Here is a 57,671-nt window from a genome sequence, read left to right on the forward strand (position 1 = left end):
CTTCTTCTGACTCTTCTGCTTCCGCAATTACTTCCACTTCTTCTGACTCTTCCGTTTCTGCAATTACTTCCACTTCTTCTAGCTCTTTTGCTTCCGCAATTACTTCCACTTCTTCAGGTGCCTCTGTTTCCATAACTACTTCTTCAAGCTCTTCCGTTTCTGCAATTACTTCTACTTTTGACACTTCTTCTGGTATTTCCACAATGATTGTTTCTTCAAGTTTTTCTTCTGCTTTGACAATCACTGATTCTTCTGGAGCTTGCTTTTCTACTTCAATAGTAGGTTGTTTTATTTCTGTGTTACGTTTAATTTCTTCTGATAATATTGTATCCTCGTGCTCTACTTTAGAAGCTACTAATTCTTCTTGTAGATTGTTTTCGTTTAACACCACTACATCTTTTTCTAGCTTAGCACTTTCCATCTGCTCAGCTACTGTTTTATGAAGTAATTCATCCGCTGAAACTTCCTGCGGTGTACTCATTTCTTGAATCACTTCTTTTTCTTCTACTAAAGGCACTTGGCGTTCGATTTCATAACCGTTTTTCTCTAGCCATTGATCAACTACTGACTTTTCTTCCTTTTTATTCTCTTCATATTGTTGCTCTCCTTGCTGGTTAGCAGCTCTATGACTAGAAGAAGTTGGTGCTTGTCCTTCTGAGAAATCAGATAATTTATATCCTTTTTTCTCTAACCATGCATCAACGACTGATTTACCCTCTACAGATATTTCAAGGTCTTCTCTTTCCTTTACTTCCTCCTGCTTTTCTTCCTTTTTCTCTACTGAAGGACGATTATATCCATAAATTGGCGAAATCATTTCTGTTGGACGAAATGGTCTACGGTTACTCTCTTGCGAAGGTGCAGATGCTTTCTTTACGACAGGCTCTCGCTCCGGTTCATATTGCATTTCCGGTTCTTCATATGTAGAAACTACCTTCTCCACATACTGTCGTCTGCTTCTTTCCACTTTGATTCCTCTTTGAACAGGCTGATTTTCATATGTTACAGCTCGAACAGGTTGTTCTTCAAAATGCCCTGTTTCTATAACATCCTCTTCATCGAACCCATTATCCGGTACTAATGGAAAACGGCATTTACCTGCATTCCTACTGGCCATTTGTGCTTCTCTTGCTTCAGTGTAGTGGTTTACACGAGGAATTTTCGGCTGACTTTCAACTTGCTTTGGTACTTCTTTATTCATCGCTGTTTGTTCTTCCTCTTTGTTAAACAGCTTTTTCATCCAATCTAACATGCTTACCACTCTTTCTACTAAATAGTAACATCCTTTATTGTATCAGCATTCGGCAAAAAGTGCAGGTAAAATTAAGCATGTCATATTTATCCATAATATTCTAATTTACGAGTGTTTTCATATGGAAAAACGCAGTCTTACATGTAAGACTGCGTTTAAGCTTTACTCTTCCGATATTCATCTACACTATCCGTTACACTTTGCAATAAAGAATTTACATACTGCGGGTCAGATAATTTTTTATCTTCTTCATGGTTTGACATAAACCCAAGTTCTAATAGTACGCCAGGTACTTTGGACCAATTGAATCCCGAAAGGTCATCCCTGAATTTAATTCCATTTACTTTCACTTGCTGATTTTCTCTCATTTTTTTTACTATCGTTTGAGAGATTTGAAGACTTTCCGCATAAATCTCTTTCGTATACGGACTTCCTTCTGCCGGCGTCAATACAGCGAATCCACTTTGATTCGAATTTTCAGAACCATCTGCATGAAGACGTAAAAATAAATTCGCCTTATGATCATTCGCCAATGTCGCACGTTCTTTATTGCTTATATCAACATCTTGTGACGTTCTCGTCATCAATACTTGCATTCCCTTTGCTTCTAACTTTTCTTTTAATACGAAAGCCATTTCTAATACAAGAACAGCCTCTCTTTTTTTCGTCACAACACCAGTTGTACCATCTGTCACTTTATATTTTTGCGTCGTTGCTCCTGGCCCAATCGGCTCTAAATTTAAATTTGCTTTTTGTTGGTGTCCCGGATCAATAACAACGAGAAACTTTCCTTGTTTTTCATTACTCTCTACTTTTTGTTCATTATTTTGCACTGGTTGCTCAGTTGGCTGTACTGGCGTAGTTTCTTCTTTCTTTTCCTCAGATGATACTTCCTCTTGCTTATGTTCTACTTGCTCATTCGTTTGAATTGCTTGCAATTCTTCGTTTATTTCTTGTTCTTGCTGTTTTTCTACCGGTGCGTCTTCTTTGGTATCTTTGTTTTTCTCTTGTATAGAAGATTTAGTTTCTTTTTTCGGCTGCTCTTGTGAACAACCGGCCATATATATTCCAATGAATGCAATCATGCTCATTATTTTTATATACTTCATACTTCTCTCCCATCACTTTGCACCGGATTCAAAGTTTTTCTTATAATTGCCCTATAATCTCATCCATATTTCCAATATAAACTGGCTGCCATTTTTCTGTACCACGTTCTGCAGTATAAACCGGATAAGCGTCATCATCTATATTTACGAAAACTGGATTGCCCATATCCGTTTCATATCCAATTGTAATCCATCCTTCTTGCCACTTTCCGTTTTCTTCACTTATTAATGAATTTTTATGTTTATCGTATCGGTAACCGATTTGTCCTTTTTCTAATTCACTTTCACTAAACACATATATTTCATAAGTACCTAGCTCAATATCTTGCTGTTTTGAAGTTTCAATTCGTTTCAGAAGTTCTGCGATTTTTGGTTGTTGTTTCATAAGTCTATCCCCTTCTATTTTTCTAAATTTTAACTAGATTGTTTATAAAATACAATATAGATTTTGTGAAAAAGGTGACATCCTTATAATATGAATGATTTTTTGAATATATCTGTCAAAACTCTCAATATATCAACAATTTTTCAAATATATCTATCGTAACTCTACATATATCAACGATTTTTCAAATATATCTATCGTAACTCTACATATATCAACGATTTTTCAAATATATCTATCACAACTCTCAATATATCAACGATTCAACACGAAATTTCGATTTACCGACAAAGAATGTAAAAAAAGAGAGACTGTCCAAAAGGACAACCTCTCTCTTCTTATATCAATTAAAATTTAAACTCTTGTCCAACTTCAAAGCTATCTTCTAATACAAGAATACCTTTTTCTTGTGGAGCATCTGGAAGCTCTAATTCACGTGCAGAGCAGATCATTCCAGAAGAAGGAACACCGCGAAGTTCTGCTGGTTTAATTAACATACCACTTGGCATTACAGCACCAATTTTTGCAACGACAACTTTTTGTCCTGCATCAACGTTTGGTGCACCACATACGATTTGTAATGTTTCTGTACCGATTTCTACTTTACAGATGTTTAGCTTGTCAGCATTTGGATGCTTTTCTTTTTCAGCTACATAGCCTACAACAAATTTCGGAGAAAGATCTGCTTCTACTGTTTCTTCAAAGCCATTCTTCGCTAAAATTTCGTTGATTTTCTCTACAAGCTCTTTCGTTAATGTAAGGTTGCCTGTTTCTTTTACTTCTAAGTAAGAAGATGCATTAAAGATGTTGAATCCTGCTGTTACATTGCTTTCACGATCATATACGCGTGCAACATCTCCTTTGCGATCAAAAGTACGGTTCTCTAAAGTAATATCTTGTAAGGCAACAATTAAAGTGTCACCAATTCCTTCAAGGTTGTAAAAAACGTTCACTTCGTTCATCCTTTCTCTTTTCCATCTGTCTTCTTCCGATTTTTCGCTAAAATAAAGATTGGTTCAAATTCTCCATCTTCATATACGAATGAAAGTGATGTAATCGGAACATGCCCTTCGGCAAAAAATTTCATTGTCATTTGTGCAATAATATCATAACCGATTTCGTTGACGATATCAGCAATAATTAATACATCTTGGTGAGGAACAGCAACAACCATGTCACCAGAAATCTTTTCACGCATCGATTGTAGTAACGATTCGTTTAAAATACGAGTCGCGTCATACCCATCATTTGTGTTTAAAAAGTAGAATGTATTACCCGCTACTGTGTCTTGTTTAAATTCATAACCTAATGAGCGTGCGTTGAATAATGCCATTTCACGCACTTGCTGTTCTGTAAGTTCTAATTTTTGTAATAGACGCTCATCAATTAGTCGATACGTTTTATTCGAATCTAGCGCGTAGTAAATACGTGTTTCCGCCGTATGATCCGTCATAATAAACGGATTTCCTTCTTCTGCTTGTTTCGGGAAAGAAGTAGAGCGAATAACAGGTAAAATTTTCGCTCCGCTATTTTCTTCTTTATGCATCGCAATTAGCGCTTCTTGTACGTAATAAGCAACTTCTTCAATTGCCTTTTCCTTGTTCACTTCCCATTTTGCCACAACTCCTGGAAGCGATACGTTAATACCTTTTTTGGAGTCTTTTTGTTCAATACGTAAAACTTCTTTCTCACTATCATACTGAAAGTCCCATTCTGGGCGAGATAATTTCTTTATTAACTCATCTTTCATCTTTTTACTTGTCATCTTCATCTCTTTTTTCCTCCCTTCCAAAAAAATAACCTCCCCCGCGAAGGTAGAGGTTGTTTTACAATTCAATTGGCAAATTGCCTTATTTTAAACCTTCAATGAACTCTTCGATTTGTTCTTGTGTTTTACGATCTTTGTTTACATAGCGACCAGTTTCTTCACCTTTATTGTACGCTACAAAGCTCGGAATGCCAAATACGTCTAATTTTACACATAGATCAATAAACTCATCACGATCTACATAGTAAAATGAGAAATCACTATATTTCTCTTCTACTTCTGGCATAAATGGATCTACAAAGCGGCAGTCTGGGCACCATTCTGCTGAGAACATAAAGACTACATTCTCTTCATTTTTTAACTGTTGGAATTGCTCCATGCTTTCTAATGACTTCATCTATATTTCCTCCTCTAACGGGTGCATTTTTCATGTTATAATCTTTCTTTTATACTACCATACATCGCGCACGGTGCAAGGTTTATGCTTGCTTTTTGTCATACTTATATTGCCCAACTAACAACTTAACAACGTGTACAAATAATTCCGTGCGGTCGACATAATCATCTGTAAAAATACCGATAGCACCTTCGTGACTACGAATATCTTTTCGCTGCACAAACTCTTCCATCACTTCGCTTAATTCCTTACCATCTTCAAGAGGTGCTAAAAAATCGTCTGGTAACGTAATACGCGCTCCTCCGGCCACAAATACTTTCCCATCCATTGTTGCTAGCGCGCCCCAGTTACACATAAATAAACCGTGCTCCGTTTTCATTACGCCGCCTTCTAGCCCAATACCAATTGGAGCTTCTCCTTCCTCTAGCGCTCGCTTCGCTCTATTAATCGCTCCTTGCATCGTCTCTTCATCTGAGAAAGGCTGAGCTGATACTCCTGACGGAACAGAAAGAGATGTAATTTCAGCATCTTTCCAAACCTTCTCCACAGCGCCAACCTTCGTTTTATTCTTTGATCCTACTACTACTTTCATTTCGTTCACCTCTATAAAAATTCATCATTCTATTCTAATATCCCTATCAGATACGAATTAAGCATCAACCACTACCACATATCACCAAGTCATCTATTCAGCCTAAAAAAGAAGGGTTTTTCTAGCAACATTACCGTCTTCAAAAACAAAAACAGCCTTCCTCTCACTTCCTACTTGGGGTCTTCATACATCATTCGAACACCAATTAAGCACTGACCATTCCCACTCATGGATGGGGCATCTATTCAATCTAAAAAAGAAGGGTTTTTCTAGCAACATTACCGTCTTCAAAAACAAAAACAGCCTTCCTCTCACTTCCTACTTGGGGTCTTCATACATCATTCGAACACCAATTAAGCACTGACCATTCCCACTCATGGATGGGGCATCTATTCAATCTAAAAAAGAAGGGTTTTCTAACAATATTACCGTCTTCAAAAACAAAAACAGCCTTCCTCTCTTTTCCTATCTAGGGTCTTAATACACCATTCGAGCACCAATTAGGCACTGACCGCTCCCACTCATGGATGGGTCATCTATTCAAGCTAAAAAAAGAAAGGCTCTTCAGCCCTTCTTCCTCTCTACGCGTTATTCTTAATTGTCTCTAACGTCGTTTTATCTGTTGTTCTTACAAGCTTCGTAATTAATTCTTTCGCCGCTGCATAATCATCAACATGTAAAATTGAAGCATGTGTATGAACGTAGCGCGCACAAACACCAATTACTGCTGATGGGATACCAGAGTTACTTGTATGTACACGGCCCGCATCTGTACCACCTTGTGAAATAAAGTATTGGTACGGAATGTTGTTTGTTTCTGCTGTATCTAAAATGAATTCGCGTATTCCTCTATGTGTTACCATCGTGCGATCGTAAATACGAAGAAGAGCACCTTTTCCTAATTGACCGAACTGTGTTTTGTCACCAGATGCATCGTTTGCTGGACTTGCATCAAGCGCATAGAAAATGTCTGGTTGAATCATATTTGCAGCGGTTTGCGCTCCGCGAAGACCTACTTCTTCTTGTACAGTAGCACCAGAATATAATGTATTTGGTAATGTTTCGTCTTTTAATTCTTTTAACAATTCGATTGCAAGACCACATCCGTAACGGTTGTCCCAAGCTTTCGCCATAATTTTCTTCTCATTTGCCATCGGTGTAAACGGGCAGATCGGCACGATTTGTTGTCCTGGTTTTACACCAATTTCAATCGCATCTTCATAACTATCTGCACCTATATCAATTAACATATTTTTTATATCCATCGGTTTTGCACGTTGCGCGTCACTTAATAAATGAGGAGGAATAGAACCAACAACCCCAATAACAGGACCATTCTTCGTCATAACTTGTACACGCTGTGCTAATAAAACTTGGCTCCACCAGCCGCCTAACGTTTGAAAACGAAGCATTCCGTTTTTCGTAATTTGCGTAACCATGAAACCTACTTCATCCATATGACCTGCTACAAGAACACGTGGGCCAGTTTCGTCCCCTTTTTTCAGACCAAATACGCTACCTAAACCGTCTTGTACAATTTCATCTGCATATTTGCTTAATTCTTGTTTCATAAAACGGCGTACATCATGTTCAAAACCTGATGCACCTTGTAATTCTGTTAACGTACGAAATAATTGTAATGTCTCTTTATTCACGAAGTCCCCTTCTTTCAAACCTTAGTAGAATACCCCTTTTATTGTAACGAAATTTTCGAAATGTTTCTAGTTTCTTCTTTTTTAGCTGTATTTGCTTTATAATTATTATCGGTACACTATTTTTATTTTATAGAATTGAGGTGAATATATGAGCTGGAAAGGTTTAGTAGCAGGTCTTGGCGTTGGGTTCGCAGCTGGTTATCTCGTTGCAAACAAAGTACAAGAACAATCCCATATTTCTTCAGAAAAAGCATTGAAAATGGTGAAACAAGCATTAAGTCATAAAGGTGAAATTACTGGCTCTTGGGTACATATGGTTCCAGAGACATTTGAAAAATATGATGTCGCATATGAAGTTTATCGCGGCGGTCTTACAACGATGTTAAATGATATACAAGAACGATTTGAATTTTTAGTTGATGCTAAAACAGGTACTGTTTTAGAGGTTATAGCAGCGTAAAAAGGAGGGTTCCCATTAGGTGAACCTCTTATTTTTTTGAAATTGCGGGTATTGATTAAAATTATATCAGCGATTTTTTAAATATATCGACTTACCGACAAAACCCGACAATAAAAAAGAAGCTGCTCCAATAAATATGATGGAACAACCTCCTATTTTTATGCTTCTATACTCGTTTTCCGTTCTATTTTTTCTACGATACGACCTTCCTCATTCCACTTCACAGCGCGATAATATGCGTCATGGTAAAACGTAAACCATGCCTCTTTTTCAGCACCATACTTCATCCACTTTTGCTTATTTTCAATCGAGGTCATTGGATAATCATCGTATGCCATTACCCATAATACATTTTGATGCGCGTGCGTCGGCAAGAGATCTGCTAAATGTAGCATCGTTTCCCCTTGACTCTCCAAAATGATGACTGCATGTCCATCACTATGCCCACCCGTATGTGCCATCTTGATTTCATCTGTAATTTCTATTTCTTGCTGGAACGTAACAACTTGATCTACAATTGGCTCCCAATTTTCCTTCCAATATGTATTACGTGATCTAATGTTTGGATTCCTCATTTCATTCCATTCTGTTTCACTTACGTAAACTTTCGCATGTGGAAATGCCGGTACAAGGTGATCATCTTCCCATTTTGTTAGACCAGATGCATGATCAAAATGAAGATGTGTCATCAAGACGTAGTCGATATCTTCAGGCTTTAATCCTAATTTTTCTAATGATTCATAAACCGATGATTCTTCTGTTACACCTTGATTGCGTTTCATCTTTTCATTCAACTTACCGTTTCCTATCCCGGAATCAATGAGCATATTTCCATCTTTTGTTTGCAAAAGTAACGGATCTGTTCGTAAATAAATATGATTTGTATCATTATGTTTATATTTACGTGACCAAAGTACTTTCGGCACGACTCCAAACATTGCTCCTCCGTCTAAATGTGTATTCCCGCCTTTTAACCACGTTACTTTTATATCTCCAATTTGTAACTGTTCCATTACACATCCCCCTTTTTAATTAATCTTAACATAAAATTCTGATTATTTTAGGTGTAAAAAAACCTACGCATTACTGCATAGGCTCTGTACGATATTTTGCTTCAACTCGGTAAATACGATGACCTTTACTAGAGAATTTCTCTTCGTATTCAGTCATGATGTTACCTTCAAAGTCGCTGTTATGAAGATCTAAGCTTAAGTACGTTAGTAACATACCATACTCAGCCATACTCATAAGAGAATATTCAAATAAACCTTGGTTATCTGTTTTGAAATGAATTTCTCCGCCTTCTACTAACACTTCTTCGTAATTACGTAAAAATGTTTTATACGTTAAACGACGCTTCGTATGACGTTTCTTTGGCCATGGATCTGAGAAGTTTAAATAAACGCGATCAATTTCACCTTTCGCAAAGAAAACTGTTAAATCTTCAGCATCTTTATTAATTAACTTTAAGTTTGGTAATTCTTCTTCAATTAATTTATCAAGTGCATCTACAACAACACTTGTGAATTTTTCAATTCCAATATAATTAATATGTGGATTCGCTTTCGCCATATCATACATGAAGCGGCCACGACCTGTACCTACTTCAATGTGAATTGGTTGTTCGTTTCCAAATACTTCTTTCCAGCTACCAGCGCGCTCCTCTGGGTTTCCGATTACGATATGTGAATATTCATTAATTCGATCCATTGCATACGGTTTATGTCTTAAACGCATAGATGTTTCCCTCTCTTTACATAGCTATTTTAAAGGAATAATTCCTTCTTTCTTTTTTAATCAATCTACCAAACAAAAAACCAAGTACGTACGAGCACTCGGTCCGTTTCTTTCAAGTATAAGATGTACCATTTTGATAAAAACTACATACAGCATTAAACATTCCATGACGAAACAGCTTTTTCTCTTACATTTGAAGAGAAAAACAATCGAAAGGATGATCCGTTCATGCCAATTAATCAACAACATCAATTAGAAGTGCTGAAAGATATTTTAGTCAACCACCAAAGTGATTGCTGCGGGACAGTTTCAGAATGCGAGCAATTAGAGCGCCTCATTCAATCGTTACTCGCAAACGATAATATAAGTAGTGACGCTAAAACAATGCTAAACGATGTATATTCTTATAGTCAATCGGGTAAATCTTCCTCTAATTTGGACAACCATATTTCCAATAATCAAGAACAACTTACTCAGTGGATTGCTGGAATGGACAATTTTTCTTAAGTATCATTCTGAAGCAAGTAGTTGCTGTAAATATTGATGCCAATATTCAGCTTCTGCTTGCTGTTTTTTTGTTGTATGCCATTGAATAGACAAAATCGTTTGTGCTATCACATACCATCTCATACGCCTAAGCAGCGATTCATCCATTTCAATATCATAGTAACCGAGCCACTCACTCCATTCCTGGCGCGGAATGTACCAATATAATAACATACCGAGGTCTAGAGCTGGGTCAGCAATTACAGCTCCATCCCAATCAATTAAAAACAATTCATCTTCATCCGACAATAGCCAGTTGTTATGATTTACATCACAATGGCATACAACGAATTCATTGTATTCAATAGCTTTTAATGAATCCATTAAATATTGAAGGCCTTGCTGAATTGTTTCATCATCCCTTATATCTCCTCTTAAAACGAGTTGCAGTTGTTGTAATAACTCTTGTGCGTGAAGCGGCTGCTTCCCAAGTCTTTGAATCATCTGTACAAGCGCTTTAGAGGAGTGTATTTTCTTCAAAAGTTTCGCAACACGTTCTAGTTTCATATCCTCTGGCTCTAGCTTCTGTCCCGGAAGCCATTTTTGAGCAGAAATTACATCACCATTCGTTACCCTTCTTGTCCAAAGTAATTTTGGAACAATTCCTTCTGCTGACAATACCGCTAAAAAGGGCGATGTATTCCGCTTTAAAAATAACTTCTGTTGTCCGTTTTGCGCAATATATGCATCGCCCGTTACTCCACCAGCCGGTACAAGACTCCACTCTTTTCCTAATAATTGTTCCAACCATTCCATATTCATTACCCGTTAACAAATCCTTATCTTTTATAGTTATGAAAAGAAAAACCGCAACATTTCTACACATGTTGTGGATTCATATATTTTACTGTAAATGAAAAGAAAAATTAGCCTAAGCCAAAAATCCTCTATTTTATTTTACAAAACCTGTCATAGAATGACAACTTATCAAAATCGTCACCTTTGTCAATTCTACATTTATTACATTCTCATCGTCAAGTAGCGATTTGTCACATTATCGTCAATATATACGTGCTAATTGGAGCGAGCTTAAGTTCCTTTCCTCTAAATGAAGAAATTGGCTCTATTTTCGCTTCGTTTTCGTTTACTAACACATGCCACGTTGCTTCTTTCGGAAGTTGCACAGTTTTAGCTTCTAAACCGCTATTAAATAAGATGATAATCTCTTTCCATGGCCCAAACGTTTCTGCATGCTCTAGGTGATATGCAAGTACTTCTGTAGATGTTTGTAAAAAAGTCATATGTTTTTTTATAAGATCTGCGCTTTGTAATCGGAATGCCCCATGCTCTTTACGAATCGCAATTAAACCTTTTATATAGTTAACGGTCTCTATCTCTTTCTCTTTTTGATCCCAATCTAATTGATTGATCTCATCATTTGCATTATAACTATTTTCATTTCCTTTCTTCGTACGATAAAACTCTTGCCCTGCGTGTAAGAAAGGGATGCCTTGTGAAAGAATAACCATTGCGCTCGCTAACAGGTGACGTTTTTTCAAAATCGTTTCTGATTCTTCATTACTGCGCACTAGTTTATCCCACATCGTCATATTATCATGACATTCTACATAGTTAATGCTTTGCGCTGGCTCTAGAAACAGCCCTGTTTCTTTCATACTTAAAAGACTTCCTGCTGCAATATACTGCAAATGATTACAGTCTACATGCCCACCAAATGCAAAACCACGCTTATTTATATGAAATGTACTCCCTTTTATCCCATCACGAAATTGATCATTAAACTGCGCGATATGTGGCATTTTCTTCGCATTATTTAACGTTGCTTTTTCCTCACGAGGAAGCGGTGTTTGCAAATCCCATCCTTCTCCTAATAACAAAGCATCTCGTTTTATGTTTCGCACTTCTTTTTCTATCATATTCATCGTATCAACATCTAAAATTCCCATTAAGTCGAATCGGAATCCATCGACATTGTATTCAGTAAGCCAATATAAAATAGACTCTACAATGAATTTCCTCATCATTTTCCGTTCAGACGCTATATCATTTCCGACTCCCGTCCCATTAGAAGGCATACCATCTTCACCATGACGAAAATAGTATCCTGGAACAAGCTTTTCAAATGATGATAGCTCTCTTTCATAAACATGATTATAGACAACATCTATAATCACCCTAATACCTTGTTCATGAAATGTTTCAATTAGTTGTTTGCACTCAACTATCCTGTTATACGGATCAGAGGGGTTTGTAGCATAATATCCTGTTGGTGCATTGTAATATAATGGATTATATCCCCAATTATAGGCGGACGAAGGATTCGCCTCATCTACACCACCGAAACAATATAAAGGTAATAGTTCAACATGTGTAACACCTAAATCTTTTATATGGGACAACCCTGTTAATGTCCCATTCCGTCCTGTTGTTCCCTCTTCCATCAATCCTTTATATGTTCCCTTTTGAATTACTCCACTATTCGGATGTATAGTCGCATCACGAATATGCAGTTCATACAATATGGCATCTGTCATTGATTGTAATGTTGGTAATCCCTCTCGTCTTGTTACATTCGTTTTTTCTAAATTGATAACAACACCATGTTTTCCATTTACCGTCACCGACTTTGCATAAGGATCCACAGCTTCGTTCCATATTAAATTAATACAAACAAGAAATGTATAGCGTGCTCCGTCTAAATCACCTTGTAATGTTTGAATCCAAACTCCGTTTTCTCCCCTGTACATTTCATGATCGGTATATTCTTTATCGCTCTTATAAATTCTTACTTTCGCAAGCCTTGCAGTTGGGGCCCATACTTTAAATGTCGTTTCTTCTTTTTGATAAACAGCACCTAAATCTGTACCTTCGTAATAATACTTTTCATCGAAACTTTTTGTTCGAATAACAGCACCTATTTGTAAATCAGTTTCTTCATTCCGTTCATCTCGTACTGTATAATACTTCCCCACATCTAGCGGCTCTTCTATAAAGCACTCATACTTCGTTGCATCTGGAAGCGCAATCGTATGAGCAATCGGTAAATCTTTCACATTACTTCCTTCTTGCAAACGAAATGTCCGACTTGTTCCATACGCATGTGGGAGCAAAATTGTAATTTTATTCATTTCATCTAAATAGGCATCAAATGGACGTTTTACTTTCAACATAAAAAAATCACCATCATTCTCAAAGTTAAAATAAAGTGAAACTTTAATGAGCGAGAAAATTTCTCCATCCTCACTTATTATTAGCCTTCACCAATTAGGCGAGATAAAATGAGCTGCAAATGATAAGGCTTTTCTTATCAACAAGACTCTATACAGTAACTCCATTCTTCTCTATAGTATATTCACCTGCATAAAAAACGTTTTCAACATTCTATTTTTGTAATTTTATTTCAGCAATCGATTTATACTTCGGGGTTTCTTTCACGTGGGATTCGTATAAAGTAATTGTATCTGCTTGAAATGATATTTCAGGCACTTCTTTTATACTTTCTAAACGAAACTTTTCTTCTCCTATCCATTTACGAGCAACGGTAATATGCGGGTGATATGGGCGTGTTTCTAGAGAAAATCCATTTTCTTCACAAATGGCATGTATTTGCTTTTGCAACTGAAACAAATCGTGATTCTCACTTACCTTCGCCCAAAAAATACGAGGCTGATCTTCCCTACCAAACGTTGAAAAACCTTGTAATGTGAACGATAGTTCTTTTGTTTCTGCAATTGTTTTTAATCCATTCTTTATTCCCTCTAATTGTTCCCCCGTTGCACTCCCTAAAAATGAAAGGGTAATATGATAGTCTTCTTTATGTACCCATGAACGAAATTGTAATTCCTTTTGCATATCTTCTTTATAGTTAGACAGCATTTCTTTTATATGATTCGGTAACGTAATTGCGACAAAATAATGCAGTTCCATGTACATCTTCTCCTTCTTTTCTATTGTTGCTTTTCTTTCTTATCTCATTCAGGTAAAAAGAAGCCGCTCTCCAAAATAGAGAGCGGACATTATTTATATATCCATTACTTCGCTAATTCATGAATTGCTTGCGCGTAAATTGCTGTTGCTTTCAATAAGTCTTCAATTTCGATATACTCATCTTTTTGATGCGCAAGTTCTTCTTTTCCAGGGAATAGCGGGCCAAATGCCACACCAGCTTTTAATGAACGAGCATAAGTACCGCCGCCGATTGCTAATAGTTCTGCTTTTTCACCTGTTTGTTCTTCATACACACGTTGTAACGTACGGATTAATACGTGATCTTTATCGACGTGATGTGGGCGAGAATTAGAATAGTCAGCCACTTCAAAACCATGCGTACCAACATATTCTTTCAACTTCACAATTGTTTCTTCAAAGTTAGTTGTAACTGGGTAACGTACGTTTAGCCCTAAGTTACCACCGTTTTCTTTCGTATAAGAAATGCGACCGACATTCACTGTTAACGGACCGCTAATTTCATCTTTGTAAGCAATAGTAGCTTTTTCACCAAAAATATCACCAGTAAATGTTTCTGTTGCAAATGTCGCAAATGCAGTTGCTTTTCCATCAAGTGAAACTATAGTTAAGAAGTTTGCTAATAATAAACCTGCATTTTCTCCTTTTTCAGGAGTAGATCCGTGCGCTGAAATTCCTTCTATTTGCAACGTCACTGTATTTCCTTCTATAGTCGATTTCCCTATTTTTTTAGCAGTTTGTAAATACTCTTCATATGCTACTGTAAGTGCATTTACATCTTCTCCTGTGATAACTGCTTCTGCAAAATCAGGAACCATATTTAAACGGCGCCCTGAATCAAATGAAACAAGTTCATATGTACCTTTTTTCTCTTCACTACCATTTTGCACAACTTGTATATCAGAAATTCCTTTTTCTGCATTAATAATTGGAAAGTCTGCATCCGGTGCAAAACCAATTGTTGGCATTTCTTCATTTTTAAAGTAGTGATCTACACATTTCCAATTGCTTTCCTCATCTGTTCCTATAATCATACGAACACGTTTTGAAAGAGGTAAGCCTAATTCTTTCACAATTTTCATTGCATAATATGCTGCCATCGTTGGGCCTTTATCGTCAATTGCACCACGTGCAAAAATCTTTCCATCGCGAATATTCGCACTATATGCGGGAGTCGTCCAGCCATCTCCTTCTGGTACAACGTCAACGTGACAAAGAATACCTACTAATTCTTCTCCTTGTCCCATTTCAAGATGACCTGCATATCCTTCTAAATTTTTAGAAGCAAAACCTTCAGCTTCTCCTTTATGTAACATGAAAGATAGAGCTTTTTCTACACCTTCACCGAATGGTGCGCCCTCTTTCGCAGATTCTTCTTCCCATACACTTTTAATTTGTAAAAATTGTTGTGTATCACGAATTAAATCATCTTTTCGTTTTGCAACTTCTTCTGTCCAATTAATCGCTGACATCACGCATCCATCCTTCACTATATTGTTTCTTTCATCATAACAAACAGAAATCTCTTATGCCATACACGAAAATTAAATACCGAACAATTGCAATATTTCAGATATTTCTTATTAGTTTTTCTTTTGTTTTTCAAAAAAAATTTGCAGGAATTTGGCGTTTTACGTAGAATTTTATGTGTTAGTTGACTGACCATATATACAATGTCAACTACCAATATTTTTCTATATGAATATTTGTTAAATTTCTGTAAAATTTAAGTAGATTAAAGCATGAATTTTATCATGTAGAGTACAATGGTAGTAACGACCTTCTTTCCTGAATGGGGTCAAAAAAACTAGTAGAGGAGTGGTTTTCTCTTGAAACCTACAACTACTCGTATGCTAACACGCATTAAATCAATTTATATGTACATCAATGAAAACGGAACGGTAACGACGAAAGACCTTGTAGATGAGTTCGGGATCACACCGCGAACGATACAACGTGATCTAAATGTGTTGCAGTTTAATGAACTCGTGTATAGCCCTTGCCGCGGTAAGTGGACAACAACAGGAAAGAAAGTGAGAATGACCTCATAACGAAAAATAATTGTATGGTAAATAAATACATACCCCTTTCTAATAATTAGAAAGGGGTCTTTTCTGCGCCTATAAAGGTACTACTTTTCAGTATCTACTTGATATGTTTTTAACATTTCTACTTCTTCATCTGTTAGCTCTCGGTATTGTCCAAGTTCTAGTTCTTCATCTAATACTAACGGACCCATCTCTGTTCTCTTTAGGTAGACTACTTTTTTTCCTACCGCTTCAAACATACGCTTCACTTGATGGAATTTCCCTTCCGTAATCACAAGCTCAATTTCAGAAATATCATCGCTTTTCAATATTGTAAGTGCACCTGGCTTTGTTTCATAGCCATCGTCTAAAATAACACCTTTAGCAAATTCTTTTACATCCTCTTCTGTTACTACTCCTGCAACGTGTGCATAATATTTTTTCGGCACATGCTTTTTCGGAGATAATAATTGATGTGATAACTTCCCATCATTTGTTATCAATAAGAAGCCTTCCGTATCGATATCAAGTCGTCCAACTGGGAACGGATCAAAGATTGCATCTTCTAATTCTAATAAATCTATTACTGTTTCATGATTATCATCTTCCGTCGCTGAAATAACACCTTGTGGTTTATGCATCATTAAGTAAACAAATTCTTTGTATTCCACAACTTCACCGTGAATCATAACTTCTTGCTCTTCTACATTTACATGAACTTTCGCATCTTTTACTGGCGTTCCATCAATTTTCACAACGCCATCTTTCAATAATTTCTTTACTTCTTTTCTACTTCCATATCCCATATTTGCTAATAATTTATCTAATCTCACGTTTTTCACCTTCTTTATTTATCATAGAAAAGGGGACGTAATTACGCCCCTCTTGATTTCAACTTTATTTTAAATCTACTACCAAGTTTACGTTGAATTTTATCTAATGCTTCTCCACCAAATACTCTTTCAAGTACTCCTGTGCGAATTGCTAACAATCCGTAAACAAGACCGCCAATACCTGCACAAATCGCAACTGTTATAAGAGCACCAATACGGCCATCAGGCGAAATCATGAAGGATAGAATCCATTGTGATAGTTTTACAGCAACGACCATTATAAGTGTCAGTACTGCAATTTGGAATGTTCTTTTATATACAACACCGAATGAATAGTGTGCGTATTTTTTAATTTGTTGATTTGTGTACCAAACAGAAGCTAAGAAACCAACTGCTGTCGCTAGAATTGCTCCTACTGTACCGAAATAACGAATAAAGATTACGTTACATACAAATTTCAAAATAACGCCCATTATAAGCGCAATAATCGCATGCTTCTGCTGGTTAATACCTTGCAGGATTGCTGCTGTTACTGTAAATAAAGCGAATAACAACGCAACTGGTGCATACCACATTAATACTTGTCCACCTAGTGGATCTGAATCGTAAAACGCAGTATAAATTGGATATGCAAGTGAAGAAATACCGACAACTGCTGGCAATGTTAAAAACATATTTGCCTGGAATGTTTGTGTAATTTGTAATTTCAAATAGCGGTATTGTTTTTCAGTAAATGATTTTGTGATTGCTGGTACAAGCGTTAAACTAAACGCTGTTGCAAGTGATACAGGAATCATAATTAACTTATGCGTCCACATTGTGAAAATACCGAGAGCTCGCTCTGCGATATCACCTTGACCAATCGCCTGCATAATTGAGTTAAATGTCAATGTATCAATTTGTTGATATAAAGGAATTGTTAACCCAATTACAACGTAAGGAATCGCATATGCAAATAACTCTTTAAACAATTGAACGGTGCTTACTGTTGATTCTGGTACAGTTTGTTCAATTAAATATTGATCCAAATATTTTTTACGTTTTAGCCAGTACCAAATTAACACACCGAGTGCTCCAACCGCTGAAACGAACGCAGCAAATGTCGCTACTCCAACTGCTGTTGCAACTGTACCGCCAAGTACTTTAATAACGATAAAACTACCTGCTAATAAAAAGACGATACGAATAATTTGTTCAATAATTTGTGAAACGGTAGTTGGTCCCATAGACTGGTGACCTTGGAAATAACCACGAATTAAACTCGCTGCTGGTACAACAATAAGCGCGAAGCTTACAAGACGAATGATCGTCGTAACTTCTCCTACATTATTGTGTATACTTTGTTTACCAAGCATCGCTTCTGCAAACAATGGCGCCGTCATGTACAGTACTAGGAACGAAAGAACTCCTGTTACTATCATCATAACCATTCCCGAGCGGAACATTCTCCGGCTCGTTTTATAATCGCCAAGCGCATTATATTTGGAAACAAATTTTGAAACAGCAAGTGGCACACCTGCCGTTGCGATACTTAAAAAGATCGTATATGGAATGTATCCATATGTATAGAGCGTTCCGCCTTCTGTTCCTACTAATGCATGAAACGGAAAGACGTAAATCATGCCTAAGAACTTTACTAAAAATGTCCCTAGCGTAACAATAAGCGTTCCGCGCAGAAATTTCGAATCGGACATACAAAAATCCTCCTACATCTACATAAAGTGAAACTATAATTAGTTGGAGACTTCTCTCCTACTCCTTATTAGTTGAACCATTCGAGCATTTACAGGCTAACAGACTCCCTATTTACTTCTCCTAAATCTTGAGGTTTTAGTCTTATCGCCTACAAATGGCAGGATAGTGCTGAACTCTAACTTTTGTATTGTACCACAATTCTCTCATTAAGCAGTACTTCACTCTATTTTTCTTTTAAGGGAAAACATGCTATTCTTTTAGGCAGGAAATGTAGAAAATGAGGTCGATATATTATGCATTATGATGTTATTGTCATCGGCGGCGGTCCTTCTGGGCTAATGGCTGCAATTGGTGCTGCAGAAGAAGGCGCAAATGTCTTACTTCTTGATAAAGGAAATAAACTTGGGCGTAAACTTGCAATTTCTGGTGGCGGACGCTGTAACGTAACGAACCGTCTACCACTTGATGAAATTGTTAAACATATACCAGGAAACGGTCGCTTCTTATACAGCGCTTTTTCTATTTTTAATAATGAAGATATTATTACATTCTTCGAAAATCTCGGTGTTAAATTGAAAGAAGAAGACCACGGTCGCATGTTCCCTGTGTCAAACAAAGCACAATCTGTTGTAGACGCACTTTTAACACGATTAAAAGACTTAGGTGTAAAAATTCGTACAAATACGCCTGTTGAAACGATTGAATATGAAAATGGTCAAACAAAAGCAGTTATACTGCAAACAGGCGAAGTGTTAGAAACAAATCACGTCGTTATCGCTGTTGGCGGAAAATCAGTTCCTCAAACTGGATCTACTGGAGACGGATATGCTTGGGCTGAAAAAGCGGGTCATACAATCACAGAATTATTCCCAACAGAAGTACCTATCCTTTCAAACGAGCCGTTTATACGTGACCGCTCATTACAAGGTCTTGCTTTACGTGATATAAACTTAAGTGTATTAAACCCGAAAGGAAAAGCTATCATTTCTCACAAAATGGACATGCTCTTCACTCATTTCGGCCTATCTGGACCTGCTGCTCTTCGCTGTAGCCAATTCGTCGTGAAAGCACTGAAAAAGTTTAAAACGAATACAATACAAATGAGTATTGATGCATTGCCAGAGGAAAATAGTGAGCAACTATTTCAGCGCATGCTGAAACAAATGAAAGAAGATCCGAAAAAAGGAATTAAAAACGTTTTAAAAGGTTATGTCCCTGAACGTTACTTCCTATTCTTATTAGAAAAAAATGAAATTGACGGTAGTGAACAAGCTGGACAAGTTTCTCACGAAAAGATTCGTGCACTTGTGAAAGACTTTAAAGAGTTTACTGTGAATGTAAATGGTACGCAGTCAATTGAAAAAGCATTCGTTACTGGCGGAGGTGTATCCGTGAAAGAAATTAATCCGAAAGAAATGTCTTCTAAATTTACGAACGGCTTATATTTCTGCGGAGAAGTTCTTGATATCCACGGTTATACTGGTGGCTATAATATTACATCAGCCCTTGTTACTGGTAGAATTGCTGGAACGACTGCTGGAGAAAACGCGAAAATGCAATATTAAAAAAAGAAACAGGGATTCCTGTTTCTTTTTTTATATTGCCATGAAATCATTATCGGCGATTTCTCAAATATATCAGCGATTCTGTAATTATATCGGCGATTTCTCAAATATATCGACTTACCGACAAGAAGCGACAAACATCTGCTCCATGTAACTTTCCATTGCTTTTTTGTTGCTTTATATACCTTAGTACCTTTATATTTTATATTGTTGAATATTTAAAAAGGGTAAGGGGAAAACAAATGAGAAAAAAAGTCATGATGTCTTTAATGTTAATGACGTTTCTTTCTGCGGTAGAAGGAACGATTGTTAGTACAGCAATCCCTCGTATAACGAGTGATTTGTCAGGCGTCGAACTTGTTAGTTGGGTATATGCAATTTATATGCTTGCAACAGCTGTTTCGACTCCAATATACGGAAAGCTCGCTGATTTATTTGGCCGTAAAAAAGTTTTACTGATCGGAGCTACAATCTTTTTAGTCGGTTCTGCACTTTGCGGAGTCGTTACATCGATGGAACAATTAATCTTCTTCCGCGCGCTTCAAGGTATCGGTGCTGGTGCTGTTATGCCAATCACAATGACGATTATTGGAGACTTATATAGCGAAGCGAAAGACCGCGCGAAAGCACAAGGTTGGATGAGTGCCGTTTGGGGTGTATCCGGTGTTATCGGACCGTTAGTAGGTGGATTTTTAGTTGATTCCCTTTCTTGGCGTTATATTTTCTTCCTAAACGTTCCATTCGGAATTATCGCTTGCTTAATGATTGCAATTTACTACAAAGAATCTATTAAACCTGCTAAGCATCATATCGATTATCTTGGTGCAACAGTCTTCTCATTAAGTACAATCGCTCTACTATATGCATTATTAACAGGTAGCAGTAAGCAAAACTGGGGAGACATGACGATTATCGGCCTATTAATCTTTGCCGCTATTTCATTTATTATTTTCTTATTCATCGAGAAGAAATCTCCGGAACCATTAATTCCGCTAGCACTTTTCTCTAACCGTACATTATCTACGATAAATATATTAACTCTTATTGCTGGCGCAATGATTATTAGTATTACAATGTACCTTCCAATTTGGAGCCAAGGTGTATTAGGGAAAAACGCTACAGAAGCTGGACTTATTTTAATGCCAATTCCTGTTATGTGGACATTTGGCGCTATTTTCTCTGGTAACTTAGTAGGCAAATTAAAAACGAAACAAATCATTTTACTTGGAGCTAGCATTTTATCAGTCGCTACGTTCTTATTATTTACACTATCAACAAATTCACCATCGTTCCTTATTTATGTAGCAGTCGGATTATTCGGCTTAGGAATGGGGCTTGTGACACCGATTTACATGGTAACAATTCAAGCAGCCGTACCAGCTCATACACGCGGAACAGCTGTTGGTTTAAACACATTTATTAATACATTTAGTCAAACGTTAGGTGCTGCAATATTCGGTACAATCTTCAATACGATGATTCACGCACGTGGTATTAAAAATCTTGATCTTGTATCTGGTGGACATGGCGGTACTACAGCAAACGTAGTAACCGAATCGCAATCTGCATTAGCATCAAGCGTACACGTCATTTATATGAGCACTTTCGTATTAGCAGTATTTACATTAATTATCGCTTGGCTCTTATTAAAGCCAGCTACACAAACAAGTGAGCAACAATAAAAGGATGACCATTTTGGTCATCCTTTTTATTCTTCATTCTCCACAATATGTTTCAGCATGGATAATTTATTATCCCAAAAACGTTCATAATACGAGAGCCATTGTTGTAATTCTTCTAATGGTTCTGGATGCAAACGATATATCTTCTCTCTTCCGCTTTTTCTTCCACTTACTAAATTCGCTTCTGAAAGAATATGAAGGTGCTTTACAACCGCAGTACGACTCATCGGAAAATGATCCGTTATTTTGGAAATCGGTAACTCTTTGTCACTTAATAACCGTATTACTTCTCGGCGGGTTGGATCAGCAATTGCTTGAAATACATCATATTTCGCTGCTGACGAGGACACTTAGCCTTCGACAACCTTTTTCAGTTTTTCATTTACAATCGCTACCCAACCACCGCTCATTCTATCGCGAATAATAGAGCTCTTCGCATTTGCTTTCGGAAGAATTTCATCAGGATGTTTCCAGCCGCCGTGAATTAACGTAAATTCTGTTTTGTTATCTCCTAAGTCTTTCAAATCAAATGAAACAACCCAGCCATCTGTATCCCATGAGAAAGATAAATGGTTTGGTTCATCAATTTCTAATACTTTACATGGTGATGGCCCAAATGGTGATTGCACATGAAATTCATGTCCTACCTCTAATACAAAATCATTTGGCATAAACCATGACGCAATCCCTTCTGCAGTTGATACTACACTCCATACCTTTTGAATAGACGCGTTAAAAACGATTGTTTGTTTAATATCATTTAATGTATTTTGTTGTTCCATTTTCATTCTCCTTTACTCGGCGTTACAACATAACACCTTTTGGTTATACTTTAATAATATAACACCTTTTAGTTTCATGTCAACGCTAATTCTTTTACTGTTGAGAAATTCTCAACATTTTTTCAACAGGACAAACACCCTCTTAGCATTTCCTCATAATATACTCACAAAGGCAATACAAAATAAAAACTTCTCTCAACATGAAACTCCATCATTCATATTGAAAGAAGCGCCTTACTTATATCATGCGTACTTCGTCTCTCCTCCTTCCCTCAGGGACAATACGCGAGATATGACAAATCAGAAGGAATATGCCCACCATTTGAGTAGGTAGTTATTTCTCTTCTCCTCAACATTTCCTTAGGAGCGAAATGACTACCGACTCACTTTTTTCAAACAAAATAAAAAGGGGTTGAACGCTATGTTCTATTGCATTAACTGCTCTGATATTCACCATGAAAAACATCCAAATGATAAAGTATTCAAAAACGGTTTTTATATTGATCCATTTTTAGGTGATCGTTATCACCTTGGTATGTGTAAAGATGCCCAAAACCATGAAACAGGGGAGCCTCTTTTAACGACAAAGAAATTAGGCACAACCCAATCTATTATGAACGTATTACCGACACATGTTGTCCCAACATAAAACATAAAAAAGAGCTGGGTGAGCCAGCTCTTTTTTATGCTTTATAAACGATCATTGCTGAAAAACAATAAATTTGGTTTTCATCGTCGTTAATAGAAACACCAACTTGATACTTAATATCTACAAAGTTGCTATCATCAATCTTTTTCAAAAACACATTCACAGCGTCTTCTAAGTCTTTTTCGTGACTTTCATCAAATACTTTCACACGAATCATGTTAACACCGTCCTAGATCGCAGCCCTCGGCCGCTTGATTATTGCCACGGTGCGTATCTATGATGCGATAAAACTTTCCATTCTCATATATATATCCGTCTTCTAACACATATTCTTTATCTTCAGTATAGACATAAAACTTACCTATCATAAATTTACTCGTATATAATTCCAAATAATTTTGTCTAAATTTAGCTACAACTTTATTTGTAATATCAATTTTTATTGTGCGCCCCACCTTCTCTCCCTCCTTTGCAAAGAACGGATTTAGGTATATTGTATTAGCGCTTTTACATTTTATGCTTAAAAATAAGTGGATATGCCTTCTTTCTTCACCTGTACTATTTTTCTAAAAAAATCACGATAAATAAGGTCCCCAAAAAAAACATAAAAAAGCACTTTATCTTATTGACTCGAATATAAATATTATGTTATTATATAAAATTTGACATTTTTACATACGTATGCTATCATTAAAAGTGGTTACCACATATGGAGGTGGATGATTTGTTTCAAATTGGTGATAAAATCGTTTATCCAATGCACGGTGCAGGAATCATTGAAGCAATTGAAGAGAAAGAAATATTAGGTACTTCACGTCAATATTGTGTGATACGCATCATTAGTAAAGATATGCAAGTAATGCTTCCGATGGATCAATTAAAAAAATCGGGTATTCGTTATATCGTTGATCGAGGTACGTTAGATGATATACTTCTTGAATTTCAAAACGGGGAGTCAGACCCATCACTCTCATGGAAACAAAGATATACAATGAATATGGAAAAAATGAAAAATGGCAATTTACAAGATAGCGCAGAAGTTGTTCGGGATTTACTTCGCCGCAATAAAGAGAGAACTTTAAATGCGAGTGAAAAACAAATGCTAGATAATGCACGAAAAATGATGATTAGCGAAGTCGCGCTCGTACAAAATGTTACTGAACATCAAGCAACAGAATTTCTTCAAGATACAATTAATCACTAAATTTAAAATAGCTGGCCGCTATTTTTTTTTGTAAAAAAAGGACGAAGAGTTTTATCTCTTCGTCCTTTTTTATTACCCACGCCCAGCTTGAAACGATGGATATAACGTCATTCCACCATCTGCAAATAGCGTAATGCCCGTTACATAACTCGCCTCTGAAGAAACGAGCCAAGTTGCTACTGCTGCAATTTCTTCAGGGTTTCCAATATAGCCCATCGGTATCATACTTTCTACGTCAGCACGTTTTTTAGGATCAGCAAACTTTTCTGCATTAATCGGCGTATTAATTGCACCTGGTCCAATATTATTTACTCGAATACCTTTTGGCGCATATTCTAGCGCTAACGTTTCTGTCATCAGTTTAATACCACCCTTACTCGCTGCATAGTGCACAAATAGTGGCCACGGAATTTTCTCATGAACACTAGACATATTAATGACAGAACCTTTAATATCATGTTCTACAAAATATTTAATCGCTTCACGACTTCCTAAAAAAGCACCTGTTAAATTTGTATTAATTACCCTATTCCAATCTTCAAGCGGCATTTCATGCGACGGTACCGCGTTTTCTATCCCTGCATTATTAATCATAACGTCAAGCGTACCAAACTCTTTCACAGCAGATTGAATGAGATTCACAACATCTGATTCGACGGTTACATCACCTTTTACAGCAATCGCTTCGCCGCCTACCTTTTTAATTTCTTCTAACACATCATTCGCTTCTGATTCTCGTGAGCGATAATTAATAACCACTTTCGCTTTTTCCTTAGCAAACCTCACTCCCATCGCTCTTCCAAGACCAGTTGCTGATCCTGTAATAACGACAACTTTCCCTGCTAAATCACTATACATTTCCATACCTCCTTTAACTTTTGGCTATACCTAACATAATTCCGGCTGCGATAATAAAAACGATACCGACAACGATACCCGTTAATTGACGTTTCGTTTTCTTTTCCCCTAATATAAGGATCCCACCAAGCGTGGAAATAATAATTCCCATTTGCGATAGCGAGAAACTTGTTGCGACTCCAACACGCGGCTGCGAAATGAATAAAAACATATTTCCAGCTGCCCAAATTAATCCTGGAATAATATTTCGGATTGCATATTTATTAAATGGATGATGTTTAAAGGTAAGCAAAATCCCACCTAACACCATACCAACTGCTTGTGGCAACAAAGCTGACCAACCATCTACGTTAAATAGTCTAATCACTACTACGTAAACTAAATAGCCGACTGTTGAAATTAATAAAATTACGATACCTCTTTTAAAGTTTGCTGCTTGCTCTGCATTCTTTTCTTCTTCACTTTGAAGCGATGTTAAAATAACACCGATAATAATACAAACGAGCGCTAAAATCCCAAGGACGACCGATATTGTCGTGGACCATTCATGAAATACGATAACGCCAAATAAAGTCGTCGCGACTAATTGAAGTCCTGTTGAAATTGGCATCGTCCTCGAAACACCCATTAAATCAATACTTTTCAATTGATTTGCCTGACCAAGCGCCCAAAATAAACCTGACACAACTCCAACTCCGATAACGGTAGGTGTTAATACTGGCTTCATAAAAATATAAACAACAATTGAGAAAATAAGTGCTCCAAACGTTGTTCCGAGCGTTTGACTATACGGTCCCCCGCCCAGTTTTACGTTAAATAGCACAATACTTCCCCAAAATATAGCTGGTAAAATCGCTAAAAATATATCCATCACTCATTACCTTTCTTTACTAAATGCATAGGTTATCACTCTAAGTCATTAGAGTGAGCTTTTATTTTTTCTTTTTCCCGTTCACAAACTTTTTCTGCAATAGCGTCAGAAACATTCTTTTCTCGCTCCACTTTATTTATCTTTACGTGATCTAAATGGTCTTCCAAAGTAAGCGTAACTTTATCGTTCGGGGGATTATGCGCTCCTTGAAATGTAAGAAATTGTAGCTTCACTTCATACCTAGGAACAAATTCATCTTTCTTGCCGAGACGCTTTATATTTATGACTGAAGCACATTCATATTGATCTTCTGTCACTTGTCTAATAACTGAATAGTACCTATTTGATAATGCACTCTCTAAAAGCTGTTCTCTTGATTCTTTCGCGAAAGAATCACTTGGAGAAGAGAAAAAAGACGCACATAGCATTGTCATAACTACACATATTTTTTTCATAATTCCCTCCTTGTTCTATAGATTAGTGTTCTCAAAACTGCCATAAAAAAAACGACTTTCCCTATATAGGAAAGTCGTTTTAATGAATCCAATATTAACCACCGCTCACTGGTGGGATTAGTGCAACAACATCACCAGATTGGACCCTGTCATCTTCATTTGCATATTCTTCATTAATCGCAACCATAATTGGCTCTGAAACTGGTACATTATATTCGTTCGCAACAACATCTTTTAACTGTGCAACCGTAATATTTTCTTTCTCTATTTGTAATTCACTTGTCCCTGCTTCTTCTTGCAAGTGCGCAAATAACAATACTCGAATCATACTTATAGCTCCTTCCCAGGCTCTCCCGCCGGATATGGTGTTTTTTCTAATTGATCACCAATCCATGAGTCACCATCTTCCCAAAACTCCTTTTTCCAAATCGGAACAATTTGTTTTATGCGTTCCATAATATATTCGTTCGCTTCATAAGCCGCTTTACGGTGTGGTGTTGAAACAGCAACAACAACCGCTATATCAGAAATTTGCAACGTACCGATGCGATGTGTAATCGCAACGTGTGTACCTGGCCATTTCTCTTTCACTTCTAATCCGATTTTCTCTAGCATCTTTTCTGCCATCGTTTTATAAGCGACATATTCTAAGTATAATGTACGACGCCCTTTCGTAAACTCTCTAACCGTTCCAATAAATGTTGTAACAGCACCGCATTCACGTCGAATTACTTTCTTCGTTACCTCTTCAATCGAGATTTCTGTATCAATTACTTCATAATATGTATTTGTCATTTCGCACTCCTAACCGTTTGTAAAAACCAGTCTATGTACAACTCTTCTTCTGTTATATGAAATACTTTATATTCTTCTCGTATATTTACTGGGACATCATACCACGTAATAACCGCCACTATATTTTCTACTTTATGTAAAAGCTCAGCATCTTCCGCAGAACGAAGTAACACTACTTTCGGGTAGTTCTCTTTTTTATAGCCCTCTATTAAAATTGTATCCACTTTAAAAAACTCATATAAGCGAATAATTTCTTGCAAGGACCATTTCTTTCTTAGTGAAGAAAGTGAAAGTAATCCAGCACCTTCTACACTACTTACGACAGCACCAGCTTTACGGTGTCTTTCGCTATCTTTTTGCGCTACTTCTGGAAAACCTCCGTGCCCGTGATGTTTAATTGTAGCAACTTTCATTTCGCTTTCGGCTAATGCATGCACAATTTTCTCTACAAGTGTCGTTTTTCCGCTATTTTGATACCCTACTATTTGTAAGATTGAAGGGGCTTCGCCCATGGCCACTCACATCCCTCAGAGTGCTCTAACAATAATACGGATACTTTCATTCCGGTCTCAAATCCTCTCGTTCCTCCGGGTAACACGATAAAAGCATTCGCATCTGCAAGTGAAGATACCGCACTCGATTTATCTAAACCAACCGGCATCGCTTGTAACGCCCCATCCACAATTGTTACGTTCGCTCTTACGAAACGAGTAAATGGATTTGGCTTCGGAAAATCTTTTTGTAAAATAGCATCCGCTCTATATACGTGAGGTTCCTTCGCATACAAATACGTTTTTATAATTGGATGCACAAATAATTCAAAGCCTACATAACAAGCAGACGGATTTCCTGATAAACCAAAGAGTAACTTTCCATCAACTTCAGCTACTGTCGTTACACTTCCGGGCCTCATGGCTATCTTATTAAAGAGTACATTTGCCTGTAATCTTTCATAAATAGCTGGTAAGTAGTCATAATCTCCTACTGATACACCGCCTGTTGTAATTAAAATGTCGACCTCATCCATCGCTGATTGAACAGCTGTAAAACATGCATCTAACTCATCCGCGAGTTGACCATAATAACGAACTTTCCCGCCAGCTTTCATAATTTGAGCTGCGATCATATACGAGTTACTATTTCTAATTTTCCCCGGTTCTAACGGCTCATGTACTTCTAATAATTCACTTCCTGTCGTTACAATACCGACAACAGGCTGTTTTACAACTTTCACCGTGCTATATCCAAACGTTGCTAGTAAGGCCGCAACACCTGGATTAATTGCAACACCTTTCTTAACGAGAACTTGATTTTGTTTTATATCTTCTCCTTTAAACGACACATTGTCACCGTTATTAAAAGGGCGTTTTAACTTCACATATGTTTTCCCGTTCTTCTCAAACCCTTCTGTCAGCTCTAGCATTACGACTGCATTGCAATCTTCTGGAATAGCTGCTCCTGTCATAATGCGAATTGCTTCAAAAGCTCCTACTTCCTCTAAAAAAACGGAACCCGCCCCGATTTCTCCTATTACTTCAAATTCAACTGGATTCTCTTGAGTTGCTTCTTTCGTATCTTCTGCTCGAATGGCGAAACCATCGTAAGGGGAACGATCAAAATGAGGAACGTCATGATCTGAGACAACATCTTCCCCGAGAATTCTCCCGTAACTTTCCGTAATAGAAATTTCTTCTACTTCACCATGCTTCGCATATTTCATTACCCGTTCTACTGCCTCAGCAACTTGAATTGGAATTCGTTTTTCTACCATCGTTTCTCACCTCATATTTGCAATTTTTTTTATCTCGATTAAACTTTATATATTCAATAGAAATTACTTCAAGGAGGAATTCCATGTCTTCATTTACACATTTCAATGACCAAGGACGCGCAAAAATGGTTGATATAAGCGACAAAAAAGCAACCGTTCGAACAGCAATTGCGTGCTCTAGCATTGTCGTTACGAAAGAAATTTACGATAAAATCTCTCACAATGAAATTGGGAAAGGTGACGTATTAGCAGTTGCGCAAATCGCAGGCATTATGGCTGCGAAACGTACTTCTGATATTATCCCAATGTGCCACCCTTTATTATTAAAAGGTGTTGACGTTTCTTTCGATTGGAAACAATCAGAAGAACAATATCGTTTACTCATTGAAGTAAAAGTTAAAACAGAAGGTAGCACCGGTGTTGAAATGGAAGCTTTAACAGCTGCTTCCGCTACCGCTCTTACTGTGTATGATATGTGTAAAGCTGTCGATAAAGGTATGATTATCGGTGAAACGTACTTACTTGAAAAAACAGGTGGAAAAAGTGGAGATTATACGAGAAATTCATAATCCTCTCTCCGTTGAGCCTAAAGGGTTTCCTTTAGGTTCAACCTATATATCTTGCATATAAACTTTTCGCTACATTCATATCATTCGTCCCATGAATGAACGCCCTGCCATCTGTAAATAAAACAAAACGATATTCTTCTACCGGAAATGATAATAAATAAGGTGTCGCCTTTATCTCTACGCTTCTTTGTAAGCGTTTTTTAATTTCTTCTAAATTAAAACTCTTCCGCACACCCGGGCGAATTTGTACTGTATTCCGCCCACATAACACTTCTGTTTTCGTTTGTCCTTCAAATGTTAAACTCGGATATGTACGTAACCTTCCGCAAGATAAACAAGTATCTTTTTTCTGCCTATTCACTTTAAATGCCATCTGTTGATTATTCCAAAGATCAAACGATAACATCGTTTCACGAAGCGCACCAAAGTCTTCTACTAATATTTTCAGCGCTTCCGTAATTTGATGCGCAACTACTAATTGTACTGCCGGTTGTATAATACCAGCTGTGTCACATGTTGCACCGCTCGCTGGATGCTCCATTAAACAGCGAAAACACGGTGTTTTCCCTGGTAAAATTGTATACGTTACTCCGTAGCTTCCGACACACCCACCATATATCCACGGAATATTATACTTTTGTGAAATATCATTAATAAGAAGACGCGTTTCAAAATTATCTGTCGCATCTAATATTAAATCTACATCATTCACTAATTCTTCCATTTCTTGCACCGTTACATCCGTCACAACCGGATTTATTTCCACCTCAGAATTAATCGCTTTTAAATGTTCTGCAGCCGCTATCGCCTTCGGTTTATACTGCTTTGCATCTTCTTCTGTATATAGTTGTTGTCTTTGTAAATTACTCCATTCTACATAATCACGGTCAGCAATCGTTACTTTTCCAACACCTGCTCTAACAATCGCTTCTGCATTTGCCGCACCGAGAGCACCAGCACCAATAATAAGCACATGCTTCTCTCTTATTTTTCTCTGTCCTTCTTCTCCAACACCAGAAAATAATATTTGTCTTGAATATCGCTCCTGCATGCGATAGCCCCCTTTCTTATCCTCCTATATAAGACATTTCGATTTTCGGACGATTTTTTGCACTTTCTTCTGTTCGTTCATCCGAATACCTATCTTTTCTATTCATCCATACATCTTGTATAACACTTAATAACTCCTCATCCGAAAGATTTCCTCTAAGAAGTTCTCTTACATCCAAACCCTCTGTCGCAAATAAGCACGTATAAAACTTTCCATCTGCCGAAATTCTCGCCCTCGTACAAGAGACACAAAATGACTCAGAAACAGATGTAATAAAACCAACTTCAACATTTGTTCCAACGTACCGATATCGCTTCGCAACTTCACCAAAGTAATGCGCTTCAGCTGGCTCAAGTGGGTCCATCTTATGAATCATCTCAATCAATTCTCGTTTTGTAACGACTTGATCAAAATTCCACCCATTTGTACTACCAACATCCATAAACTCAATAAACCGAAGCGTGATTCCTTGCTCTTTAAAATACGCAGCCATCGGAAGTACTTGATGATCGTTCATCCCTTTTTTCACAACCATATTTACCTTTACTTCCAGCCCCGCCTCTTTAGCTGCTATAATTCCCTTAATTACCGGTTTCGTATTAATATTTCGACCATTAATATTCTTAAATATGTCGTCATCTATTGCATCTAAACTAACGTTCACTCTATGTAATCCAGCTTCTTTTAATGCCTTCGCTTGTTTCGTTAAATGTACAGCATTTGTCGTTAACCCTATATCTATTAGCCCATCAATTTTCACAAGACGTGCAATAAGTTTTGTTAAATCTTTACGAAGTAGTGGCTCACCGCCAGTAATTCTAATTTTTCGTACACCAATGTTAACAAATAATTTTGCCAAACGCTCAATTTCATCAAAAGTTAGTAAAAACTCATCTTTCAAAAAAGCATAATCTGACCCAAATATTTCCGCTGGCATACAATATGTACATCTAAAATTGCAACGATCAATGACAGATATACGTAAATCTTGAAGTGGGCGTCCAAAAAAATCTTTAACCATCTCCTGCATCGCCACCCTCCCTTTCTGCCAAATTTCTTTCTTTTCATTCTATTATAATATATTTTCGAACTGCGATGTTTTTGCTCAAGAGAATAATGTGAAACTTTAAATAATTAGAGGGGATCCACTCCCCTGGTTAACGAGGTTTACTTACAAATACAAAGATAAAAAAACCTTGAAACATAAAAGTTTCAAGGTTTTCTGCTTATTAACTTAATCTAATAATAGTTAGGGTAGCCCCTGGCGTTGCTGTAGATAATGTAGCTACTGCAACTACTCCAAATAACTGTAAGCTAACAGCGGCTCCAGCAGGCAAGTTAGCGATTATTGTTGCACTAAATGAACCAGTAGCCACTGTCGGGGCATTTATCGTTCCCGCAAGCGGACTGCCATTTACAGTTATACGAGAACTTACAAGTAAACCTGCCGTTAAATTAATTGTATAGGCTATATAATAGTTTCCTGCATTCGCAACTGTAAATACAGTATTTCCACCACTAACGGTTATTCCTGGGCCAATATTTTGATTGTTCGGTAACGGTACGTTCGTACCCCCTAATAAAACGGAAATAGCGGTTCCTGATGTATTATTCGCAAACGCATACGTTGCAGTTGTACTAACTCCAGTCGCCCCGGTCGCTCCAGTGGCTCCAGCTCCGGTTGGACCTGTATCACCAGTTGGACCTTGTGAACCGGTTGCTCCTGTAGCCCCCGTTGGACCTTGGATTCCTTGCGGGCCTTGAATTCCTTGGGGACCTTGAATTCCTTGGGGACCTTGAATCCCTTGTGGACCTGTAGCTCCGGTTGCTCCTGTAGCTCCCGTTGGACCTTGAATTCCTTGCGGGCCTTGAATTCCTTGTGGGCCTTGAATTCCTTGGGGACCTGTCGCTCCGGTTGCTCCTGTAACTCCCGTTGGACCTTGAATTCCTTGCGGGCCTTGAATTCCTTGGGGACCTTGTGGACCTGTCGCTCCAGTTGCTCCTGTAGCTCCCGTTGGACCTTGAATTCCTTGCGGGCCTTGAATTCCTTGTGGGCCTTGTGGGCCGGTCGGACCTATCTCTCCTTGCGGACCTTGGATTCCCTGTGGGCCTTGTGCCCCGGTTGCCCCTGTCGCTCCTTGGATTCCTTGAGGACCTTGTGGACCTTGAATTCCTTGGGAGCCGGTTGGACCTATGTCGCCTTGTGGGCCTTGAATTCCTTGGGGACCTTGTGCTCCAGTTGCCCCCGTTACTCCTTGGATTCCTTGGGGACCTTGAATACCCTGTGGACCAGTTGGACCTATCTCTCCTTGAACACCTTGGATTCCTTGCGGGCCCTGTAAACCCGTCACTCCGGTTGCTCCCGTTGCTCCTGTTGCTCCTGTCACTCCAGTTGAGCCTGTCGCCCCGGTATCTCCTGTTACTCCTGTCGCACCTGTTGCTCCTGTCGGGCCAGGTGGTCCACCTGATGGACCTGTCACTCCTGCCGGACCTGATGGCCCCGTTGGGCCGGTCGGTCCTGCTGGTCCTCCTGACGGGCCAGTCACCCCTGTTGGACCGGTTACTCCTGTTGGACCGGTAGTTCCTTCTCCCGTCGCTCCGGTTGCCCCCGTATCTCCTGTTGCTCCCGTCGGACCTTGCACTCCTTGAATTCCTTGTGGTCCTTGCACTCCTTGTGCACCTGTTGCTCCTTGAATCCCTTGTATTCCCTGCACTCCTTGTGCGCCCATCGGACCTGTTGGACCAATCGCCCCTTGTATTCCTTGCACTCCTTGGGGCCCCTCTGGACCGGTTGCTCCTATTTCCCCTTGTATCCCTTGAATTCCAGTTGCTCCTTGTGCTCCAGTTGCTCCCGTTATCCCTTGCACACCTTGTATTCCCTGTATTCCTTGTGGACCTTGTGGGCCGGTTGCTCCTTGCACTCCTTGAATGCCTTGTATTCCCTGAGGACCCTCTGGCCCCGTTGCTCCAACTGGCCCTTGAACACCTTGTATTCCTTGCGGGCCCTGCAGTCCCTCTGGGCCTTCTGGGCCGGTTGGACCTATCTCTCCTTGTATCCCTTGGATTCCAGTTGGACCTTGTGACCCAGTCGGACCTATGTCACCTTGCGGACCTTGGATTCCCTGTGGGCCTTGTGCTCCTGTTCCCCCTGTCGCTCCTTGGATTCCTTGAGAACCTTGTGGGCCTTGAATTCCTTGTGGGCCAGTTGGACCTATGTCGCCTTGTGGGCCTTGAATCCCTTGCGGACCTTGATCTCCTGTGGCCCCCGTTACTCCTTGAATTCCTTGGGGACCTTGAACACCTTGTGGCCCTGTTGGACCTATCTCTCCCTGCACACCTTGGATTCCTTGCGGACCCTGTAAACCCGTCACTCCGGTTGCTCCCGTTTCTCCTGTCGCTCCTGTCACTCCAGTTGAGCCTGTCGCCCCAGTATCTCCTGTTACTCCTGTCGCCCCGGTTGCTCCTGTCGGGCCAGGTGGTCCACCAGATGGACCAGTTACTCCCGCCGGACCTGATGGCCCCGTTGGGCCGGTCGGTCCTGCTGGTCCTCCAGACGGGCCTGTTACCCCTGTTGGACCAGTTACTCCTGTTGGGCCTGTAGTGCCTTCCCCTGTCGCCCCAGTTGCTCCCATATCTCCTGTTGCCCCCGTCGGACCTTGGATTCCTTGAATTCCTTGTGGACCTTGCACTCCTTGTGCACCCGTCGCTCCTTGAATTCCTTGTACTCCTTGCACTCCTTGTGGCCCCATCGGACCGGTTGGACCAATCGCCCCTTGAGCACCTTGCACTCCTTGTGGCCCCTCTGGACCCGTTGCTCCTATTTCCCCTTGTATCCCTTGAATTCCAGTTGCTCCTTGTACTCCTGTTGCTCCCGTTATCCCTTGCACACCTTGTATTCCCTGAATTCCTTGTGGGCCTTGTGGGCCTGTTGCTCCTACCTGTCCTTGAATGCCTTGTATCCCCTGTGGACCCTCTGGACCCGTCGCTCCAACTGGCCCTGGCACACCTTGTATTCCTTGCGGGCCCTGCAGTCCCTCTGGTCCTTCTGGACCTGTTGGTCCTATATCACCCATCGGACCTTGTATCCCTTGAACTCCCTGTGGCCCTGTTTCTCCTGATGGCCCTGGTACTCCTTGTATACCTTGTGGACCTTGATCTCCTGTGGCCCCTGTTACCCCTTGTGGCCCTATAACCCCCTGTATACCTTGTGGACCTTGATCTCCTGTTGCTCCCGTTGCCCCTTGAATACCTTGAACTCCTTGTATTCCTTGTTCACCAGTTACTCCCGTCGGACCAGGAATACCTTGAATACCCTGCGAACCTTCTGGACCTGTTGGCCCAATTGGTCCTTGAATCCCTTGGATTCCTTGCAAGCCCTGTGCTCCCGTACTTCCAGTCGGACCTGTACTTCCCGTTGCTCCTGTTACCCCTGTACTTCCTGTAGCCCCAGTATTCCCCGTTGCTCCAGTCGCACCTGTACTTCCACTCGGTCCACCACCTGGACCTGTCGCACCAGTCGGCCCCGTCGGACCAGGAGGTCCTCCAGATGGTCCAGTTATTCCAGTTGGACCTGTTATTCCAGTCGGGCCTGTTATCCCCTGACCAGTTGCTCCAGTCGCTCCGGTTGCACCTGTATTTCCACTCGGTCCTGGTGTTCCTTGTATCCCTTGTGCTCCTTGTATTCCTTGTGGACCAGTCGCACCCGGTAACCCTTGGACGCCTTGAATTCCTTGAGATCCCTCAGGTCCCGTCGCTCCAATTGGCCCCTGTAATCCCTGTATCCCTTGTATACCTTGTGCCCCAGTCGCTCCCGTTGGACCAATCGGACCTTGTAGCCCTTGCACACCCCCCGGTCCTGTCGCTCCAGTTTCTCCTTGTGGTCCTCTCAATCCTTGTGGCCCCTGCTGTCCTTCTGGTCCAGTTGCACCTATTGGACCAACTGATCCTTGTATCCCTTGCACACCTTGAGGTCCTGTCGGGCCCATCTCCCCCATCGGACCTTGTAATCCTCTTGGTCCTTGAGGTCCTGTTGGGCCTTGTGGACCGGTTGGACCAGTAATCCCTATACCTGTAAATCCAGTTGGAACAGGGGGGAAAGTAGGCCCAATAAGTTCTGGTGGAATTCTAAAATTAGAGCTTAACGAATTTTGCTTCCGATTATTATCACGATTCTTCACACTTTCACCACCTACAAACCGTCTTTTTCATAATAAATAAGCCTCTTCTTAATCTATTTACAAAAATAATTTCCAAGACTATTTTTATTTTAAATAATAAAAACTCCCTTAATTCCTTAAGGGAGTCCTGCAATTGAATCCATATTATCTGTATTAGGGACAGCTTGTGCTATACCCGATGTATTTACACTTTGCCCCATATTTGTTCCTGTTACAGTACCAGCAGGAGTACCTCTTGTATATGTTGTCGTCACCGAATCACCTGGCTGTAAACAAAGCTTCGTCTCCGTCCCTATTACTGTAACAACATCAATCCAAGTGCACCCCATTGAACCACTATATGATTTCGAAGCAGTAAATGAAGTATCACTCAAATTATCACCGGTAAATATATTCCCAGTGTTATTCACAATAACAAATTCTTTTATATGAGCAGGCATAATTACACTCTACCTTTCCTCTATGAACCTAATGTACGTGTACTTGTTGCTAACGGCGGAAGAAACACTGATGTTCTAATGACTGCTTCTGGCTGTCTTTTCCCATTTAAAAAAATAGCCGCACTCGACCCTCCAGCACCTGCATATACTTTTGCTACAGCTAAAGGCGAGATATCATAACAGTCGCCGACATTAACAGCTCCTGTATTATTCATAATTTTTACTTTACGCAAATTAATCCCCATTTACCCCTCCTCCTTTTTATACTGTATGCAAAAGAAAAAAACTTGAAACAGACTCGTTTCAAGTTTTTAACTATTAACTATTTCGTTTCACCTTCATATTGAAGCATACCGCCAACCATATTCACTGTTTTAAATCCTTGCTCATTTAAATAATGACATACATTTTCACTGCGCATTCCTGAACGACAAATAAAGATATATTCATTCTCTTTATTAAAGAAATCTACTTTATGTGGGATATCGCCCATTTTAATATGTACAGCTTCTGGAATCTTTCCTGCCGCTACTTCTTCATCTTCTCTTACGTCTACTAAAAATAACGTTTCTCCATTTTCTAAACGCTCTTGTACCTCTTCTGTAGTAATTGTTTTAACTTCTGTCATATGTAGTTCCTCCTTATATACAATAAAACCTTTAGTTTCTTTTTCACAAACATTCTCTACCAATTTTAGCACGCAAAAGAAAGAACGCAAAGAATCGAAAAACTATTTCTCAATTTTCTCGCAAAACTTATTCTTTACAAACATAACTCTTGCATTGTATCCTCAATATACTTGTCTTATGAAAGGAGCCAATGAAAATGACACTTTCCCTTTTCATAATGGGCATCATTTTCTTAATCGCTGCAATTATTACTCTTAGTATGAAAAATACTAAAAAAATAAAATCACCCCAAGAAATGTCATTCTTATTTCTATTGCTTAGTATCGCATTCTTCGGTATAGCAATTGCCACATATATTTTCCGTCTACAAATCATGTAAAAAAAGGTGCCTACTACAAACATTGCACCTTTTCCCCATCATTTGTCTTCTAAACAAAACTAGATACTTTCCGATTTAAAAATTCATAAACTTTCTTTTCAAATAAATGAATATCAAATGCTCCCGCCATATGCCCATTTATACTTTCTATCTCATACACTTCCGCATACTTCCCTTGTTTTTGCAAAATATCTACCATTTTATAGTTGTAACGAGACGGCTGAAGCAAATCTTGTTTACATGGAATCATAAGTACATTCGCTTCTATGTTAGAAAGAGATTCTTCTAATGAAGAAAAACCATGTGCAATATCATGCAATAAAACTGCCTTTGCAGTATACATCCATGAATTTGCATCTACTAACTCTATACTTCTATATGTCGCTTTATTTATCTCTTTTTCAAATGATGTTAGTGTAGAAAACTTTTCATAAGGTTCTATCTCTATACTATTACGAGGAAATGCCATTTCATAAAAATGCTCATCAAACGCGTTCATAAACATCATTCTATTTGCTAAATGAAGCCCCTTTATCGGCTGCTCTTCTCCATATTTTCCACCTTTCCAACTTGGATCCAGTTGAATTGCTTCAATCGCATTTTGCGCTACGTTTACTGACGTAATAATTGGATTTTGTGGGTTCGTAATAACGCCAATCATCCGCTCTACCATATGTGGATAGTGAACCGCCCATTGTTGTGCAATCATTCCCCCTGCCGACGGTCCAATTACAGCGTGTAACCTTGAAATTCCCATACCTTTTATTAACTCATATTGCATACGAGCTACATCAAGAAATGTAAAAACCGGAAAATCCATAGCATATTCTTCTCCAGTTTCTGGATTAATCGATTTCGGTCCTGTTGTAATCACATATGGATTTCTCACCTGCACATTACAAAGATTATCTGTACATATAACAAAATACTTATTTGTATCAATTGCTTTTCCAGGTCCAATGAGCCCATCCCACCAACCAGACTCCTCATCATGCACTGTATATTTTCCTGCCGCATGACTTGTTGCACTAAAATAATGACAAACCAAAATCACATTTGACCTTTCTCTATTTACCGTACCATATGTCTCGTATCCCATTTGAACAGGAATTTCCCTGCCATTTTCAAACGTAAACCCTTTTAAAACAAACTTCTCCTTTTTTACAATTTGCACAGATTCTCCCTCTTCCCGTTATAGTATGAACTGCTTACTAAAGATTTTTTTCCATGCAAACTAATCTCCTTCTTCTTTTCATAAATAAATGAATAATATACAAAATTAGCCACAAAATAGCACTATATTACAAGATTAAAGAGGGTATACACATGATTTTGAATTGGTTACGTAAGAAAAAAAAATCAAATAAACCAGAAGCAAACGAAACAGATAATCAGGAGCAGCATTCTAACAATGAAGAGGATGATAACAAAGAACAGACTAGAAGTATGAAACATAATAAAGGTAAAAATCACGAACAAAAAGATTCTTCTCAGGATACGCAACAAAGTGCTAAACAGGAGGACTCGTCTCAAGATAAACAACAAAGCGATAAACAAGAGGATTCCTCTCAAGGTAAGCAACAAAACGATAAACAAGAGGATCCCTCTCAGAATAAACAACAAAGCTCTAAACAAGAGGATTCCTCTCAGGATAAGCAACAAAGCGATAAACCAGAGGATTCTTCTCAGGATAAGCAACAAAGTGCTAAACAAGAGGATTCTTCTCAGGATAAGCAACAACACTCTAAACAGGAGGATTCCTCTCAAGATAAGCAACAAAGTGCTAAACAAGAGGATTCCTCTCAGGATAAGCAACAAAACTCTAAACAAGATGACTCTTCTCAGGATAAGCAACAAAACTCTAAGCAGGAGGATTCCTCTCAAGATAAGCAACAAAGTACTAAACAAGAGGATTCCTCTCAAGATAAACAACAAGGTGCTAAACAAGGTGATTCGTCTCAAGATAAACAACAAAACGCTAAGCAAGATGAACCTTCTCAAAGTAAGCAACAACACTCTAAAGGTAATAGTATTTATGATTTTACGAAACCAGAAAAAGACCGTATCCATTCTTTACAAAATTTAATAGAGAAGCTGAAAAAATCTAGTGATTTTGTGAATTATCATACATCCGACGATGAAACGATGCCTTATTGGATTTCTTACTATCGTCCTTCGCTTGATGGAGAGAAATTACAAAAATATTTAATGCCTACTCTTTTGGAACGACCTAATGCTTCACTAGAAGAGCTGAAAGAACATATTCCAATGAGCGGCATTACAATTACGAACGACTTACAAAAAATTGAGGATATGGTTTTAAAGGGGCATGCGATTATTCAATTGAATCAGCAAGATCAAAAATGTATGCTTGCAAACATTGCAATTGATAATTATCGTGCACCAACCCCTCCTTTAAACGAATCAACTGTTATTGGTCCGCAAGAAGGTTTCGTAGAGGATATTGATACAAACATTAATTTAGTTCGAAAACGTCTTCCTGTTTTAGATTTACAAACAAAAGAAATGATTATTGGCGAGTTTTCCAAAACAAAAGTTGTCATGATGTATTTAGACAACCTTGCTGAAAAAGATAATGTAGATTTTCTAGAAGAGTCATTACGCGCTCTTGAATATGATCAAATTAATGATAGTGCTTATTTACAAGAATTAATGGGTGAAAAATCGATTTTCCCTCTCTATATCAATACAGAACGTACTGATAGAGTTACAAAAGCACTAATTGATGGAAAAATCGCTATTTTCGTTGATGGTTCTCCAAGTGTTTTACTAACACCTGTATCCTATTTCGATTTTTTCATTTCACCAGAAGACTATAACGTCTCCTGGATGTACGCTACATTTTCAAGGATTTTAAGATTAATTGCCGTTCTATTTTCAATTTGCGCTACACCGTTATACGTTGCAGTTTTAAATTATCATTATGAACTTATTCCAAGTGATTTACTTGAAACTTTGATTTTATCAAGGGCACAAGTACCATTCCCACCTTTAATTGAAGCGCTCTTTTTAGAACTTGCAATTGATTTATTAAGAGAAGCCGGCGCAAGGTTACCGATGAAAGTCGGGCAAACACTCGGTATTGTAGGCGGTATCGTAATCGGGCAAGCATCTGTACAAGCTGGGTTAACGAGTAACATTTTATTAATTATCGTTGCACTATCAGCACTCGCTTCCTTTATTACACCTATTTATAAAATGGGTAATGCCGTTCGATTACTACGCTTCCCGTTTCTCATATTTGCAGAAATAGGTGGATTGTTCGGTATTTCTCTTGGATTTATCTTTTTATTTACTCATCTATTTAGACTTACTTCCTTACGTAAGCCGTACGCTTTGTTTTACCCGACAAGGCAACAATCAGTTAAAGATTCTTGGATCCGTTTTCCATTAACAATGATTGATACAAGAGATGTGCAAGCAAGACCACAACATGTAAAAAAAGCTGCGAAAGGAATTTCAACAAAACATAGATCGGATTTTGATGATTAAGAAACGAGGTGCATTGATGAGTAAAGTTCAAGAAAAATATCAAATATCTCCTATCTTTGTTTTCTTCTTAATTCACGGTGCACAGTTTGGTGCTGGAGTTCTTGGATTCGCTCGAATTATCGCAAAAGCTGCTGGATACGACGGCTGGATGGGGGTTATAATTACAGGAATTTTCATCCATATTCTTATATGGATGATGTATGTCTTATTAAAAGAAACAAATGGGAATTTAGTTGATTTACATCGGCAAACATTTGGAAAATGGCTAGGAAATGGCATTAGTATCATCTTTATGGCTTATTTTTTAATCGTTAGTATTTCAGTCATCCGAACATATGTTGAAATTATTCAAGTATGGATGTTTCCTACCGCTTCTACCTTTATGTTAACACTCTTTTTATGCTTAGTTAGCTATTACATTATTTCTTCTGGATTTCGTGTAATTACCGGTATTTGCGTCATCTCTGTTGGTGGTACATTAGGATATTTATTTCTAAGCTTATTCGTTTTGAAATATTCACATTGGGATAATTTACTACCTATATTCACACATTCTTTTTCAGACATTTTAAAATCCGCTCAACTGTCAATCTACAGTATGACCGGTTTTGAGGTTTATCTCATGGTTTATCCGTTTGTAAAAAAGCCTATGCAGTCTCATAAATTTGCTCAATACGGAGCACTATTTTCAAATCTTCTATATCTATTTAGCACCCTTTTAGCCTTTGCATTTTTTAGTGAAAAACAATTGTTAAAAACGATATGGGCCCAACTTTCTATGACCCAAGTTATTCAATTACCATTTATAGAAAGACTCGAATATATTGCAATTTCAGGCTATGCACTCGTTATTATTTCAAGTTTTATCCTCCCTTTATGGGCGTCAATGAGAGGAACTCATGAAATATTCCGTGTAAAACAAAGGGGTGTTTTAATTGCTTTTATCTTTATCACTCTCATTGTTTCGCAACTTTTAACAAACAGACACGATATTAATAACTTTATTAGTAATGTATCAAAGGTTAGTTTTTGGCTCATTTATGTATACATCCCAATCCTATTTATTATTGTGTGGGTGAAAAGAAAATGGAAAAAATCAAAAGCACAAGCAAATTAATACTTATTTCTTGTATAACATTATTCAGTCTAACTGGATGTTTACAAAAAAATATTATCGATGATGTACAACTTATTCAAGGAAGCGTTTTTGATGTCGCAAAAGATAATAAAGTAAAAGTGACATTCGTTTGTCCCATTCAGAAAAAAGGAAATAAAGTTCAAGTTTTTGAAGGCAGTGCAAATGCGGTAAAACAAGTAAAAGCAGACACATCTTTAGAGTCTTCTCAACCATTTGCTAGCGGACAAATGCGTGTCGCTCTATATACAATAAGACTTGCCAAAACAGGAATGTCTACTTCATTCGATACATTACTTCGAGATGTGAATATAGGGAACGCTTTATATGCTGCTTTATTAGATGGGAATGGTACTGAACTTTTAAAGGGCAAATATTCGACTTCATACAACGTTGCAATTTATATAAAAAAATTGCTAGAACATAACATGGAGACCGGACCTTTACCAGCGGATAATCTACATATAGGAGCATTTCGCTATTATCAAGAAGGAAAAGACTACTATATTCCCATTCTAAAGAAGCATGGTGATAAAATAAAAATTACCGGAATTGGCCTTTTTAAAAAAGATAAATATATCGGTAAAATTGCGGAAAAAGATATGTTCATATTTAAAGGACTATTAGAGAAACATAAATTAGATTCACATGAATTTAAAACAGATTCTGCGTACGTAATGATTAATAATATTCGTTCTGTTCCAACTTACGATATAAAAATTAAAAACGGAAAGCCTTCTTTTTTCATTCACGTTCGTCTTGATGCACGTATTCAAGAACTATCAAAACAAATTAACTTAGAAAATAACAAGAACACAAAAAACATTGAAAAAGATGTCCAAAAACAATTAGATAAACAAGCTGCTAAGTTAATTAAGCAACTTAAATCTTTAGGCGTCGACCCTCTCGGGCTAGGTGCAAAGTATAAACAACATTATCGCCCATTCAAATTAGAAGAATGGAGACAAATGTATAAAGATGTTCCGGTTCATATAAAATACACCGTAAATATTACAAATTCTGGTGTCATTGAATGAGAAATGATTGAACTCCTCTCTCTAGCATGATACAACGGAGAGAGGAGTTTTTTTATTATCAAATAGAGAGAGAAGATATTTATGGGGGAGCTTATGTCTAAAAAATTAGTAAAGCCTATTTTAAATGGTATTTTATTTCTCGGCGTCTTTTTATTTGCTCATACATACTTAAAAAATGTTTCCTTCACACGTTACTTGCTTGTTATTATACCAATGTTACTGGTCGGTATTTTTGGCATCGATCTTATTTCATCCCTTTTAATAAAAAAAGAAGAATAACGAGCGAACATCTTATTTCGATAAGATGTTCTTTTCATTTCATAATCACCTTATGTTACAATAAACTTCGGCATAACGTAAGAAAGGATGAAACAACATGACAAACGAAAAAGGTTTAGATAAAGGATACGAACTTGTTGCGAAAATGCATGAAGTATTCGGACATCCTGTGACAAATACTCCAACAAAATTAACAGAAGAGCGTGCAAAAATCCGTGCAAGTTTTATGCAGGAAGAACTGGAAGAATTTCTAGAGGCAACGACTGTTGAAGATCAATACGATGCACTGATTGACCTTATTTACTTTGCATTCGGAACGTTTGCAGAAATGGGCGTACGTCCAGATAAAGGATTCGAAATTGTAAACAACGCCAACATGGCAAAACTATTCCCTGATGGGAAGCCTCGATTCCGTGAAGGCGACGGTAAGATTCTAAAGCCAGAAGGCTGGCAAGCACCGGAACCACAACTTCGTGCTGAAATTGAACGTCAGCGTCAAGAAGCTGAAAAAAACTGCTAGGATTTCCTAGCAGTTTTTTATTATGTCTTTTTTTCTGGCAATCATTAATGACCCACGTGTCCCGCATGTCCTGCAGCTCCACTAATGCTAGCCGCTCCTGCTGCTGCCCCCGCTCCTCCTGCTCCAATTCCACCTGTCCAAGGAGAAGATTGTTGTTGTTGTTGATATTGCTGATATTGTTGGTGCTGTTGGTGCTGTTGACCTTGGTGTCCATGATGTTGGCCTTGGTGCCCATGATGACCGTGTTGGCCTTGATGACCTTGGTGATGGTGGTGACCTTGGTGTCCATGATGTTGGCCTTGGTGGTGATGTCCATGGTGACCATGTTGGCCTTGGTGAGTTTGATAAAGAACAGCCTGCGGATGTATATGATGGTGGCCGTGGTGATGTACTTGTTGTTGATGATGTCCATGATGGCCATGGTGACCTTGGTGGTGATGGTGTCCATGATGGCCATGGTGACCTTGATGATGGTGTCCATGATGGCCATGGTGACCTTGGTGGTGATGATGGCCATGGTGACCTTGATGATGGTGTCCATGATGACCGTCGTGGTGGCCATGGTGACCGTAAAAACCTTGTGGATAACCACCTACTCCGCCTGCCACAACACCTACTCCCGGTACCGGAAATCCTGTTTGTACTCCTCCAACGAAAGATGGGAATGTAGTTGGTACGCCTACTGGTACTCCTCCGGCTGCTCCGCCTACAAATGTTGGGATTCCTGTTTGTGCTCCAGCTACTGATGTGGAAAATCCTCCAGGTGTTCCACCCATCCAGCTCGGAATTCCGCCATATCCTTGTTGTCCGCCTCCCATTAACATCATTTGTTCATAACTATCCGATCCACCTCCGAAAAAGCCATGTGGTGCATTATTGTCCATCCCTTTCATTCCTTTCACCTCTTCTACTCAATTTAGCCTACCTTTTTTATCATATTTCCTATAGAAAAATAGGTGTTTGTCTGTATTGGAATTCCGCTCTTTTATTTGTACGTATTGGAATAATTGAAAACTTAGACTAGGGTGATCCAGAGATTATTTTCTACACAAAAAAGCTCAGAGTATACATACTCTGAGCTTTTATTTAGAATAAATTAATTTGCAACAACATTAACAAGTTTTCCAGGAACAACAATTACTTTACGAACTGTTTTCCCTTCAATTTGGTCTTGAATTGCTTCAAGTGCAAGTTGTTCCATTTCTTCTTTTGATGCGTCTTTACTCATTGTTAGTTTTGCGCGAACTTTACCCATAACTTGAACAACAATTTCAACTTCATCTTCTACAAGTTTAGACTCATCAAATGTTGGCCAGCTTGCATATGTGATTGTTTCATTGTATCCAAGTTTGCTCCATAGCTCTTCCCCGATATGAGGTGCAACTGGTGCAATCATTTTTACGAAACCTTCTACATATTCTCTCGGAAGTGTTTCAGCTTTGTATGCATCGTTGATGAATACCATCATTTGAGAAATCGCTGTGTTGAAGCGAAGCTCTGCATAGTCTTCTGTTACTTTCTTCACTGTTTGATGGTAAGCTTTTTCAAGCTCTTTATTTGGTGCGTCAGTAATTTTCTCACTTAATTCACCGTTATCTTGAACGAATAGACGCCATACGCGGTCTAGGAAACGACGAGCTCCGTCAAGACCATTTTCAGACCAAGCAATTGAAGCATCTAATGGTCCCATGAACATTTCGTATAGACGAAGTGTATCTGCACCGTGACTTGCTACGATATCATCAGGATTTACAACGTTACCTTTTGATTTACTCATTTTCTCGTTGTTTTCACCTAGAATCATACCTTGGTTGAATAATTGTTGGAATGGCTCTTTCGTTGGAACTACACCGATATCGTATAATACTTTATGCCAGAAACGAGCATATAGTAAGTGAAGTACGGCATGTTCTGCACCACCGATATAAATATCAACTGGAAGCCATTGTTTTACTTTTTCAGGATCTACAAGTGCTTCGCTATTGTTTGGATCGATGTAACGTAGGTAGTACCAGCAGCTACCAGCCCATTGCGGCATTGTGTTCGTTTCACGACGACCTTTTTTACCAGTCTCAGGATCAACAACATTTACCCACTCGTCAATGTTAGCAAGTGGTGATTCACCTGTACCTGAAGGACGGATGTTTTCTGTTTTCGGAAGAACTAATGGTAATTCCTCTTCTTTCACAGCTGTCATTGTACCATCTTCCCAGTGAATTACTGGAATTGGTTCACCCCAGTAACGTTGACGGCTGAATAACCAGTCACGTAGACGGTACGTTACTTTTTGATTTCCTGCGCTCGTTGCTTCAAGCCATTCAATCATTTTTGCGATTGCTTCTTCTTTATTTAATCCATCAAGGAATGCTGAGTTTACGTGTGCACCATCACCTGTGTACACTTCTTTCGTAATATCTCCGCCTTTTACAACTTCCTTCATTGGAAGATTAAATACTGATGCGAATTCATAGTCACGCTCATCGTGAGCTGGAACTGCCATTACAGCACCTGTTCCGTAAGTTGCAAGAACATAGTCAGCGATCCAGATTGGTAATTTCTCACCGTTTACTGGGTTAACTGCGTAAGCACCAGTGAATACACCAGTTTTCTCTTTCGCAAGTTCTGTACGCTCTAGGTCACTCTTCATTTTTACAGCGTTAATGTAAGCTTCTACCGCTTCTTTTTGTTCTGCTGTTGTAATTTCTGCAACAAGTGCATGTTCTGGAGCTAGTACACAGTATGTTGCACCAAATAATGTATCAGGGCGCGTTGTGAAAACTGTGAATTTCTCGTCTGTACCATCGATGTTGAAGTGTACTTCTGCACCTTCAGAACGACCGATCCAGTTACGTTGCATATCTTTTAAGCTTTCAGGCCAATCAAGCTCATCTAGATCTTCTAATAGACGATCTCCGTAAGCTGTAATTTTTAACATCCACTGTCTCATCGGACGACGCTCAACTGGATGTCCACCACGCTCACTCTTACCGTCAATGATTTCTTCGTTTGCAAGTACTGTACCAAGTGCTGGGCACCAGTTTACAGGTACTTCATCAACGTAAGCTAAGCCTTTTTCAAATAGTTTTAGGAAGATCCATTGCGTCCACTTATAGTAGTTTGGATCTGTTGTATTTACTTCACGGTCCCAATCGTAAGAGAAACCTAATGATTTAATTTGGTTACGGAACGTATTAATATTATGCTCTGTAAATTCAGCTGGGCTGTTTCCAGTATCAAGTGCATATTGCTCTGCTGGAAGACCAAATGCATCCCATCCCATTGGATGCAGAACGTTATATCCTTGCATACGCTTCATACGAGATAAAATATCTGTCGCTGTATAACCTTCTGGATGTCCTACGTGTAAGCCTGCACCTGATGGATATGGGAACATATCTAGTGCATAAAATTTTGGTTTTTCTGTCTCATCTGGCGTACGGAATGTTTTATTCTCTTCCCAGTACCCTTGCCACTTCTTCTCAATTTCTTGATGATTAAAGCTCATGAGATACCCTCCTTGAAATTCTATTTATTTTCACCGCCCAAAATACAAAAAACCTCTCATCCCTAGAAAGGGACGAGAGGTTATAGATTCCCGCGGTACCACCCTAAATTAATGTACAAATATACATTCGCTTAGATCCGTAACGTGGATTAACGGCAATTGCTACTATTAGTTTCACAACTGCAACTCAAAGGCGAGTTCATAACGAAACGTGGATTGACTTGCACCGACCGTCAACTCTCTAAACCAGCTTCTATTACTACTACTCCTTCTCACTGTTATTACACATATAAGTTAAGTGAACTATCCTTCACCTAGTATCTCTTAAGAGCTTACTTAAAGCGAGGACTTCTCGGTTAATCGTTACTCTTAATAACTAACGAATTCATCTTAAGACAGCCGAGCTATCTCCCTTGTTCTAAAGGTTGTTTTATTTAAATATATTCTAAAACATGTTACATGTTCCGTCAAACTAAACTGCAATTTTTTCTTCAACTGTTTCTTCTACTTTTACTCGTTTATCATAAATGCTCGTTGCTATAAGCGCTACTACAAGCATTACCATGATTGCTATAAACAATACTTCCATATTGTATAAATCCACAATTGCTCCGCCAACGACCGGTCCGAACATTTTCCCTACAGTCGCCGCACTATTTACGACACCTTGATAAAATCCTAATTTATCTTTTGGTGCAAGTATATTTGCAATCGTTGGAACCGCAGGCCATACAAATAACTCACCAATTGTTAATGTTACCATCGCAACGAGGAACATCGTAAATTGCTGCGCTTGACTTAACACAATGAATGACGCCGCAAAAATGAAGATTCCAATCATAATTTGTTGTTTTAAAGAACGCTTCATCCAACGAATTAGCATACTAACAAGTGGTTGCGCACAAACAATCATCGCTCCGTTTATCGTCCATAGTAAACTATAGTGACGAAGGCTAATATTCAATTCTTGCATATGTGTTGCAATCGCTCCTTGCCACTGTACGTATGTAACCCAGCATAAAGCATATGCTACACACACAATAAGAAGTGCTTTAAATCCAGGTGTAAGTGACCACCCTTTTTTCGTTTCGACTTCTTTTTGCACTCCTGGCTCTTTCTTGTCTTCCATACCGCGGAATCCAATAAAAGCAATTAAAAAGAAAACAAAGTATAAAATAAAATTCGCTAAGAAAATATAATCAAAACGATACGATGCAACTAATCCACCACATGCTGTTCCGATCGCAATACCAACATTTTGTCCAACGTACATCGCATTAAATGCCCGTCTTCCGCCTTCTGGCCAAACCGTACCAACCATCGCATACATCGATGGGAAGACCATTCCAGAACCGAAGCCGATTAACGCTAGCCATACAACATATAACGGCCAACCGTGGAAGAACACAAGACCTAAAATCGATACAAGTGTAATCACAATCCCTACTAAAGTTGATTTATAACCGCCCCATTTATCAAATAAAACACCGCCGAGCAAGTTTCCGATTACACCAGTAAGCGAATTGATCATTAATACCATTCCGGCCACAGATAAAGATTTTCCTAGGTGATCATGCAAATAAATTGTATTAAAAGGCCATAAAAAAGAAGCACCCGTGACATTAATAATCATCCCAGCTACTAATAGCCATACTTTCCTTGGCATAGTTTCCCCTCCTATTCTATTTTTTTCGTTCATATATATAACAGTAAAATTGTAGTCGTTTTTAAATAGGAAGGCAACTGATTAATAGTTGATGAAATTCAGATAATGGTTCGACGGTAAATGAAATTATACTGATTGCTTCTTGGATTATATCAGCGATTATTAAAATATATCGACTTACCGACAAAAAATGACAACAGTAACAATGTATAAAGAGGCTGCATGAACTTCATGCAGCCTCTTTATACTATCCAACTTCCTTTTCTCGCTTCGCACTTTCTTTAGCGCTCCATTTAAATATTTTATCTAATAAGGAATATATTCTCCCAGATTCTTTCGTTAACAAAGGTCCTAACGATGCTAATATTAAAACATACAAAGCTGAGAATGGTTTAATAGTTGCCATTAAGCCGCCCGCAATTCCAATATTCGCGACGATAATGGAAAATTCTCCGCGTGATACAAGTGTTAAACCGATATTCGTAGAAGCCTTATGCGATAACCCAGCTTTACGCCCCGCAACCATTCCAGCAGTAAAATTACCGATAAGAGTAATGAAAACTGCTCCTAATGCCAACCACACTGCTCCTCCAAGTGAAAATGGGTCTATACTTAAACCGAAGCTGAAAAAGAATATAGCTCCAAAGAAATCACGAAACGGAACAACGAGCTGTTCAATTCGATCACTATGCTCTGTTTCAGAAAAGACGAGCCCTAATAATAATGCTCCAATTGCCTCCGCGACATGAATCGTTTCTGAAAATCCTGCTACAAAGAATAAAATAGCGAATATTACGATAATAAAAATTTCATTGGACGAAATATCTAACATTTTGTTTAAAAATCGTGTAGCTTTTCTAGCAACTACAAAGAATAGTAGCATATACCCTACTGCGATTAAAATAGATGTAAGAGCACCTACAAATGACGTTGCCCCTCCGAGTACTAATCCTGAAACGACCGATAAATATACGGCTAAAAAGATATCATCAAACATAATGATTCCTAAAATTAGCTCCGTCTCTTTATTACCAGATCTTCTTAAATCAACAATTACTTTCGCAACAATTGCACTCGATGAAATTGTTATGATCCCAGCAATAATTAATGTTTCTAATAAGGGGAAACCCATTATATATCCGTAAAGTAAACCTAATATAAAATTAAGCGATATATGAACAGTTCCCCCAAAAGCAATTGACTTTCCTGATTTAATTAATTTTTTAATTGAGAATTCTAAGCCTAAATAGAATAAGAGGAATATAACGCCAACACGGCCGAGGAAGGAAATAACTTCTCCGCTTTCAATAAATCTTAAATCGATAAGCCCTAAATCTGGGGCATGGGGCCCCACTAGCATACCGAGTATAATGAGAAACGGAATAATCGAGAACTTTAACTTTGCAGCGAGAATAGCTGCAAAAGCGACTAATACTAACGCAGTCCCAACTTCAAAGATTAAAGTATCCATCGATTATGAATCCCCTCCTACTGAAAGCAACTCATTAATAATTCTTTTTACTTCATGTCTTTCACCTGATAGTACGAGCATATCGCCAGCTTCAATGATAGAATCTGGGCCTGGATTAAAGAACTTCTTCATATTCTTTTTCAAAATGGCAATAATCGTTACGTTATATGTGTTTCGGACATGTAAACTACCAATTGTTTTTTGTACGACTGGTGCATTATTTTCCACCTTAAACCACTCAATTGATAATCCTTCAAAGGCCATTTCAATCGTATCTAAAGCTTGTGGTCTATATACCATTCCGCCCAATATAGCTGCAATTTGTCTCGCTTCGGAATCACGAAGAGAGACGCTTGAAATACTCTCCTCATGATCAGCATCAAAATGGTACATTTCTCTTCGGCCATCATCATGAATAACGATAACCATCTTTTCATTACCTTTTGTAATCACTTCAAACTTACATCCAATACCCGGCAGTTCACTCTCTCTAATATTCATATTTTCCGCCTCCTAATTCTTTTAGTTACGGCTTTTATAAATCGACATCAATCTCCGTTTTAAAGGTCTCATCCTTTGAAATACCTAAATACTTTAGCGTCTCTGATGGAGTCGCGTGATGAAAATGTTTTTGCAACAGCGCAATCGCTATCCCTCTTTTGTACGCATGAAATCCGAACGTTTTTCGCATTGAATTCGTTCCGATCTTACCAACAACTCCAACTGCTTCTGCAGCATTATGAATTACACGATACGCTTGTTGGCGCGTAATTGAATTTGGCGTTTTATTAGATTGAAATACGTAATTTTCTCTTTTAATGCCAATAGATTGTACGTAATCTAAAAGCGCTTCTTTTACTTTTGTATTTAAATAAATATCTTGTTTGAATTTTTCATCTTTCACAGGAAGAGTATAAAACTCTTTAACAGTCCCATCTTCATTTAATACATCTTCAAATTTCATGCTAAGTAATTCTGTAATTTTTAATCCTGTGTTAATTCCAATAACAAATAAAAGATAATCTCGCTGGGAGTGCTCTTTTAAATATTTTTTCATAGCCTCAATTTGGCTTATATCTTTTAATGCCTCTACAACTTCCATACATGTATTCTCCTCATCTTATGAACGGTAATTTTCTCATTATGTTGTCCATTTTACCTTATCATGCTATGAGATTTCCATGTGTTATCCATTATTTTCACAATATACTCAGGTGGTTCTGAAAACTTTCAATGTGGAAACTTACGATTGTATAAATACGTTGCGGTAAAAAATGTGGGGATAAAAGCTTAGCTTCTTTCTACAGATTGGATTCCTCCTTTCCTTATACAGCTACTTCTACTTTTATATTACGTTACTTACTTACATTATATTATACATTTCAGTAACATTAAAGTGTTTTTTCTGAAAATAATAAAAACCGAGCGTTTTTGCTCGGTTTTTATTATTAATCTTCTTTCGGAAGAACAATTCCTTTATACAATTGAACTGTAATAAGATAATAAATCGTGTAAATAACTACGAAAATTACGATTGGTACCCAAATACGGAAGTACGGATCAAGTAAAATAAATCCGAAAATATTCATACCAACTAATACGTGAGCAATACCTACAATTGCTGGGAATAGGAATACTAAGAATAACTCTTTATAAATTGATTTTGTTAATAATTCACGGCGCACCCCGATTTTACGAAGCATTTGATAACGTGTAATATCTTTTGATGCACCAGAAAGAATTTTGAACATTAAACAACTTGCCATCATTGCTAAGAAAGCAATTCCAAGGAAGAAGCCCATAAACACTGTTCCGCTCGCAACACCATAGAACATGTCGTAAGATTGATATTTACTGTTCATTCTTTCAGCTGTTACATTTTTATATTTATCTAATTGCAACTCGTCAAGTTTTTTCCATTCTTTTGTATATGTTAAGAAATCATCTGCTTTTCCGATAAATGCTATACCTTCTTTACCACTTATCCCATCGTACATTTTTTGATTTACAATTTTAATTGCATGATCTTCGTATATATAATATGGATGAATTGTGCTAAAAGCATCTACCCATTCTTCTGGAAGTTCTTTAGCGTTCGCATCTTTTTCATTCATTTCTCTAGAAACTGCACCTACTGGTAATTCCTGTGAAGCCTTCTTCGTATTTACTAAATCCTTCATCGACTTCATATTTTCCATATCTTTTACTAAAGGACGATTTTTCTCTAAATCTTCTTTTACATAGTAAACGTATTTATCATCTACTTTGTAACGATATTCGCTTTTCTCTTTAAATGTAATACCGTTTAAAATTTTCTTTTCTTCAGCTGTCGGATTATGAACTACTGAATCATAGATTACTAAACCATCAACCATTTTTATAACGTTATTTTTAAACGCCATACCCCCTGAAATTGCACCAGCTCCAAGAGCAACTAACATCGCTACTGTTGCAAGTACTTTCGTTAAGCTATTAATACGGAAATTTAATTGTGCAAATGTAAAAGCGTTAAGTCCTTTTTCACTACGCTTTTTATTACTTTTTAACTTTTTAATAATAACTGGAAGAAGTGATCCAAATAACATGTAAGTACCAGCTGTTGTTGTAATTAATGCAATAAGGATTCCCATTTCTCTTAGTTTTTCCATGTAAATCATTGATGCATAGCCAATTCCTAATAAAATAACCGCAAGGAATGCAACTAAGCCTGTCATTTTTCCTTTTACCGCAACACGTTCTGTTTGTGCATCTGCATGTACAAGTTGCAATACAGAAATACGTGATAACTTAATACTGTTCATAATTGCTGATAGTACAAATAGTGCAAAGAAGAAGATACAAGTAACAGTCATAGATGGCAGATAAAATGCTTTATAGCCTTCACCAGCAAATTCTAATTGTTTCATTAATAATTGACCGATACCTTCTGCAAGTCCTACACCAACTGCAATTCCAATTGCAAGAGACGCGGCGCCTAATACAATTGTCTCAATAAACATAAGTAATGTAACTTTATGCTTTTTTGCTCCTAACATCATATACATACCAAACTCTTTTTGACGAAGAGATAGTAAGAAAGAGTTCGCATATAAAATATAGAAGAACGTTATGATTGCTAATAAAAATGAACCTGCTTGGAATACAAATCCGATTGATTTAATCACTGAATTAGATTCAAGAAATGATTCATTTAGTGCTAACGTTTGAAACATATAAAAAATTGAGATCGACATGACAAGACCAACAAGTAAGACGATGTAATCTTTTAGCTTACTCTTTAGTCCTGACATGGAAAGTTTGAATAACATGCTCTAGAACCTCCTTTCTTACGCTTTTTGTGTTCCTAAGTCCGCAAGCACATCTAAAATTTCTTTATAAAACTCTTCACGTGTACCGCCGCGGTGAATTTCTTTATATAGCTCACCATCTTGAATGAATAAAATACGCTGACAGTAACTTGCACTGTATGGATCATGTGTAACCATCATAATAGATACGCCTTGATCTTTATTTAAGTTTGTCATCGCATCAAGTAAACTCGTTGCATTTTTAGAATCAAGCGCTCCTGTTGGCTCGTCCCCTAAAATAATTGCAGGCTCATGCACTAAAGCACGCGCTGCTGCCGAACGTTGCTTTTGCCCACCAGATACTTCAGATGGGTACTTTTGAAGTATTTCTGTAATTCCTAACATATCCGCTACTTTCTCGACTTTTGGTCCAATGTTACGTGATGGAACACCTTGCAAGGAAAGTGGAAGTGCAATGTTTTCATAAATAGATAAGTTTTCTAACAAATTAAAATCTTGGAAGATAAATCCTAACTTTTGTGAACGGAAATCTGAAAGCTCACCTTGCTTCATTTTTGTAATATCCGTTCCTGCAATTTCAACAACGCCGCCCGTTGCTTTATCTAACGTTGAAATTACATTTAATAATGTCGTTTTACCAGAACCAGATGGTCCCATAATTCCAACAAACTCGCCCTCTTGAATTGAGAATGACACACCTTTTAACGCGTGTGATTGGTTCTCACCTTTTTTACCGTACACTTTTTGAACGTTTTTTACGTCTACAACTGGTTTCGTCATATATATCCTCCTACGCTTGTTTTTCCATTACCTATTTTGCGCTTTTTAGAGGCGAACTGCTATTTGTTAACATTACATTTACCTTACACTTTTGTAATATAAAGAAGGTGGGCGTGTAAGTTTGGCTTTTACTACTTTGAATATTAGTGACATATTGAATCGGTAAATGAAATTATATCGGCGATTTTTCAAATATATCGGCGCAACTACAAAAGCTGAAAATAAAAATAGGCTGCTCCACAAAAAAGGAACAGCCCACTTCTCCCTTTATTTCTTTAAAGGTGTTACCGTCCAATACGTAACAACTCGCCAAATCCATTCTAATGGACCCATTTTAAAAATTTTCATCCAAATTACACTAAACACAATTTGAATTGCATAAATTGCGATACATACATATAACGTTTGCATGTATGTCAAGTTTCCTGCAAAGTTAAATACGCTACCGGCAATTAAAATCATTGCCGTTTGTCCGATATAATTTGTTAAAGCCATACGACCATAGTATTTCAATGGTGCTAATAATGTTTGAACTGGTTTTAACTGAAGTAATAAAATTAATGCTCCGACATAGAAAGCTGAAATGACTGGTCCAACTGTAATACCAATTTTTAGAAACTGGCTTGCAGCATCCATTGTTCCGTCTTCATTCATCAATATCATATTTACAAATGGGCCAGCAGGCACGTGTCCATATTGATACCATACAGCTGCCACACTTAAAACAAACATAATGCCTGTAAAAATAGCGACTTGCTTTATGTTTTTTGAAAGATTTTCAAATACACGATATTGTCCTGCAGCAAGACCTAATAAAATTAAACCAAGTGGTAATAGTTCTTTAACACCCATTACACTAAAGGCTATTGTCAAAATAAGACCAATTACTAAGTTCACTTGTTTTTTCGCTTTATAAAACGGTAAAACGATTAATCCGCAAATTGCATATAACGTTAACGCTTCTCCAGGCTGAAACATGTAATGAATCAAACCAAAAATAAATAATGCAACTACGCGGCGGAAAAATAGAACATATCCATTTTTCCCTTTCGCAATCGCTCTTGTAATGAAGATATAGAATCCCACTCCAAATAAGAATGAGAAAATCGAGAAGAAACGACCTTCTACAAATAAGTATAGAAACCTTTGATAGCTAGCATCTACTGTATTAGGATCTGGAGTTTTAATATTAAGTAGTGCTAAAATATTTACTAAAATAATCCCTAGTAGTGCAAAGCCACGAATGTAATCTAACTCATCAATTCGCTTGTTTATAATATTGTTCCCCATAAAGCAACTCCTTGTATAAAACTTAATCCTTTCTTACTCTACTGGAGAAAGCTGCTCACAACTATCGACAAACCTTACAGGAATCTTACATTATTGTCATATAGCAAAATAAAACCAGGTCATATTGCGACCTGGTCTACTCTGATTGTTTCGATTTTTGAGGTTGTCCTTTTTTACTATTACGCTGTTTTACTTGAACAATCGGATCAAGTTCATTCGAAAACTCAGCGTTATGTCCATTTTGCGTTTTTTGTTCTGGGTTATTTTGATCTGAACGTTTCGCCATTACATTCACTCCTTATTAGTGCGGTGTAATAATCATTTGATGTTGCAATTGGCGAATTGCCATACGTGCTCTATTTAATTGCTCACGTTGCTCATCATTTGCATGTTGTTGCATCGTTTGTAAATCGTTATACGCTTGTTCTAATTGTAACTGCGCATCCGAATACTCCATCGTATTATAATGCTCTTGTCTCATACCTTGGTCTAATTGTTCTTTCGCATATTCCACCGCTTGTTCCGCTTGTGTAATATACGATTCAAGTGATTGACGCTCTGCCATAATTGTCCCTCCTTGCTTCAATTCCCCTTTAGTGTGTCCCTTCCTTATGAACCTTATGAGTATGTTATAATGGATTTTGTGTTATTTTGACTCGGCTTAGGAGGGAAAGTAATGAAGGTTCAAAACCCTTTTCCATATACAAACGACAATAAACGTTATCATACATGGAATTATCATTTACGAAATGAATTTGGTGAAAAAATCTTTAAAGTTTCATTAGATGCTGGCTTCGATTGCCCGAACCGTGACGGTACAGTTGCTTATGGCGGTTGTACATTTTGCAGTGCTGCTGGATCTGGTGACTTCGCTGGCGATCGCCGCGATGATGTTATAACGCAATATCATGAAATGAAAGAAAAAATGCGCTCAAAGTGGAAAGACGGAAAATGTATCGCTTATTTCCAGGCGTACACAAATACACATGCACCACTTGAAGTGTTAAAAGAAAAATTCGAACCGCTTCTAGTAGAAAAAGACGTTGTCGGTCTTTCTATTGCGACTCGTCCAGATTGTTTACCGGACGATGTTGTTGAATATTTAGCGGACTTAAATAAACGCACTTACCTTTGGGTTGAACTCGGACTACAGACTGTTCATGAACGTACTGCAAATCTTATTAATCGCGCTCACGATTATCCGTCTTATGTGGAAGGTGTAAATAAATTACGTAAGCACGGCATTCGAGTTTGTTCTCATATTATTAACGGCCTTCCACTTGAAGATTACGACATGATGATGGAAACAGCTCGTGAAGTAGCGAAGCTTGATGTACAAGGAATTAAAATCCACTTACTTCACTTATTAAAAGGAACGCCAATGGTGAAGCAATATGAAAAAGGACAACTCGAGTTCCTTTCTCTTGAGGATTACGTAAGTCTCGTTGTTGACCAACTTGAAATTATTCCAGAAGACGTAATTGTGCACCGTATCACAGGTGACGGTCCTCCTGATTTAATGATTGGTCCAATGTGGAGCTTAAATAAATGGGAAGTATTAAATTCCATTGATGCAGAATTTGTACGCCGCGGAAGCTGGCAAGGAAAATATGCAAATGAGGAGAAACAAAAATGAAATTAGAACGTGTATTACCGTTTGCTCGCTCGCTTCTGCAAACGGCAGTAAAAGAAGGCGATTACGCTGTAGATGCAACTTTAGGAAACGGCCATGACACTTGCTTCCTAGCTGAAATCGTTGGAGATAACGGAAAAGTATTTGGATTTGATATTCAAAAAGAGGCAATTGAAAGCTCAACAACTCGTCTAAAAGAAAAAGAACTTTTCGAACGTACTGTTTTAGTTCACGATAGTCACGATACACTTCTATCCGTATTACCAGAAGATGC

At 38.1% G+C, this 57,671-nt stretch carries 60 protein-coding genes, 1 pseudogene and 1 other annotated feature (1 of these 62 cut by a window edge); of the genes and pseudogenes, 16 read left to right on the forward strand and 45 right to left on the reverse strand.

Annotated elements, in window-relative coordinates:
- The 8 genes and pseudogenes from BLT20_RS15310 to BLT20_RS15345 form a co-directional block, all read right to left on the reverse strand.
- A pseudogene (locus BLT20_RS15310) lies at positions 1–1,252 on the reverse strand (DNA translocase FtsK); the annotation flags it as partial.
- A gap of 155 nt (positions 1,253–1,407) precedes the next feature.
- Positions 1,408–2,361, reverse strand: a complete 954-nt coding sequence (locus BLT20_RS15315) for an N-acetylmuramoyl-L-alanine amidase (protein ID WP_000874036.1) — start codon at positions 2,359–2,361, stop codon at positions 1,408–1,410.
- 40 nt (positions 2,362–2,401) lie between these two features.
- Entirely contained in the window at positions 2,402–2,746 is a 345-nt protein-coding gene (locus tag BLT20_RS15320) for a hypothetical protein (RefSeq protein WP_000813340.1), read from the reverse strand.
- Positions 2,747–3,093: 347 nt separating this feature from the next.
- Positions 3,094–3,708, reverse strand: a complete 615-nt coding sequence (gene ytpR / locus BLT20_RS15325) for a YtpR family tRNA-binding protein (protein WP_001006770.1) — start codon at positions 3,706–3,708, stop codon at positions 3,094–3,096.
- Positions 3,705–4,517: a DUF1444 domain-containing protein gene (locus BLT20_RS15330; protein WP_000784588.1), complete on the reverse strand. Its 813-nt coding sequence runs from the start codon at positions 4,515–4,517 to the stop codon at positions 3,705–3,707. The genes ytpR and BLT20_RS15330 overlap by 4 nt, the downstream gene beginning before the upstream one ends.
- Before the next feature lie 79 nt (positions 4,518–4,596).
- Complete coding sequence (locus BLT20_RS15335) at positions 4,597–4,911, reverse strand: thioredoxin family protein (RefSeq protein ID WP_000838193.1); 315 nt, start codon at positions 4,909–4,911, stop codon at positions 4,597–4,599.
- Between the two features lie 82 nt (positions 4,912–4,993).
- Complete coding sequence (locus BLT20_RS15340) at positions 4,994–5,503, reverse strand: DUF84 family protein (protein WP_000869940.1); 510 nt, start codon at positions 5,501–5,503, stop codon at positions 4,994–4,996.
- Between the two features lie 581 nt (positions 5,504–6,084).
- The gene (locus BLT20_RS15345; protein ID WP_001031514.1) at positions 6,085–7,158 is read right to left on the reverse strand and encodes a M42 family metallopeptidase; all 1,074 of its coding nucleotides are present in this window, start codon (positions 7,156–7,158) and stop codon (positions 6,085–6,087) included.
- Positions 7,159–7,306: 148 nt separating this feature from the next.
- Between BLT20_RS15345 and BLT20_RS15350 the strand changes: the two genes are divergently transcribed.
- The gene (locus BLT20_RS15350; RefSeq protein WP_000118543.1) at positions 7,307–7,618 is read left to right on the forward strand and encodes a PepSY domain-containing protein; all 312 of its coding nucleotides are present in this window, start codon (positions 7,307–7,309) and stop codon (positions 7,616–7,618) included.
- Positions 7,619–7,776: 158 nt separating this feature from the next.
- Here BLT20_RS15350 and BLT20_RS15355 read toward each other — a convergent pair whose 3' ends face one another.
- Positions 7,777–8,631 carry a YtnP family quorum-quenching lactonase gene (locus tag BLT20_RS15355; protein ID WP_000436846.1) on the reverse strand — a complete coding sequence of 285 codons (855 nt, stop codon included), beginning with the start codon at positions 8,629–8,631 and terminating at the stop codon, positions 7,777–7,779.
- Between the two features lie 70 nt (positions 8,632–8,701).
- A complete protein-coding gene (gene trmB / locus BLT20_RS15360) occupies positions 8,702–9,355 on the reverse strand; it encodes a tRNA (guanosine(46)-N7)-methyltransferase TrmB (RefSeq protein WP_001239385.1) in 654 nt (217 codons plus the stop codon).
- A 228-nt stretch (positions 9,356–9,583) separates the two neighbouring features.
- On the opposite strand from trmB, the gene BLT20_RS15365 reads away from it, so the two are divergent.
- Positions 9,584–9,862, forward strand: a complete 279-nt coding sequence (locus tag BLT20_RS15365; protein WP_001122235.1) for a YtzH-like family protein — start codon at positions 9,584–9,586, stop codon at positions 9,860–9,862.
- A 3-nt stretch (positions 9,863–9,865) separates the two neighbouring features.
- Here BLT20_RS15365 and BLT20_RS15370 read toward each other — a convergent pair whose 3' ends face one another.
- From BLT20_RS15370 to pepV, 4 genes are all read right to left on the reverse strand, one after another.
- A complete protein-coding gene (locus BLT20_RS15370) occupies positions 9,866–10,663 on the reverse strand; it encodes a phosphotransferase family protein (protein ID WP_001986674.1) in 798 nt (265 codons plus the stop codon).
- Positions 10,664–10,890: 227 nt separating this feature from the next.
- Positions 10,891–13,032, reverse strand: coding sequence for a type I pullulanase (pulA, locus tag BLT20_RS15375; protein WP_000921752.1), 2,142 nt, complete (start codon positions 13,030–13,032; stop codon positions 10,891–10,893).
- A 211-nt stretch (positions 13,033–13,243) separates the two neighbouring features.
- A complete protein-coding gene (gene thpR, locus BLT20_RS15385) occupies positions 13,244–13,789 on the reverse strand; it encodes an RNA 2',3'-cyclic phosphodiesterase (RefSeq protein ID WP_000418992.1) in 546 nt (181 codons plus the stop codon).
- Positions 13,790–13,893: 104 nt separating this feature from the next.
- Entirely contained in the window at positions 13,894–15,300 is a 1,407-nt protein-coding gene (gene pepV / locus BLT20_RS15390; protein ID WP_001274240.1) for a dipeptidase PepV, read from the reverse strand.
- A 357-nt stretch (positions 15,301–15,657) separates the two neighbouring features.
- Here pepV and BLT20_RS15395 point away from each other — a divergent pair, with 357 nt between their 5' ends.
- Positions 15,658–15,879: a DeoR family transcriptional regulator gene (locus tag BLT20_RS15395; RefSeq protein WP_000805512.1), complete on the forward strand. Its 222-nt coding sequence runs from the start codon at positions 15,658–15,660 to the stop codon at positions 15,877–15,879.
- Positions 15,880–15,959: 80 nt separating this feature from the next.
- Here the strand turns inward: BLT20_RS15395 and BLT20_RS15400 are convergent, their stop codons facing one another.
- Together BLT20_RS15400 and BLT20_RS15405 are read right to left on the reverse strand one after the other, a co-directional pair.
- The gene (locus BLT20_RS15400) at positions 15,960–16,688 is read right to left on the reverse strand and encodes a pseudouridine synthase (protein WP_001234947.1); all 729 of its coding nucleotides are present in this window, start codon (positions 16,686–16,688) and stop codon (positions 15,960–15,962) included.
- Between the two features lie 41 nt (positions 16,689–16,729).
- On the reverse strand, positions 16,730–18,382 hold the full coding sequence (locus BLT20_RS15405) for a putative polysaccharide biosynthesis protein (RefSeq protein ID WP_001284028.1): 1,653 nt from the start codon (positions 18,380–18,382) through the stop codon (positions 16,730–16,732).
- Between the two features lie 294 nt (positions 18,383–18,676).
- Here BLT20_RS15405 and BLT20_RS15410 point away from each other — a divergent pair, with 294 nt between their 5' ends.
- Positions 18,677–19,948 carry a BaiN/RdsA family NAD(P)/FAD-dependent oxidoreductase gene (locus BLT20_RS15410; RefSeq protein ID WP_000558859.1) on the forward strand — a complete coding sequence of 424 codons (1,272 nt, stop codon included), beginning with the start codon at positions 18,677–18,679 and terminating at the stop codon, positions 19,946–19,948.
- A gap of 242 nt (positions 19,949–20,190) precedes the next feature.
- Entirely contained in the window at positions 20,191–21,630 is a 1,440-nt protein-coding gene (locus tag BLT20_RS15420; protein WP_001228021.1) for an MDR family MFS transporter, read from the forward strand.
- A 26-nt stretch (positions 21,631–21,656) separates the two neighbouring features.
- Here the strand turns inward: BLT20_RS15420 and BLT20_RS15425 are convergent, their stop codons facing one another.
- Both BLT20_RS15425 and BLT20_RS15430 read right to left on the reverse strand, forming a co-directional pair.
- Complete coding sequence (locus BLT20_RS15425) at positions 21,657–21,980, reverse strand: ArsR/SmtB family transcription factor (RefSeq protein ID WP_000098837.1); 324 nt, start codon at positions 21,978–21,980, stop codon at positions 21,657–21,659.
- Positions 21,981–22,412, reverse strand: coding sequence for an SRPBCC family protein (locus BLT20_RS15430; protein ID WP_000437765.1), 432 nt, complete (start codon positions 22,410–22,412; stop codon positions 21,981–21,983).
- A 421-nt stretch (positions 22,413–22,833) separates the two neighbouring features.
- Between BLT20_RS15430 and BLT20_RS15440 the strand changes: the two genes are divergently transcribed.
- Positions 22,834–23,061 (forward strand): DUF3973 domain-containing protein, encoded by a 228-nt coding sequence (locus BLT20_RS15440; protein WP_000498989.1) that lies wholly within the window; start codon positions 22,834–22,836, stop codon positions 23,059–23,061.
- Between the two features lie 34 nt (positions 23,062–23,095).
- On the opposite strand, the gene BLT20_RS15445 is transcribed toward BLT20_RS15440, so the two are convergent.
- Positions 23,096–23,278 (reverse strand): sporulation protein Cse60, encoded by a 183-nt coding sequence (locus tag BLT20_RS15445; protein ID WP_000621751.1) that lies wholly within the window; start codon positions 23,276–23,278, stop codon positions 23,096–23,098.
- A gap of 1 nt (position 23,279) precedes the next feature.
- Complete coding sequence (locus BLT20_RS15450) at positions 23,280–23,516, reverse strand: DUF2553 family protein (RefSeq protein WP_000533806.1); 237 nt, start codon at positions 23,514–23,516, stop codon at positions 23,280–23,282.
- Positions 23,517–23,770: 254 nt separating this feature from the next.
- On the opposite strand from BLT20_RS15450, the gene BLT20_RS15455 reads away from it, so the two are divergent.
- On the forward strand, positions 23,771–24,265 hold the full coding sequence (locus BLT20_RS15455; protein ID WP_000451444.1) for a CarD family transcriptional regulator: 495 nt from the start codon (positions 23,771–23,773) through the stop codon (positions 24,263–24,265).
- A 72-nt stretch (positions 24,266–24,337) separates the two neighbouring features.
- On the opposite strand, the gene BLT20_RS15460 is transcribed toward BLT20_RS15455, so the two are convergent.
- The 7 genes from BLT20_RS15460 to glp form a co-directional block, all read right to left on the reverse strand.
- Positions 24,338–25,123 carry a glucose 1-dehydrogenase gene (locus tag BLT20_RS15460; protein WP_000286675.1) on the reverse strand — a complete coding sequence of 262 codons (786 nt, stop codon included), beginning with the start codon at positions 25,121–25,123 and terminating at the stop codon, positions 24,338–24,340.
- A gap of 13 nt (positions 25,124–25,136) precedes the next feature.
- Entirely contained in the window at positions 25,137–25,994 is an 858-nt protein-coding gene (glcU, locus tag BLT20_RS15465) for a glucose uptake protein GlcU (RefSeq protein WP_000350861.1), read from the reverse strand.
- 35 nt (positions 25,995–26,029) lie between these two features.
- On the reverse strand, positions 26,030–26,449 hold the full coding sequence (locus BLT20_RS15470; RefSeq protein WP_000717686.1) for a DUF3888 domain-containing protein: 420 nt from the start codon (positions 26,447–26,449) through the stop codon (positions 26,030–26,032).
- A gap of 94 nt (positions 26,450–26,543) precedes the next feature.
- Positions 26,544–26,777 carry a molybdopterin converting factor subunit 1 gene (moaD, locus tag BLT20_RS15475; protein WP_000621778.1) on the reverse strand — a complete coding sequence of 78 codons (234 nt, stop codon included), beginning with the start codon at positions 26,775–26,777 and terminating at the stop codon, positions 26,544–26,546.
- A gap of 2 nt (positions 26,778–26,779) precedes the next feature.
- Positions 26,780–27,244 (reverse strand): molybdopterin synthase catalytic subunit MoaE, encoded by a 465-nt coding sequence (gene moaE / locus BLT20_RS15480; protein WP_000185942.1) that lies wholly within the window; start codon positions 27,242–27,244, stop codon positions 26,780–26,782.
- Complete coding sequence (gene mobB / locus BLT20_RS15485; RefSeq protein ID WP_000503325.1) at positions 27,241–27,756, reverse strand: molybdopterin-guanine dinucleotide biosynthesis protein B; 516 nt, start codon at positions 27,754–27,756, stop codon at positions 27,241–27,243. The genes moaE and mobB overlap by 4 nt, the downstream gene beginning before the upstream one ends.
- Positions 27,726–29,015 (reverse strand): molybdopterin molybdotransferase MoeA, encoded by a 1,290-nt coding sequence (gene glp, locus BLT20_RS15490; protein ID WP_000229692.1) that lies wholly within the window; start codon positions 29,013–29,015, stop codon positions 27,726–27,728. The genes mobB and glp overlap by 31 nt, the downstream gene beginning before the upstream one ends.
- Positions 29,016–29,098: 83 nt before the next feature.
- On the opposite strand from glp, the gene moaC reads away from it, so the two are divergent.
- Positions 29,099–29,584 (forward strand): cyclic pyranopterin monophosphate synthase MoaC, encoded by a 486-nt coding sequence (gene moaC, locus BLT20_RS15495; protein WP_000094146.1) that lies wholly within the window; start codon positions 29,099–29,101, stop codon positions 29,582–29,584.
- Positions 29,585–29,621: 37 nt separating this feature from the next.
- Here moaC and BLT20_RS15500 read toward each other — a convergent pair whose 3' ends face one another.
- The 6 genes from BLT20_RS15500 to BLT20_RS15530 form a co-directional block, all read right to left on the reverse strand.
- Positions 29,622–30,635, reverse strand: a complete 1,014-nt coding sequence (locus BLT20_RS15500) for a molybdopterin-synthase adenylyltransferase MoeB (protein ID WP_001158099.1) — start codon at positions 30,633–30,635, stop codon at positions 29,622–29,624.
- Between the two features lie 16 nt (positions 30,636–30,651).
- Entirely contained in the window at positions 30,652–31,665 is a 1,014-nt protein-coding gene (gene moaA / locus BLT20_RS15505; protein WP_001157119.1) for a GTP 3',8-cyclase MoaA, read from the reverse strand.
- 199 nt (positions 31,666–31,864) lie between these two features.
- Positions 31,865–35,812: a BclA-related collagen-like exosporium protein gene (locus BLT20_RS15515; protein ID WP_089030279.1), complete on the reverse strand. Its 3,948-nt coding sequence runs from the start codon at positions 35,810–35,812 to the stop codon at positions 31,865–31,867.
- 116 nt (positions 35,813–35,928) lie between these two features.
- Complete coding sequence (locus BLT20_RS15520) at positions 35,929–36,252, reverse strand: hypothetical protein (RefSeq protein WP_001110855.1); 324 nt, start codon at positions 36,250–36,252, stop codon at positions 35,929–35,931.
- 20 nt (positions 36,253–36,272) lie between these two features.
- Positions 36,273–36,497: a spore germination protein gene (locus tag BLT20_RS15525; RefSeq protein WP_000512468.1), complete on the reverse strand. Its 225-nt coding sequence runs from the start codon at positions 36,495–36,497 to the stop codon at positions 36,273–36,275.
- 77 nt (positions 36,498–36,574) lie between these two features.
- Positions 36,575–36,880: a rhodanese-like domain-containing protein gene (locus tag BLT20_RS15530; RefSeq protein ID WP_000141207.1), complete on the reverse strand. Its 306-nt coding sequence runs from the start codon at positions 36,878–36,880 to the stop codon at positions 36,575–36,577.
- 197 nt (positions 36,881–37,077) lie between these two features.
- Here BLT20_RS15530 and BLT20_RS15535 point away from each other — a divergent pair, with 197 nt between their 5' ends.
- A complete protein-coding gene (locus tag BLT20_RS15535) occupies positions 37,078–37,260 on the forward strand; it encodes a hypothetical protein (protein ID WP_000175905.1) in 183 nt (60 codons plus the stop codon).
- A 49-nt stretch (positions 37,261–37,309) separates the two neighbouring features.
- Here BLT20_RS15535 and BLT20_RS15540 read toward each other — a convergent pair whose 3' ends face one another.
- A complete protein-coding gene (locus tag BLT20_RS15540) occupies positions 37,310–38,434 on the reverse strand; it encodes a homoserine O-acetyltransferase family protein (RefSeq protein ID WP_001167645.1) in 1,125 nt (374 codons plus the stop codon).
- Positions 38,435–38,586: 152 nt separating this feature from the next.
- Here BLT20_RS15540 and BLT20_RS15545 point away from each other — a divergent pair, with 152 nt between their 5' ends.
- The 5 genes from BLT20_RS15545 to BLT20_RS15565 all read left to right on the forward strand — a co-directional run bounded on the left by BLT20_RS15545 (position 38,587) and on the right by BLT20_RS15565 (position 43,744).
- Positions 38,587–40,773 carry a spore germination protein gene (locus BLT20_RS15545; RefSeq protein ID WP_000602746.1) on the forward strand — a complete coding sequence of 729 codons (2,187 nt, stop codon included), beginning with the start codon at positions 38,587–38,589 and terminating at the stop codon, positions 40,771–40,773.
- A gap of 16 nt (positions 40,774–40,789) precedes the next feature.
- Entirely contained in the window at positions 40,790–41,890 is a 1,101-nt protein-coding gene (locus BLT20_RS15550) for a spore germination protein (protein ID WP_000049054.1), read from the forward strand.
- Positions 41,860–42,945 carry a spore germination protein GerHC gene (gene gerHC / locus BLT20_RS15555; protein WP_000411408.1) on the forward strand — a complete coding sequence of 362 codons (1,086 nt, stop codon included), beginning with the start codon at positions 41,860–41,862 and terminating at the stop codon, positions 42,943–42,945. The genes BLT20_RS15550 and gerHC overlap by 31 nt, the downstream gene beginning before the upstream one ends.
- A gap of 93 nt (positions 42,946–43,038) precedes the next feature.
- Entirely contained in the window at positions 43,039–43,224 is a 186-nt protein-coding gene (locus BLT20_RS15560) for a hypothetical protein (RefSeq protein ID WP_000038777.1), read from the forward strand.
- Between the two features lie 97 nt (positions 43,225–43,321).
- Entirely contained in the window at positions 43,322–43,744 is a 423-nt protein-coding gene (locus BLT20_RS15565) for a pyrophosphohydrolase domain-containing protein (RefSeq protein ID WP_000180554.1), read from the forward strand.
- Between the two features lie 44 nt (positions 43,745–43,788).
- On the opposite strand, the gene BLT20_RS15570 is transcribed toward BLT20_RS15565, so the two are convergent.
- The 11 genes from BLT20_RS15570 to BLT20_RS15620 form a co-directional block, all read right to left on the reverse strand.
- Positions 43,789–44,637: a hypothetical protein gene (locus BLT20_RS15570; protein WP_000677599.1), complete on the reverse strand. Its 849-nt coding sequence runs from the start codon at positions 44,635–44,637 to the stop codon at positions 43,789–43,791.
- 203 nt (positions 44,638–44,840) lie between these two features.
- Positions 44,841–47,249, reverse strand: a complete 2,409-nt coding sequence (leuS, locus tag BLT20_RS15575; RefSeq protein WP_000009461.1) for a leucine--tRNA ligase — start codon at positions 47,247–47,249, stop codon at positions 44,841–44,843.
- Between the two features lie 65 nt (positions 47,250–47,314).
- Positions 47,315–47,534 (reverse strand) — a binding site (T-box leader).
- Between the two features lie 187 nt (positions 47,535–47,721).
- Positions 47,722–48,915 carry an MDR family MFS transporter gene (locus BLT20_RS15580; protein WP_001137561.1) on the reverse strand — a complete coding sequence of 398 codons (1,194 nt, stop codon included), beginning with the start codon at positions 48,913–48,915 and terminating at the stop codon, positions 47,722–47,724.
- Positions 48,916–49,162: 247 nt separating this feature from the next.
- Entirely contained in the window at positions 49,163–50,386 is a 1,224-nt protein-coding gene (locus BLT20_RS15585) for a cation:proton antiporter (protein WP_000380176.1), read from the reverse strand.
- Positions 50,387–50,389: 3 nt separating this feature from the next.
- Positions 50,390–50,887 carry a cation:proton antiporter regulatory subunit gene (locus BLT20_RS15590; RefSeq protein ID WP_001026053.1) on the reverse strand — a complete coding sequence of 166 codons (498 nt, stop codon included), beginning with the start codon at positions 50,885–50,887 and terminating at the stop codon, positions 50,390–50,392.
- Positions 50,888–50,921: 34 nt separating this feature from the next.
- Entirely contained in the window at positions 50,922–51,488 is a 567-nt protein-coding gene (locus BLT20_RS15595; protein WP_000454209.1) for a tyrosine-type recombinase/integrase, read from the reverse strand.
- Between the two features lie 346 nt (positions 51,489–51,834).
- Positions 51,835–53,694 carry an FtsX-like permease family protein gene (locus tag BLT20_RS15600; RefSeq protein ID WP_000897762.1) on the reverse strand — a complete coding sequence of 620 codons (1,860 nt, stop codon included), beginning with the start codon at positions 53,692–53,694 and terminating at the stop codon, positions 51,835–51,837.
- Positions 53,695–53,712: 18 nt separating this feature from the next.
- Positions 53,713–54,474 carry an ABC transporter ATP-binding protein gene (locus BLT20_RS15605; RefSeq protein WP_000165844.1) on the reverse strand — a complete coding sequence of 254 codons (762 nt, stop codon included), beginning with the start codon at positions 54,472–54,474 and terminating at the stop codon, positions 53,713–53,715.
- 267 nt (positions 54,475–54,741) lie between these two features.
- Entirely contained in the window at positions 54,742–55,764 is a 1,023-nt protein-coding gene (locus BLT20_RS15610; RefSeq protein WP_000527693.1) for a DUF418 domain-containing protein, read from the reverse strand.
- 136 nt (positions 55,765–55,900) lie between these two features.
- Entirely contained in the window at positions 55,901–56,050 is a 150-nt protein-coding gene (locus BLT20_RS15615; RefSeq protein ID WP_001129340.1) for a hypothetical protein, read from the reverse strand.
- A 15-nt stretch (positions 56,051–56,065) separates the two neighbouring features.
- Positions 56,066–56,329, reverse strand: a complete 264-nt coding sequence (locus BLT20_RS15620; RefSeq protein ID WP_000840869.1) for a YtzC family protein — start codon at positions 56,327–56,329, stop codon at positions 56,066–56,068.
- Positions 56,330–56,440: 111 nt separating this feature from the next.
- Here BLT20_RS15620 and BLT20_RS15625 point away from each other — a divergent pair, with 111 nt between their 5' ends.
- Positions 56,441–57,400: a tRNA modification radical SAM protein MnmL/YtqA gene (locus BLT20_RS15625; RefSeq protein ID WP_000868040.1), complete on the forward strand. Its 960-nt coding sequence runs from the start codon at positions 56,441–56,443 to the stop codon at positions 57,398–57,400.
- Positions 57,397–57,671 carry the beginning of a tRNA 5-(aminomethyl)-2-thiouridylate-methyltransferase MnmM gene (locus BLT20_RS15630; RefSeq protein ID WP_000764473.1) on the forward strand. Its footprint extends 298 nt past the window's final position, so 275 of the gene's 573 nt are visible here — the first part of the coding sequence; it begins with the start codon at positions 57,397–57,399; its stop codon lies off the right edge, out of view. Before BLT20_RS15625 ends, BLT20_RS15630 begins: the two co-directional genes overlap by 4 nt.

The organism is Bacillus sp. cl96 (assembly GCF_900100505.1).
In the GTDB taxonomy this organism is placed as follows: domain Bacteria; phylum Bacillota; class Bacilli; order Bacillales; family Bacillaceae_G; genus Bacillus_A; species Bacillus_A cereus.

Bases quoted from the DNA above. Each gene is read 5' to 3' on its own strand.
- BLT20_RS15520 (WP_001110855.1), bottom strand. From the start codon at position 36,252: ATGCCTGCTCATATAAAAGAATTTGTTATTGTGAATAACACTGGGAAT.
- BLT20_RS15625 (WP_000868040.1), top strand. From the start codon at position 56,441: ATGAAGGTTCAAAACCCTTTTCCATATACAAACGACAATAAACGTTAT.
- BLT20_RS15610 (WP_000527693.1), bottom strand. From the start codon at position 55,764: ATGGGGAACAATATTATAAACAAGCGAATTGATGAGTTAGATTACATT.
- BLT20_RS15535 (WP_000175905.1), top strand. From the start codon at position 37,078: ATGACACTTTCCCTTTTCATAATGGGCATCATTTTCTTAATCGCTGCA.
- glp (WP_000229692.1), bottom strand. From the start codon at position 29,015: ATGGTAGAAAAACGAATTCCAATTCAAGTTGCTGAGGCAGTAGAACGG.
- BLT20_RS15530 (WP_000141207.1), bottom strand. From the start codon at position 36,880: ATGACAGAAGTTAAAACAATTACTACAGAAGAGGTACAAGAGCGTTTA.
- BLT20_RS15315 (WP_000874036.1), bottom strand. From the start codon at position 2,361: ATGAAGTATATAAAAATAATGAGCATGATTGCATTCATTGGAATATAT.
- BLT20_RS15430 (WP_000437765.1), bottom strand. From the start codon at position 22,412: ATGGAACAACAAAATACATTAAATGATATTAAACAAACAATCGTTTTT.
- BLT20_RS15335 (WP_000838193.1), bottom strand. From the start codon at position 4,911: ATGAAGTCATTAGAAAGCATGGAGCAATTCCAACAGTTAAAAAATGAA.
- BLT20_RS15525 (WP_000512468.1), bottom strand. From the start codon at position 36,497: ATGGGGATTAATTTGCGTAAAGTAAAAATTATGAATAATACAGGAGCT.
- moaD (WP_000621778.1), bottom strand. From the start codon at position 26,777: ATGATTCGAGTATTGTTATTTGCGCACTTGCAAGAAGAAGCAGGGACA.
- BLT20_RS15410 (WP_000558859.1), top strand. From the start codon at position 18,677: ATGCATTATGATGTTATTGTCATCGGCGGCGGTCCTTCTGGGCTAATG.
- BLT20_RS15405 (WP_001284028.1), bottom strand. From the start codon at position 18,382: ATGTCCGATTCGAAATTTCTGCGCGGAACGCTTATTGTTACGCTAGGG.
- BLT20_RS15590 (WP_001026053.1), bottom strand. From the start codon at position 50,887: ATGAATATTAGAGAGAGTGAACTGCCGGGTATTGGATGTAAGTTTGAA.
- BLT20_RS15455 (WP_000451444.1), top strand. From the start codon at position 23,771: ATGGAGGTGGATGATTTGTTTCAAATTGGTGATAAAATCGTTTATCCA.
- pulA (WP_000921752.1), bottom strand. From the start codon at position 13,032: ATGTTGAAAGTAAAACGTCCATTTGATGCCTATTTAGATGAAATGAAT.
- BLT20_RS15620 (WP_000840869.1), bottom strand. From the start codon at position 56,329: ATGGCAGAGCGTCAATCACTTGAATCGTATATTACACAAGCGGAACAA.
- BLT20_RS15605 (WP_000165844.1), bottom strand. From the start codon at position 54,474: ATGACGAAACCAGTTGTAGACGTAAAAAACGTTCAAAAAGTGTACGGT.
- gerHC (WP_000411408.1), top strand. From the start codon at position 41,860: ATGGAAAAAATCAAAAGCACAAGCAAATTAATACTTATTTCTTGTATA.
- BLT20_RS15460 (WP_000286675.1), bottom strand. From the start codon at position 25,123: ATGTATAGTGATTTAGCAGGGAAAGTTGTCGTTATTACAGGATCAGCA.
- BLT20_RS15545 (WP_000602746.1), top strand. From the start codon at position 38,587: ATGATTTTGAATTGGTTACGTAAGAAAAAAAAATCAAATAAACCAGAA.
- BLT20_RS15565 (WP_000180554.1), top strand. From the start codon at position 43,322: ATGACAAACGAAAAAGGTTTAGATAAAGGATACGAACTTGTTGCGAAA.
- leuS (WP_000009461.1), bottom strand. From the start codon at position 47,249: ATGAGCTTTAATCATCAAGAAATTGAGAAGAAGTGGCAAGGGTACTGG.
- BLT20_RS15595 (WP_000454209.1), bottom strand. From the start codon at position 51,488: ATGGAAGTTGTAGAGGCATTAAAAGATATAAGCCAAATTGAGGCTATG.
- thpR (WP_000418992.1), bottom strand. From the start codon at position 13,789: ATGGAACTGCATTATTTTGTCGCAATTACGTTACCGAATCATATAAAA.
- BLT20_RS15440 (WP_000498989.1), top strand. From the start codon at position 22,834: ATGTTCTATTGCATTAACTGCTCTGATATTCACCATGAAAAACATCCA.
- moaC (WP_000094146.1), top strand. From the start codon at position 29,099: ATGTCTTCATTTACACATTTCAATGACCAAGGACGCGCAAAAATGGTT.
- glcU (WP_000350861.1), bottom strand. From the start codon at position 25,994: ATGGATATATTTTTAGCGATTTTACCAGCTATATTTTGGGGAAGTATT.
- BLT20_RS15370 (WP_001986674.1), bottom strand. From the start codon at position 10,663: ATGAATATGGAATGGTTGGAACAATTATTAGGAAAAGAGTGGAGTCTT.
- BLT20_RS15500 (WP_001158099.1), bottom strand. From the start codon at position 30,635: ATGCAGGAGCGATATTCAAGACAAATATTATTTTCTGGTGTTGGAGAA.
- BLT20_RS15470 (WP_000717686.1), bottom strand. From the start codon at position 26,449: ATGAAAAAAATATGTGTAGTTATGACAATGCTATGTGCGTCTTTTTTC.
- mobB (WP_000503325.1), bottom strand. From the start codon at position 27,756: ATGGGCGAAGCCCCTTCAATCTTACAAATAGTAGGGTATCAAAATAGC.
- BLT20_RS15365 (WP_001122235.1), top strand. From the start codon at position 9,584: ATGCCAATTAATCAACAACATCAATTAGAAGTGCTGAAAGATATTTTA.
- BLT20_RS15340 (WP_000869940.1), bottom strand. From the start codon at position 5,503: ATGAAAGTAGTAGTAGGATCAAAGAATAAAACGAAGGTTGGCGCTGTG.
- BLT20_RS15350 (WP_000118543.1), top strand. From the start codon at position 7,307: ATGAGCTGGAAAGGTTTAGTAGCAGGTCTTGGCGTTGGGTTCGCAGCT.
- BLT20_RS15585 (WP_000380176.1), bottom strand. From the start codon at position 50,386: ATGGATACTTTAATCTTTGAAGTTGGGACTGCGTTAGTATTAGTCGCT.
- BLT20_RS15550 (WP_000049054.1), top strand. From the start codon at position 40,790: ATGAGTAAAGTTCAAGAAAAATATCAAATATCTCCTATCTTTGTTTTC.
- BLT20_RS15355 (WP_000436846.1), bottom strand. From the start codon at position 8,631: ATGGAACAGTTACAAATTGGAGATATAAAAGTAACGTGGTTAAAAGGC.
- BLT20_RS15330 (WP_000784588.1), bottom strand. From the start codon at position 4,517: ATGAAGATGACAAGTAAAAAGATGAAAGATGAGTTAATAAAGAAATTA.
- BLT20_RS15615 (WP_001129340.1), bottom strand. From the start codon at position 56,050: ATGGCGAAACGTTCAGATCAAAATAACCCAGAACAAAAAACGCAAAAT.
- moaA (WP_001157119.1), bottom strand. From the start codon at position 31,665: ATGCAGGAGATGGTTAAAGATTTTTTTGGACGCCCACTTCAAGATTTA.
- BLT20_RS15570 (WP_000677599.1), bottom strand. From the start codon at position 44,637: ATGAAAGGGATGGACAATAATGCACCACATGGCTTTTTCGGAGGTGGA.
- moaE (WP_000185942.1), bottom strand. From the start codon at position 27,244: ATGACAAATACATATTATGAAGTAATTGATACAGAAATCTCGATTGAA.
- BLT20_RS15320 (WP_000813340.1), bottom strand. From the start codon at position 2,746: ATGAAACAACAACCAAAAATCGCAGAACTTCTGAAACGAATTGAAACT.
- ytpR (WP_001006770.1), bottom strand. From the start codon at position 3,708: ATGAACGAAGTGAACGTTTTTTACAACCTTGAAGGAATTGGTGACACT.
- pepV (WP_001274240.1), bottom strand. From the start codon at position 15,300: ATGTCAGCGATTAATTGGACAGAAGAAGTTGCAAAACGAAAAGATGAT.
- BLT20_RS15445 (WP_000621751.1), bottom strand. From the start codon at position 23,278: ATGATTCGTGTGAAAGTATTTGATGAAAGTCACGAAAAAGACTTAGAA.
- BLT20_RS15560 (WP_000038777.1), top strand. From the start codon at position 43,039: ATGTCTAAAAAATTAGTAAAGCCTATTTTAAATGGTATTTTATTTCTC.
- trmB (WP_001239385.1), bottom strand. From the start codon at position 9,355: ATGCGTTTAAGACATAAACCGTATGCAATGGATCGAATTAATGAATAT.
- BLT20_RS15420 (WP_001228021.1), top strand. From the start codon at position 20,191: ATGAGAAAAAAAGTCATGATGTCTTTAATGTTAATGACGTTTCTTTCT.
- BLT20_RS15600 (WP_000897762.1), bottom strand. From the start codon at position 53,694: ATGTTATTCAAACTTTCCATGTCAGGACTAAAGAGTAAGCTAAAAGAT.
- BLT20_RS15580 (WP_001137561.1), bottom strand. From the start codon at position 48,915: ATGCCAAGGAAAGTATGGCTATTAGTAGCTGGGATGATTATTAATGTC.